This is a genomic window from Microbacterium proteolyticum, assembly GCF_014192415.1.
In the GTDB taxonomy this organism is placed as follows: Bacteria; Actinomycetota; Actinomycetes; order Actinomycetales; family Microbacteriaceae; genus Microbacterium; species Microbacterium proteolyticum.
The window spans coordinates 293,780-351,450 of sequence record NZ_JACHXY010000003.1; the positions used below are offsets into that span (position 1 = coordinate 293,780).

Annotated in this window: 45 protein-coding genes, 1 tRNA gene and 1 other RNA gene (2 of these 47 running past the window's edge); 12 read left to right on the forward strand and 35 right to left on the reverse strand. The window is 70.5% G+C overall.

The features are described 5' to 3' along the window. The 8 genes from FHS07_RS13510 to FHS07_RS16850 all read right to left on the reverse strand — a co-directional run. Nucleotides 1-878, reverse strand: partial view of an alpha/beta hydrolase gene (locus FHS07_RS13510; protein ID WP_183420425.1) — the 5' portion only. The gene continues 646 nt to the left of window position 1, outside the view; only the first 878 of its 1,524 coding nucleotides appear in the window; it begins with the start codon at nt 876-878; its stop codon lies beyond the left edge, outside the window. A gap of 14 nt (nt 879-892) precedes the next feature. Beyond that, the gene (locus FHS07_RS13515; RefSeq protein ID WP_183420426.1) at nt 893-2,071 is read right to left on the reverse strand and encodes a DNA polymerase III subunit delta'; all 1,179 of its coding nucleotides are present in this window, start codon (nt 2,069-2,071) and stop codon (nt 893-895) included. A 148-nt stretch (nt 2,072-2,219) separates the two neighbouring features. Beyond that, a complete protein-coding gene (tmk, locus tag FHS07_RS13520) occupies nt 2,220-2,894 on the reverse strand; it encodes a dTMP kinase (RefSeq protein ID WP_183420427.1) in 675 nt (224 codons plus the stop codon). Continuing rightward, nucleotides 2,891-5,851: a type I DNA topoisomerase gene (gene topA / locus FHS07_RS13525; RefSeq protein WP_183420428.1), complete on the reverse strand. Its 2,961-nt coding sequence runs from the start codon at nt 5,849-5,851 to the stop codon at nt 2,891-2,893. Before topA ends, tmk begins: the two co-directional genes overlap by 4 nt. A 60-nt stretch (nt 5,852-5,911) precedes the next feature. Continuing rightward, nucleotides 5,912-6,241 (reverse strand): Rv3654c family TadE-like protein, encoded by a 330-nt coding sequence (locus FHS07_RS13530; protein ID WP_183420429.1) that lies wholly within the window; start codon nt 6,239-6,241, stop codon nt 5,912-5,914. Further along, a complete protein-coding gene (locus FHS07_RS13535; RefSeq protein ID WP_183420430.1) occupies nt 6,241-6,570 on the reverse strand; it encodes a TadE family type IV pilus minor pilin in 330 nt (109 codons plus the stop codon). Before FHS07_RS13535 ends, FHS07_RS13530 begins: the two co-directional genes overlap by 1 nt. Next, nucleotides 6,567-6,803, reverse strand: a complete 237-nt coding sequence (locus FHS07_RS13540; RefSeq protein WP_246383591.1) for a DUF4244 domain-containing protein — start codon at nt 6,801-6,803, stop codon at nt 6,567-6,569. The genes FHS07_RS13535 and FHS07_RS13540 overlap by 4 nt, the downstream gene beginning before the upstream one ends. A 59-nt stretch (nt 6,804-6,862) precedes the next feature. After that, nucleotides 6,863-7,141 (reverse strand): hypothetical protein, encoded by a 279-nt coding sequence (locus FHS07_RS16850; protein ID WP_183420822.1) that lies wholly within the window; start codon nt 7,139-7,141, stop codon nt 6,863-6,865. 903 nt (nt 7,142-8,044) lie between these two features. Here FHS07_RS16850 and acs point away from each other — a divergent pair. Further along, nucleotides 8,045-10,012, forward strand: a complete 1,968-nt coding sequence (acs, locus tag FHS07_RS13555) for an acetate--CoA ligase (RefSeq protein ID WP_183420431.1) — start codon at nt 8,045-8,047, stop codon at nt 10,010-10,012. A gap of 118 nt (nt 10,013-10,130) precedes the next feature. On the opposite strand, the gene FHS07_RS13560 is transcribed toward acs, so the two are convergent. From FHS07_RS13560 to sp36, 3 genes are all read right to left on the reverse strand, one after another. Beyond that, nucleotides 10,131-10,940, reverse strand: coding sequence for a hypothetical protein (locus tag FHS07_RS13560; protein ID WP_183420432.1), 810 nt, complete (start codon nt 10,938-10,940; stop codon nt 10,131-10,133). 160 nt (nt 10,941-11,100) lie between these two features. Further along, nucleotides 11,101-11,568, reverse strand: a complete 468-nt coding sequence (locus FHS07_RS13565; protein WP_183420433.1) for an Atu1372/SO_1960 family protein — start codon at nt 11,566-11,568, stop codon at nt 11,101-11,103. Further along, the gene (sp36, locus tag FHS07_RS13570) at nt 11,565-11,783 is read right to left on the reverse strand and encodes a Sp36 family protein (RefSeq protein ID WP_183420434.1); all 219 of its coding nucleotides are present in this window, start codon (nt 11,781-11,783) and stop codon (nt 11,565-11,567) included. The genes FHS07_RS13565 and sp36 overlap by 4 nt, the downstream gene beginning before the upstream one ends. A 119-nt stretch (nt 11,784-11,902) precedes the next feature. Here sp36 and FHS07_RS13575 point away from each other — a divergent pair, with 119 nt between their 5' ends. The 5 genes from FHS07_RS13575 to FHS07_RS13595 all read left to right on the forward strand — a co-directional run bounded on the left by FHS07_RS13575 (nt 11,903) and on the right by FHS07_RS13595 (nt 18,582). Further along, a complete protein-coding gene (locus FHS07_RS13575) occupies nt 11,903-14,605 on the forward strand; it encodes a transglycosylase domain-containing protein (protein WP_183420435.1) in 2,703 nt (900 codons plus the stop codon). Continuing rightward, on the forward strand, nt 14,596-15,525 hold the full coding sequence (locus FHS07_RS13580; RefSeq protein ID WP_183420436.1) for a metallophosphoesterase: 930 nt from the start codon (nt 14,596-14,598) through the stop codon (nt 15,523-15,525). The genes FHS07_RS13575 and FHS07_RS13580 overlap by 10 nt, the downstream gene beginning before the upstream one ends. 116 nt (nt 15,526-15,641) lie before the next feature. Continuing rightward, nucleotides 15,642-17,150 carry a hypothetical protein gene (locus FHS07_RS13585; protein WP_183420437.1) on the forward strand — a complete coding sequence of 503 codons (1,509 nt, stop codon included), beginning with the start codon at nt 15,642-15,644 and terminating at the stop codon, nt 17,148-17,150. A gap of 263 nt (nt 17,151-17,413) precedes the next feature. Beyond that, nucleotides 17,414-17,487 (forward strand) — tRNA-Pro (locus FHS07_RS13590). A gap of 315 nt (nt 17,488-17,802) precedes the next feature. Next, on the forward strand, nt 17,803-18,582 hold the full coding sequence (locus FHS07_RS13595; RefSeq protein WP_183420438.1) for an HAD-IIB family hydrolase: 780 nt from the start codon (nt 17,803-17,805) through the stop codon (nt 18,580-18,582). A 219-nt stretch (nt 18,583-18,801) separates the two neighbouring features. Here FHS07_RS13595 and FHS07_RS13600 read toward each other — a convergent pair whose 3' ends face one another. From FHS07_RS13600 to FHS07_RS13630, 7 genes are all read right to left on the reverse strand, one after another. Beyond that, nucleotides 18,802-19,623 (reverse strand): SIP domain-containing protein, encoded by an 822-nt coding sequence (locus FHS07_RS13600; protein ID WP_183420439.1) that lies wholly within the window; start codon nt 19,621-19,623, stop codon nt 18,802-18,804. 10 nt (nt 19,624-19,633) lie between these two features. Next, the gene (locus FHS07_RS13605; protein ID WP_183420440.1) at nt 19,634-20,377 is read right to left on the reverse strand and encodes a FadR/GntR family transcriptional regulator; all 744 of its coding nucleotides are present in this window, start codon (nt 20,375-20,377) and stop codon (nt 19,634-19,636) included. Nucleotides 20,378-20,440: 63 nt separating this feature from the next. After that, nucleotides 20,441-21,469, reverse strand: coding sequence for a UDP-glucose 4-epimerase GalE (gene galE, locus FHS07_RS13610; RefSeq protein WP_183420441.1), 1,029 nt, complete (start codon nt 21,467-21,469; stop codon nt 20,441-20,443). Between the two features lie 192 nt (nt 21,470-21,661). Continuing rightward, on the reverse strand, nt 21,662-22,267 hold the full coding sequence (locus tag FHS07_RS13615; RefSeq protein WP_183420442.1) for a thymidine kinase: 606 nt from the start codon (nt 22,265-22,267) through the stop codon (nt 21,662-21,664). 7 nt (nt 22,268-22,274) lie between these two features. Beyond that, nucleotides 22,275-23,747, reverse strand: a complete 1,473-nt coding sequence (locus FHS07_RS13620) for a malate:quinone oxidoreductase (RefSeq protein WP_183420443.1) — start codon at nt 23,745-23,747, stop codon at nt 22,275-22,277. Between the two features lie 102 nt (nt 23,748-23,849). Next, a complete protein-coding gene (locus tag FHS07_RS13625) occupies nt 23,850-24,920 on the reverse strand; it encodes an aspartate-semialdehyde dehydrogenase (RefSeq protein WP_183420444.1) in 1,071 nt (356 codons plus the stop codon). 269 nt (nt 24,921-25,189) lie between these two features. Beyond that, a complete protein-coding gene (locus tag FHS07_RS13630) occupies nt 25,190-26,476 on the reverse strand; it encodes an aspartate kinase (RefSeq protein WP_183420445.1) in 1,287 nt (428 codons plus the stop codon). A 215-nt stretch (nt 26,477-26,691) separates the two neighbouring features. Between FHS07_RS13630 and FHS07_RS13635 the strand changes: the two genes are divergently transcribed. Beyond that, entirely contained in the window at nt 26,692-28,089 is a 1,398-nt protein-coding gene (locus tag FHS07_RS13635) for a threonine/serine exporter family protein (RefSeq protein ID WP_183420446.1), read from the forward strand. Between the two features lie 336 nt (nt 28,090-28,425). On the opposite strand, the gene recR is transcribed toward FHS07_RS13635, so the two are convergent. The 8 genes from recR to FHS07_RS13675 all read right to left on the reverse strand — a co-directional run bounded on the left by recR (nt 28,426) and on the right by FHS07_RS13675 (nt 39,740). Then, nucleotides 28,426-29,019, reverse strand: coding sequence for a recombination mediator RecR (gene recR / locus FHS07_RS13640; RefSeq protein WP_183420447.1), 594 nt, complete (start codon nt 29,017-29,019; stop codon nt 28,426-28,428). Further along, complete coding sequence (locus FHS07_RS13645) at nt 29,019-31,955, reverse strand: DNA polymerase III subunit gamma and tau (RefSeq protein WP_183420448.1); 2,937 nt, start codon at nt 31,953-31,955, stop codon at nt 29,019-29,021. The genes recR and FHS07_RS13645 overlap by 1 nt, the downstream gene beginning before the upstream one ends. A gap of 307 nt (nt 31,956-32,262) precedes the next feature. Beyond that, nucleotides 32,263-34,800 (reverse strand): glycoside hydrolase family 65 protein, encoded by a 2,538-nt coding sequence (locus FHS07_RS13650; RefSeq protein WP_183420449.1) that lies wholly within the window; start codon nt 34,798-34,800, stop codon nt 32,263-32,265. Between the two features lie 121 nt (nt 34,801-34,921). Continuing rightward, nucleotides 34,922-35,656 (reverse strand): beta-phosphoglucomutase family hydrolase, encoded by a 735-nt coding sequence (locus FHS07_RS13655; protein ID WP_183420450.1) that lies wholly within the window; start codon nt 35,654-35,656, stop codon nt 34,922-34,924. 83 nt (nt 35,657-35,739) lie between these two features. After that, entirely contained in the window at nt 35,740-36,897 is a 1,158-nt protein-coding gene (locus FHS07_RS13660) for an N-acetylglucosamine-6-phosphate deacetylase (RefSeq protein WP_183420451.1), read from the reverse strand. Continuing rightward, entirely contained in the window at nt 36,897-37,682 is a 786-nt protein-coding gene (gene nagB / locus FHS07_RS13665; protein ID WP_183420452.1) for a glucosamine-6-phosphate deaminase, read from the reverse strand. Before nagB ends, FHS07_RS13660 begins: the two co-directional genes overlap by 1 nt. Next, nucleotides 37,682-39,259, reverse strand: coding sequence for a PTS transporter subunit EIIC (locus FHS07_RS13670; RefSeq protein ID WP_221189503.1), 1,578 nt, complete (start codon nt 39,257-39,259; stop codon nt 37,682-37,684). Before FHS07_RS13670 ends, nagB begins: the two co-directional genes overlap by 1 nt. A gap of 31 nt (nt 39,260-39,290) precedes the next feature. Then, nucleotides 39,291-39,740, reverse strand: coding sequence for a PTS sugar transporter subunit IIA (locus FHS07_RS13675; RefSeq protein WP_343054724.1), 450 nt, complete (start codon nt 39,738-39,740; stop codon nt 39,291-39,293). Nucleotides 39,741-39,911: 171 nt separating this feature from the next. On the opposite strand from FHS07_RS13675, the gene FHS07_RS13680 reads away from it, so the two are divergent. Then, entirely contained in the window at nt 39,912-40,661 is a 750-nt protein-coding gene (locus FHS07_RS13680) for a GntR family transcriptional regulator (protein ID WP_183420453.1), read from the forward strand. Between the two features lie 12 nt (nt 40,662-40,673). Here FHS07_RS13680 and FHS07_RS13685 read toward each other — a convergent pair whose 3' ends face one another. After that, nucleotides 40,674-41,906, reverse strand: coding sequence for an acetate/propionate family kinase (locus tag FHS07_RS13685; RefSeq protein WP_183420454.1), 1,233 nt, complete (start codon nt 41,904-41,906; stop codon nt 40,674-40,676). Then, nucleotides 41,903-44,092, reverse strand: a complete 2,190-nt coding sequence (gene pta / locus FHS07_RS13690; RefSeq protein ID WP_183420455.1) for a phosphate acetyltransferase — start codon at nt 44,090-44,092, stop codon at nt 41,903-41,905. The genes FHS07_RS13685 and pta overlap by 4 nt, the downstream gene beginning before the upstream one ends. A 191-nt stretch (nt 44,093-44,283) precedes the next feature. Here pta and FHS07_RS13695 point away from each other — a divergent pair, with 191 nt between their 5' ends. Continuing rightward, nucleotides 44,284-44,958 (forward strand): NUDIX domain-containing protein, encoded by a 675-nt coding sequence (locus FHS07_RS13695; protein WP_183420456.1) that lies wholly within the window; start codon nt 44,284-44,286, stop codon nt 44,956-44,958. Nucleotides 44,959-45,010: 52 nt separating this feature from the next. Here the strand turns inward: FHS07_RS13695 and ffs are convergent. The 7 genes from ffs to FHS07_RS13730 all read right to left on the reverse strand — a co-directional run bounded on the left by ffs (nt 45,011) and on the right by FHS07_RS13730 (nt 54,039). Further along, an RNA gene (ffs, locus tag FHS07_RS13700) (signal recognition particle sRNA small type) lies at nt 45,011-45,107 on the reverse strand. 295 nt (nt 45,108-45,402) lie between these two features. Continuing rightward, nucleotides 45,403-48,429: an alpha-mannosidase gene (locus tag FHS07_RS13705; protein ID WP_183420457.1), complete on the reverse strand. Its 3,027-nt coding sequence runs from the start codon at nt 48,427-48,429 to the stop codon at nt 45,403-45,405. Nucleotides 48,430-48,458: 29 nt separating this feature from the next. Then, nucleotides 48,459-49,343, reverse strand: coding sequence for a carbohydrate ABC transporter permease (locus FHS07_RS13710; RefSeq protein WP_343054739.1), 885 nt, complete (start codon nt 49,341-49,343; stop codon nt 48,459-48,461). Nucleotides 49,344-49,366: 23 nt separating this feature from the next. Continuing rightward, on the reverse strand, nt 49,367-50,299 hold the full coding sequence (locus FHS07_RS13715; protein WP_183420458.1) for an ABC transporter permease subunit: 933 nt from the start codon (nt 50,297-50,299) through the stop codon (nt 49,367-49,369). 3 nt (nt 50,300-50,302) lie between these two features. Next, on the reverse strand, nt 50,303-51,661 hold the full coding sequence (locus FHS07_RS13720) for an extracellular solute-binding protein (RefSeq protein ID WP_183420459.1): 1,359 nt from the start codon (nt 51,659-51,661) through the stop codon (nt 50,303-50,305). Between the two features lie 137 nt (nt 51,662-51,798). Then, nucleotides 51,799-53,004: an ROK family transcriptional regulator gene (locus FHS07_RS13725; protein WP_183420460.1), complete on the reverse strand. Its 1,206-nt coding sequence runs from the start codon at nt 53,002-53,004 to the stop codon at nt 51,799-51,801. Nucleotides 53,005-53,106: 102 nt separating this feature from the next. Then, nucleotides 53,107-54,039, reverse strand: coding sequence for an ROK family protein (locus tag FHS07_RS13730; RefSeq protein WP_183420461.1), 933 nt, complete (start codon nt 54,037-54,039; stop codon nt 53,107-53,109). Between the two features lie 183 nt (nt 54,040-54,222). On the opposite strand from FHS07_RS13730, the gene FHS07_RS13735 reads away from it, so the two are divergent. The 3 genes in view from FHS07_RS13735 to FHS07_RS13745 are tightly spaced (each overlapping or abutting the next) and all read left to right on the forward strand, a layout consistent with a single transcriptional unit that may run on beyond the window. Then, nucleotides 54,223-55,269 carry an AAA family ATPase gene (locus FHS07_RS13735; protein WP_183420462.1) on the forward strand — a complete coding sequence of 349 codons (1,047 nt, stop codon included), beginning with the start codon at nt 54,223-54,225 and terminating at the stop codon, nt 55,267-55,269. After that, complete coding sequence (locus FHS07_RS13740) at nt 55,266-56,522, forward strand: DUF58 domain-containing protein (protein ID WP_343054725.1); 1,257 nt, start codon at nt 55,266-55,268, stop codon at nt 56,520-56,522. The genes FHS07_RS13735 and FHS07_RS13740 overlap by 4 nt, the downstream gene beginning before the upstream one ends. Beyond that, nucleotides 56,509-57,671, forward strand: partial view of a transglutaminaseTgpA domain-containing protein gene (locus FHS07_RS13745; protein WP_183420463.1) — the 5' portion only. The gene runs 1,141 nt beyond the window's last position; 1,163 of the gene's 2,304 nt are visible here — the first part of the coding sequence; its start codon is at nt 56,509-56,511; its stop codon lies off the right edge, out of view. Before FHS07_RS13740 ends, FHS07_RS13745 begins: the two co-directional genes overlap by 14 nt.

Consider the following 57,671-nt stretch of genomic DNA (forward strand, 5'->3'; position numbering starts at 1 on the left):
TCGTCGACGGAGCCGGCGAACGGGCAGTCCGAGAGCGTCAGACAGTCGGCCATGAAGGCACGCAACGCGTTCTCGAAGCCGACGGCCTGAGCGACACCGCTCGCACTGCCGGGGAGGCTCGGATCGATGCCGCCGTCGAGCACCATCCGCCCGACCCGTTCGGGGAAGAGGCCGGCATAGGTCGCCCCGAGCAGCGACCCGTACGAGAAGCCGAGGTAGGAGAGCTTCGCATCGCCCAGCACCGCGCGCAGCAGATCCATGTCGCGCGCCGCGTTCTCGGTCGAGATGTAGGGCAGGATGCCGTCGCTCCCCGCCTCGCACGCCTGGGCGAAGTCTGTCTGCCGTTGTTCGAGGGCCGCGTTGCGTTCGTCGCTCCCCCGTTTTCCCGGGGGGATGTCGTAGAGGAAGGCGTCCATGCCGGACGCGTCGTAACAGGTCACGGCGGACGACTGCCCGACACCCCTCGGGTCGAACCCGATGACGTCGTACGCGGAGGTGAGGGTCTCATCGGCCACGAGCGACAGCGAGTCGCGCACGGTGTCGACCCCGCTGACGCCCGGTCCCCCGGGATTGGTGAGCAACGACCCCAGCGGCTCACCCGACGTCGCTCGGTGGCGGATCACCGCCAGCTGCAGGTCGCCGGCCGACGGATCGGCGTAGTCGCGGGGTGCGGTGACCGTCGTGCAGTCGAAGCCGACGCTGCCGCAGTCGCTCCACGCCAGCGTCTGGCCGTAGTAGGGCAGGAGGGATGCATCGACGCCGTCGGTCTGCGGGGCCGGTGAGCGACCGGTGTCGGGTGCCATCGGCGGGATCTGGGCGTAGAGACACCCGCTCAGCACGAGGGCCAGACCCGCCATCCCCGCGATGGCGGCGGTCATTCGGCGGCGCAGGCTCACGGCGCCGAGCCGTTCGCCACGGTGATCATGAGGCTCTCCAGTGCGAGCAGCGGGGCGGCGTTCTGTTCGAGGTTGCGGCGCGTGACCGAGATGCGATCGAGCACCCCGAGCGTGCGGGAAGGCGTCCACTCGGCTGCCAGGGCGCGCAGGGCGTCGAGCCGCTCACTGTTGACGAGATCTCCCTCGCGGCCGTACTGGATCATCACGACGTCGCGGAACAACGACTGCAGGTCGGTGAGCACCCGGTCGATACCGTCGCGGAGGCTGCGGGTGGCCCTGCGCTTCTGGTCGTCTTCGAGGGCGTTGACCTGCCCGCGCACCGACGGCGGCACGGCGGCGCCCTCGGCGACGCCGAGCATGCGCAGGAGCGACCGACGCTCTTCTTCGTCGCGGGTGGCGGTGAGGGCCTTGGCGTCGTCGGTGGCCAGGCGTACCACTCGACCCGCGACGTCGACGGCGTCGCCGATGCCCCGCACCGCCAGGACGGCGGCGAGCGTCTCGGCCCGGCGCGCACGCGCGTCGTCGTCGGTCGCGAGGCGCTGGGCCATACCGATGTGGCGCTGCGCGTGGCGAGCAGACTCCTCGGCGATCTCGGCAGAGACGCCGGTGCGCTCGACGATGAGCGCCGCGACGTCGGCGACCGACGGTTCGCGCAGTCGAAGAACCCGCACTCGTGAGCGGATGGTGGGCAGCAGGTCGGCGTCGCTCGGCGCGCAGAGCACCCAGACGGTCTTCTCGGGCGGCTCCTCGAGCGCTTTCAGAAGCACGTTGGACGTGCGCTCCGACATGCGATCGGCGTCTTCGACCACGATCACGCGGTGCCGACCGAGCGACGGCGCGAAGGATGCGCGCTCGACGAGGCGACGGGCCTCGTCGATCCGGATCACGACCTGTTCCGTGCGAAGCGCCGTCAGATCAGGATGCGTGCGGGCGAGCACCTGCCGTTGGGCGCGCTCGTCGCCCGGGTCGGCGATGAGCGCGGCGGCGAACGCGTAGGCGAGGGTGGAGCGCCCGGACCCGGGCGGACCGGTGATGAGCCAGGCGTGCGCGAGGGAGGAGGGGATGGACGCCGCCGCACGCAGCGCCGCGACGGCCTCGTCTTGCCCCCACACGGCATCCCACGGGAAGGGCGCCGTGCCGACGGCCTGCGGGGACGAATCGAGGGCGACGGACATGGGCTCCAGCCTAACCGCGGGGTCCGACACCGCCGCTGGCGTTCGGCTGTGCAAACCCTTGGCGACGTGGTCGCGGAGCACGGCAGCTGCCGTGGGGGCGAGGACGGTGGATGCCGCGGCGCGGCGGAATCAGCTTGCTCCCCGGATCTCAGCCCAGACGCTCCGCGACCGCCTCGCGCACGAGGGCGGCGAGGTCGTCGGGGGCCGTTTCCGCGTCGAGCACGAGGAAGCGCCGAGGCTCGGCGGCGGCGAGAGCGAGGAAGCCGGCGCGCACGCGCGCGTGGAAGTCCTCTTTCTCCGCCTCGAGCCGGTCGAAGGGTTTGTCGTCGGCGTCGAGACGGCGACGCGCGGCGGCCGGGTCGAGGTCGAGGAGCACCGTCAGGTCGGGAAGCAGTCCATCGGTCGCCCACAGCGACAGCGCACGCACGTCGTCGGCGTCCAGGACGCGGCCGGCCCCCTGGTAGGCGACGGACGAGTCGAGGTAGCGGTCCTGGATGACGACGTCTCCGCGAGCCACGGCCGGACGCACGTGCGTGGCGATGTGATGCGCGCGGTCGGCGGCGTACAACAGCGCTTCGGCGCGGGCGTCGATATGGCCGCGGTGATGCAGGACGATCTCGCGGATACGCACACCGACGTCGGTTCCGCCCGGCTCGCGCGTACGCACGACCCGTCGACCCTTCTCCTTGAGCCACTGCTCGAGAAGCGACGCCTGCGTGGTCTTTCCCGCGCCGTCTCCGCCTTCGAAGGTGACGAACAGCCCCGGCCCCCCGGCCGCCGCGGCCCGGGGGGCGTGCAGCGGCCGGGTGAGGTCGTCTGTCACGACGTCTTCGCCGGCGCCTTGCGCGGGGTCGTGGTCGCCGTCGACGGCGTTGCGGCCGCCTTCGTCGTGGCCGCCTTGGTCGCCGTGGTCTTGGTCGCCGCCGTCCGAGTCGCCGTGGTCTTGGCCGCCGCCGTCCGAGTCGCCGTGGTCTTCGCCGCCGTCGTCTTGGCCGCCGTCGTCTTGGCCGCCGTCGTCTTGGCCGCCGTCGTCTTGGTCGCTGTGGCCTTAGCCGCTGTCGTCCGAGTCGCCGTGGTCTTCGCCGCCGTCGTCTTCGTCGCCGCCGTCTTGCGCGCGGGGGCCGCCTTCTTGGGAGCCGGACCCTTCGCTCGCTTGTCGGCGATGAGCTCGACCGCTCGCTCGAAAGTGATCTCCAACGCGTTCTCGCCGCGCGGCACCGTCGCGTTGGTCTCACCGTCGGTGACGTACGGGCCGAACCGGCCGTCCTTGAGCTTGATCGGCTTGCCGCTGACGGGGTCGGCGTCGAACTCCTTCAGCGCGCTCGATGCCCGGCGCGCGCCGTATTTGGGTTCCGCGTACTTCGCGAGCGCCTCCTCGAGGGTGATGTCGAAGATCTGCTTCTCGTCGTCCAGCGAACGGGAATCCGTCCCCTTCTTCAGGTACGGACCGAAGCGGCCGTTCTGCGCGGTGATCTCCGCGCCCGTCTCGGGGTCGGTGCCCACGACACGCGGGAGCGAGAGCAGCTGCAGCGCGGTGTCGAGGTCGACGGTGTCGACCGACATCGAACGGAACAGTGACGCGGTGCGCGGCTTGGGGGCGACTTCCTTCTTCGCCCCCCGCTTCTTCGGCTGCTCGACGACCTCGCCGGTGGCCTGGTCGACCTCCTCGGGCTCCTCGGCATCCACTTCCTGCACGTAGGGGCCGAAACGGCCGTCTTTCACGACGACGAGCTTGCCGTTCTCGGAGTTCTCCCCCAGCACCCGGTCACCCGCGACCGGAGCGTCGATGAGTTCCTGCGCCTTGGCGGGCGTGAGTTCATCGGGTGCGAGATCCTCGGGGATGTTGACGATCCGCGGCTTCGCCTCGGCATCGGCCGCCGGGTCGGTGACCTCGAGGTACGGGCCGTACTTGCCGAAGCGCAGGGTGGCGGTGTCAGTGATGCGCGTGGAGTTCAGCTCACGCGCGTCGATCTCACCGAGGTTGTCGACGATGTGCCGCAGGCCCACCTGCTTGTCCGAGCCGAAGTAGAACGACTTCAACCATTCGGTGCGGCGCTGCTCTCCGCGCGCGATGGCGTCGAGGTCGTCTTCGAGGGCGGCGGTGAAGTCGTAGTCGACAAGGTCGGCGAAGTGCTCCTCGAGCAGTCGCACCACGCTGAACGCGAGCCAGCTGGGGACGAGGGCCTGACCGCGCTTGGTGACGTATCCGCGATCGAGGATCACGCCGATGATGCTGGCGAAGGTCGACGGGCGACCGATGCCCTTCTCCTCGAGCGCCTTGACCAGGCTCGCTTCGGTGTAGCGGGGCTTCGGCGAGGTGCTGTGGCCCTTGGGCTCCACGTCGCTGACTGCGAGTTCGTCGCCCACGGCGACAGCGGGGAGCGATTGGTCGGCGTCGTCGTCGTTGCGCTTCTCGTCGGCGCCCTCTTCGTAGGCTTCGAGGAAGCCCTTGAAGGTGTAGACGGTTCCGGATGCCGTGAACTCGGCGACCTGGGCCCCGGCATTCACCGTGAGGGTGACCGTGGTCGTCTCGTATTTGGCATCCGCCATCTGGCTGGCGACGGTGCGCTTCCAGATGAGGTCGTACAGCTTCTGCTCGTCGCGGTCGAGCGACGACGCGAGCGACGCCGGCGTGCGGAAGGTCTCGCCCGAGGGACGGATGGCCTCGTGCGCCTCCTGCGCGTTCTTCGACTTGCTCTTGTACACGCGGGGGTTCGCCGGCACGGCCTTGTCGCCGTACAGGGCGACAGCCTGCGCGCGCGCCGCCGAGACGGCCTGACCCGAGAGGGCGACCGAGTCGGTACGCATATAGGTGATGAAGCCCTTCTCGTAGAGACGCTGAGCGACGCCCATGGCGTGCTTGGCGCTCATGGAGAGCTTGCGACCGGCCTCCTGCTGCAGGGTGGAGGTGGTGAAGGGGGCGCGGGGGCTGCGCGTGCCCGGCTTCGCCTCGACCTTGGCGACGGTGGCGCGCCCGGCCGCGGTGATGGCGTCGGCGAGCGCGCGGGCCCGCGTCTCGTCGAGGACGACGACGGCCTTCTTGAGCTGACCGAGGTCGTCGTAGTCGCCGCCGCGCGCGATGGGGGCGCCGTCGAGGCGGTTCAGTCGCGTGGTGAACGATGAGCCCGAACGGGAGGCCAACGCCTCGACGTCCCAGTACGAGGCCGAGACGAACGCCATGCGCTCGCGCTCGCGTTCGACGACCATGCGCGTCGCGGCCGACTGCACACGACCGGCGCTGAGGGCTGTGCCTTCGCGGCCCGAACCGACCTTGCGCCACAGCACGGGCGAGACGTCCCAGCCGTAGAGGCGGTCGAGCACACGGCGCGTCTCCTGCGCATCGACGAGCGAGACGTCGAGGTCGCGCGTGTGCTCCGCGGCATCGCGAATGGCGTCCTTGGTGATCTCGTGGAAGATCATCCGACGGACGGGGACCTTGGGCTTGAGCACCTCGAGAAGGTGCCACGCGATGGCCTCGCCCTCGCGATCGCCATCGGTGGCCAGCAGGACTTCGTCGGCGCCCTTGAGTGCGCGCTTCAGCTCGGCGACCGTCTTGGTCTTGCGGTCGTTCACGACGTAGAAGGGGTCGAAGTCGTTCTCGACGTCGATGGAGTACTTGCCGTACGCCGCCTTCTTGTCGGCCGGGATCTCCTTCTTCGACGCCAGGTCGCGGATGTGACCGACCGAGCTGAGCACCTCGTAGTCGTCGCCGAGGTATCCCTGGATCGACTTCATCTTCGTCGGGGACTCGACGATGACGAGCTTCTTGCCGTTTGCCACTGGGGTCCTTTCGTCGATGCACACCATACACACGCCTCCCTGTTCGGGTTCCGGGAGGTCTCACGGGGCGGACGCGTCGGGGGGTCCGGCCCGGGAGCGCGCATCGAATGGAATTCCACCGTACGCCCCACCGACGGAGATGGTGGCGATGAGACCCTCCAGATCGCACCCGATCAGACGGACCGCGTGCGCCGCGGCGATCCGGCCGGCCTGCTCGCACGGCGCGCCGGGCACCGCCCCGCTCGCGGCGTCGGCCGCAGCGAGAGCTGCCGCGTCGGCGACGCCGGCCACCCGCTGGGCTTCGACTGCCGCGGCGCCCGCGATGCCGAGCGACACCGTCACGGCCACCAGTGTCGCGACCACACCGACGACCGAGACGCTGCCCGCCATCACCGGCCTCCATCGAGCGCACACGCACGTGCGGTGATGGCGGGCAGCGGCGGTCCCACCGGAACGGGCGCCACGGCTGCCACGCATACCAGCCCGTCGTGACGCTCGACGGACGCCGTCCCGCCGGTCTCGGCGATGCCGGCGAGGGCGTCGGTTTCGCCGCGACCGAGCAGGCGGGCGGCCTCCGTCGCGGCGTGTTGCAGACGCACGGTCGCCGCGGCCGATCCGAGGACCCCGACGCCGAGGGCGAGAACGATGATCACCGCCGGGAGAGCCACCGCGAATTCCGCGGTGACGGCTCCCCGGTCGTCGAGCAGCCGCCGCGTCATTGCACGGTGAGCGCGCGTCGGACCAGATCGGTCAGGATGCCGCGGACCTCGTCGCTGCGCATGATGGCGACGAGCAGACCGGCGAAGGCGACGGCCGCCATGGTCGCGATGGCGTACTCGGCCGTCGCCGCACCGCGGTCGTCGAGGAACAGCGCGCCGGCGCGTGCGGTCGTCAACGTCGGCAGGTCTGATGCCGGGTGCTGCGGACGGAACGGGTTCGGGAACATGGTCATGGAGAACTCCTGGGGTCGAGGTGAGGGAAGTGCGTCGAAGGGACGAGGAAGGGGCGTGGTCACGGAAGGGCCCCGGACCTCAGGATGCCGAGCATCATCGGGGCGACCGCGAGAAGAAGGAACGCGGGAAGCGTGCAGATTCCGAGCGGCAGCAGCAGCCGCGTCGACAACCGTGCCGCCGCGGTGCGCCCCGAGGTTCGTGCGCGCTGTCGGGCGAGCCAGGCGTCGGCGCGAAGCAGCTCCGCGGCCGGGACCCCGGCACGGTGGGCGAAAGCGACCGTCTCCGCCGCGTCGTCGGGCGAGTCGTCGGAAGGGCGGGAGCGCAGCGCGGTGTCCACCAGCGAACGTGCGCGGTCGGCGGACGCTCCGGCTGAGAGGGCGATGGCTCGCGTTGACGCGCGGAGAGCATTCCGCTGCGTTCGAGATCCGACAGATCGGGTGCGTCCCAGCGCGGTACGCGCACCGACAGCGTCGTGCCGCTCGCGGCGACGGGAGCGAGGACGGCGTGGACCCTCACCCCTCGATGGAGGCGGACGTCCACGCACGGCGAGGCGTCGTCGAGGTGACGCCCACCCAGCGCGATCAGACGGACGGCGACGTGGCGCACCTCGGTCTCGCTCGCGCGCCAGGACGACACGCGTTCGACGCCGTCGCCCCGGTCGACGAAGAGGCCCCGGTCCCCGTTGATGAAGAGATCGGTGACGGCGGGATCGTCGAGGAACGGGCGCAGGAACGCCAGCGCAGGATCCCGCCAGGCGGCGGAGGCGGGGTCGATCGGATGGACCGGAGCGAGCGAGGACATGCCGACGACCGTAAGGACGATGCGTGTTCCGCCGTCGGCGAAGACGGGCTATCCGTGGACGGCCGGGAACCTGCGACACCTGGGGAGGGGCCGCGGCCAACCACCTACCCGCCGACGCATCATCGGCGACGGGGCTGCACAAGGAGGGGGCGGCATCCCGTCAGTGGGGGGCGAGGGATGCCGCCGTGCGGCGGAGGAATATTGGGGGGCTCCCCCCGGACGCAAATGCCGGAAGCGATGTTCGGGCTCACTTAGATTACGCGTGCCGAAAACCCCGCACCAACTCGACGCACCTATTCATCGCGATATATCACCTGTTTCGCCGAATTGGGGATGCCAACTATCGGAGGTGGCCCGCATCGGAGGGGGTCGATAGCGTGACCCAGGTGAAGACGCCGTGCGCTGACGCGGGCGTCACGTAACGCGAAGGAGCGCCGCGATGAGCAGCCAGATCGACCACCTCCTCTCCGAATCCCGCCGGTTCCCACCGTCGGCCGAATTCGTCGATCATGCCGTGGGCGATCGCGCCCTGTACGAGCGTGCGGCCGCCGACCGCGAGGGATTCTGGGCCGAACAGGCGCGCGACCTGCATTGGCACACGCCCTTCACGCGGGTGCTGGACTGGTCGAATCCGCCGTTCGCCGAGTGGTTCGCCGACGGCGAGCTGAACGTCGCCTACAACTGTCTCGACCGGCACGTCGAGGCGGGTCACGGTGACCGCATCGCCCTGCGGTGGGAGGGAGAACCCGGCGACTCGCGCAACGTCACGTACGCCGAGCTCACCGACGAGGTCAAGCGCCTCGCGAACGTGCTCACCGATCTCGGCGTCGAGCAGGGCGACCGTGTGGCCCTCTATCTGCCGATGATCCCCGAGGCGATCGCCTCGATGCTGGCGGTCGCCCGCATCGGCGCGGTGCACTCGGTCGTCTTCGGAGGATTCTCGGCGGACAGTCTCCGCGCCCGTATCGACGACGCCGGAGCGAAGGTCGTCATCACCGCCGACGGCGGCTGGCGCAAGGGCAGGGTCTCGCCCCTCAAACCCGCGGTCGACCAATCGCTCGCCGACCGCAACGGCTCCGGCATCCAGGAGACCGTCGAGCACGTCATCGTCGTCAAGCGCGGGGGGAACGAGGTCGAGTGGACGAACGATCGCGATCTCTGGTGGCACGAGATCGTCCCGCAGGCGTCGGCCGAGCACGAGGCGCGAGCCTTCCCCGCCGAGACGCCGCTGTTCATCCTGTACACCTCGGGCACGACGGGCAAGCCGAAGGGCATCCTGCACACGTCGGGCGGCTACCTCACGCAGGCGGCGTTCACCAACCGCGTCGTGCACGACGTCCATCCCGAGACCGACGTCTACTGGTGCACGGCGGACATCGGCTGGATCACCGGCCACACCTACGTGACCTACGGCCCCCTCGCCAACGGGGCGACGCAGCTGCTGTACGAGGGAACCCCCGACACGCCGCACCCCGGCCGCTGGTGGGAGCTCATCGAGAAGCACGGCGTGACCATCTTCTACACGGCGCCGACGGCTATCCGCTCGTTCATGAAGATCGGCCGCGACGTTCCCCAGAAGTTCGACCTGTCATCGCTTCGTCTCCTCGGGTCGGTGGGCGAGCCGATCAACCCCGAGGCGTGGGTCTGGTACCGCGAGATCATCGGTGCCGATCAGACGCCGATCGTCGACACGTGGTGGCAGACCGAGACCGGCGCGATCATGATCTCGGCCCTCCCGGGGGTGACCGAGACGAAGCCCGGTTCCGCACAGGTGCCGGTGCCCGGCATCTCGATCGCCGTCGTCGACGACAGCGGTGAACCCGTCGCCAACGGCAGCGGCGGCCTGCTCGTCGTCACCGAGCCGTGGCCCAGCATGCTCCGCGGCATCTGGGGCGACCCCGACCGCTACCGCGAGACGTACTGGGACAAGTTCGCCGACAAGGGCTACTACTTCGCCGGCGACGGCGCCCGTCTCGACGAGGACGGCGACGTCTGGCTGCTCGGACGCGTGGACGACGTCATGAACGTCTCGGGGCACCGCCTGTCGACGGCCGAGATCGAATCCGCGCTCGTCGGGCACGAGGGCGTGGCCGAAGCGGCCGTGGTGGGTGCCTCCGACGAGACCACCGGCCAGGCGGTGGTCGCATTCGTGATCATCAAGAGCCGCTACCTCAAGCAGAAGCCCGTCGACGGTCTCGGCGATGAGCTCCGGCGGTGGGTCGGCGAGCAGATCGGGCCCATCGCCCGCCCGCGCGACGTCTACATCGTCGGCGAACTGCCCAAGACCCGCTCGGGCAAGATCATGCGCCGCCTTTTGCGCGATGTGGCCGAAGGCCGCGAGGTCGGCGACACCACGACACTGGCCGACACCGCCGTGATGAGCGTGATCAGCGCCCAGGTGAAATGACATCGTGGTTGCGTGGATGCCGGGTGACCGGGCATCCACGCAACGACAGCCGCGTGGCGTCACCGCCCGCAGACACGAAGACGGGGCCGTTCATCCGAACGGCCCCGTCTCGTCGTTATCAGATGGAGCGGCGGCGACGCAGCAGCAGCATGAATGCACCGGCGGCGAGGACACCGGCGGCGATCAGCGCGATCGGCAGCAGCGAGGCGCCGGACATACCGGTCGTCGCGAGCGAACCCTTACCGGACTGACCGTTGCCGGCCGGCACGGGCACCGCGGTCGCGGTGGCCGTGGGCGTGGCGGTGGGCGCAACCGTCGGCGTCGAGGTGGCCGTCGGCGTGGCGGTCGGCGTCGGGCCACCGGTCGGGGTCGCGGTCGGCGTCGGCGTGGACGTCGGCTGAGCGGTCGGCGTAGCCGTGGGCGTGGCCGTCGGCGTAGCCGTGGGCGTAGCCGTGGGCGTCGCGGTCGGCGTAACAGTCGGGGTGGGCGTGGGCGTCGGCGGCAGGTCGCAGCCGATCACGGTGACGCGCGAGTCCCACGCCGTGATGACGCCCGAGGTCCACTCCGGGTCGCCGCCACGCGAGGACGAACCGAAAGCGACACCCGCGGTGGTGTCGAGGTCGCTGCAGTCGTACCCGTCGAATGACGCCGACCAGGTCCACGTCTCACCGGGCGCGAAGCGCTTCTCGCTGAAGGTCTCGACCCACCCGTTGGTCTGGGCGACCGTCGCCGAGCCGTACGCGGTGACGGCCGAAGTGTTCTGCGCCCAGACCGAGACCTCGACCTCGTCGGGCGTGGTGAAGTCCAGCGTGACCCGTACATCACCCGTGATGTCGGCCGCGTAGGCAGCGGGGACGCTGATCCCGGCGCCGACCGCGAGGGCGAGAGCCGTTGCGCCGGCCGCCCAGAATTTCGTCGTCTTCTTCATGTTTCCCCGTTTTCCCCTAAAGAATGTGCCCCCCACATCACGTGGAAGGCGAGCGCAGGTGCGCTTCCCCGTAAATACCCTAATCATTCGATGGGCATATTCTGAAAACCGAAATGACACGCTAGGTTACGCTTTCGCTTCCTGGCAGTGCCGTCGGTGGTCAGACGACGGTGAAGACGACCTCGACCTCGACCGGGCTGTCCAGGGGCAGGACGGGCACACCGACCGCAGAACGCGCGTGCGCGCCGGCTTCGCCGAACACCTCGCCGAACAATTCGCTCGCCCCGTTGATGACGGCCGGCTGGCCGGTGAACTCGGGCACGGATGCCACGAAGCCGGTGAGTTTGAGCACGCCGCCGAGGTTGTCGACACCCCCGACGACCGCGGCCGCCGCCGCGATGGCGTTGAGCGCACACTGACGGGCATACGACCTGGCATCCGCCGGCGAGACGAGGCCCCCGGACTCACCGACCTTGCCTGTCGCGGGGAGGGCGCCCTGCACCATCGGAAGCTGGCCCGACGTGTAGACGAGATCCCCGTGACGCTTCGCCGGGATGTAGGCGGCGACGGGGGGAACGACGCCTGGAAGGTCGACGCCGAGTGCGGACAGGCGCTCGGAGACGCTCACTGCTGACCCTCGAACTGACGGGCTGCGGCCTCAGCGGCACCCAGGCCGGCGTTGGCGGTCCCGCCGCCGGTCGGACGCTTGAGATAGGCCACGAGCCCCCCCTCGGGGCCGGGCACCACCTGCACGAGCTCCCACCCCTGCTTGCCCCAGTTGTTGAGGATGGCGGCGGTGTTGTGGATCAGCAGCGGAGTGGTGAGGTATTCCCACGTGGTCATTGTCGGGCTCCCGGCGATGGCTCGGCGCGCATTGATCGTGCGCGCGCGGACGAATGGCGTACGCGCGCGAGCGCACGCCTTCAAGGCATCGCCCAGCAACGTCGCTTAGCATCAAGCCTATGCCCGAGAACAAACGTACGGCTAGCGGTGCCCTCGGCGGCATCCTGGGCCTCGTCGGACTCAGCGCGGTCGCCGGACTCCTGGTCACCGCCGCCGTGACGCCGGCCATCGCCGTCTCCGGTGCCGCTGCCTCCAGCGCCATCACGATCTTCGACAAGATGCCGAGCTATCTGCAGCCCGACGAGCTGATGCAGCCCACCACGCTGATGGCCGGCGACCGGGTGCTGGCGAAGTTCTACGACCAGAACCGCTCCCCCGTCACCTTCGAGCAGATCGCGCCCGTCATGTACGACGCCGTCCTGTCGTCGGAAGACCCCCGCTACTACCAGCACGGCGGTGTCGACCTGATCGGCACCACGCGCGCATTGCTGAACAACGCCGCCAGCGGCGAGACGCAGGGTGGTTCCTCGATCAGCCAGCAGTACGTGAAGAACGTGCTCGTGCAGCGGTGCGAGCGCGACGCGAAGGCCGTCGAGCCGACCGAGACCGACCCGGTGGGCAAGACGCGTGACGAAGCGCTGCAGGAGTGTGCCTTCGCGGCCGTGCAGGCCGAGGGCGCCGAGGGCTACCAGCGCAAGCTGCAGGAGATGCGCTACGCCATCCAGCTCGAGAAGGAGTACTCGAAGGATCAGATCCTTCTGGGCTACCTCAACATCGCCAACTTCGGCGGCGTGACCTACGGCATCGACGCCGCAGCCAAGCGCTACTTCGACATCTCGGCCTCGCAGTTGAACATCGGGCAATCCGCGGTGCTCGCCGGCATGGTGCAGAACCCCAACCGCTTCCGCATCGACCGTGTCGAGGGCTCGATCGTCGACGCCGACGGAACGGCGTACAACAAGCAGCCCGACGGCTCGATCGACGACGTCGATCAGAGCACCATCCAGGCGCTCTACACGCTGCGCGACAACGGCGAGATCACGCAGGAGCAGCTCGTCGCGGCGGCCGACGGCTACAGCGAGACCAAGGGTCGTCAGCTCTACGTGCTGAGCCGCATGGAGGCCGACGGCAAGATCACGCACGAGCAGTACGTGCAGTTCGCGATCGAGCCGATCACGCCGAAGCTGTCCGAGACCGAGCAGGGCTGCGGCTCCTCGGGCGCCCCGTACTTCTGCCAGTACGTCGTCTCGACGATCCTGAACGACCCGGCCTTCGGTGCCGAGACCGACGATCGCGTGCGCGCGCTCCGCCAGGACGGTCTGACCATCCAGACGACGCTGGACTGGCGGATGCAGGATGCCGCGCAGAACACGATGAACGAGAACACGCCCCAGAGCGTCGAGGGCATGAAGTTCGGTTCGAGCGCCGTGAGCCTCGAGGCGAAGACCGGCCGCGTGCTGGCGATCGCGCAGAACACCAAGTTCACGCAGGACCCGGAACTGGCGCAGTCCGACCCGTCCTACAACTCCATCGTCTTCGCCGGGGATTCCACCAACGGCGGCTCGATCGGATTCAGTGTCGGGTCGACGTTCAAGCTGTTCACCCTCGTCGACTGGCTCGAGAAGGGTCACTCGCTCAACGAGACGCTCAACGGACGCCTGCAACCCGTGCCGAACATGACGAACTCCTGCCAGGGCAACTGGGTCAACCCCGGCGGCGTGCGCATCAACAACTTCGCCAACAGCCAGGGCTACGTCGGTACGCCGATGATGTTCACGCGCGACTCCCTCAACACCGGTTACCTCGCCATGGCCGCCGAACTCGACCTGTGCGACATCGCCAACGTCGTCAAGAAGCTCGGTGTGAAGACCGGCGACGGCAAAGAGATCCTCATGGCAAATGCGAACGAGGTGATCGGTAGCGACAACGTCTCGCCCATCGCGATGGCGGGCGCCTACGCCACCGTCGCCAACGGCGGCAACCAGTGCCAGCCGAAGGTCATCGACAAGGTCACGACCGCCGACGGCGAAGAGCGCCCCATCCCGGAGCGCGTCTGCTCGCCGGCTCTGACACCCGAGATCGCCGCCACGGCCGCGTACGCCCTTCAGGGCGTCATGGCGCGAGGCGGAACAGGGTCGACGGCCAATCCCTTCGACGGCACCGCTGTGATGGGCAAGACCGGAACCCACGAGGGCCACGAGACCTGGATGATCGAGTCGTCGACCAACGCCACCACCGCGGTGTGGGTCGGCAACTGGGACGGTGACGTCGACCTGTTCGGGCAGTACTTCAACGGCACCCAGCTCAGCGACATGCGTTACGTGCTCGCCCGCGACATCCAGAGCGCCGCCAACGAGTTCTACGGCGGCGACCGGTTCCCGGACCCCGTCTCGAACCTGCTGCGCACGCAGCAGCGCGATCTGCCGAACGTCGTGGGTCAGAGCATCGACAGCGCCCGGTCGACCCTGACCGGCGCCGGCTTCCGCGTCACCGTGGGCGACCCCGTCGACTCCGCGTCCGGCGAGGGCACCGTGGCCGCGCAGAGCCCCAACGGCGGCTCGGCCCCGGCCGGTTCCACCATCACGATCAACCCCGGTAACGGGCAGACCGGCACCGTGCCGAACGTCGATGGCCAGACCGTCCCCGCAGCCCAGGCGGCGCTCGCCGGTGCGGGTTACGGCAGCATCTCCATCGGGGCATGCCAGCGCGACGCCAACGCCCCGGCCGAGGGCCAGGTCGTCAGCACCAACCCTTCAGGCGGCACCGCGGCCAACAGGAGCACGGCGATCGCTTTGTCGGTCGTGGCGCGGGAATGCCCGTGACGCGCCCTCTCGTGACCGCCGCCCTCGCGCCCCTCGGGGTCGCGGGGGCGGCGGCTGTCGGGGCCGCCGCCTGGGGTGTGGGCGTCGAGCGCTACCTCTTCACGGTGCGCTACCACGCGCTCCGTGTCCTTCCGAAGGGCGCGGAGCCCCTCCGCGTCCTCCATGTCTCCGACGCGCACATGGCGCCGTGGCAGCACCGCAAGCAGGAGTGGATGGCACGCCTGGCGGAGCTCTCCCCCGATCTCGTCGTCAACACGGGCGACAATCTCGGACATCGAGACGGGCTCACCGGCATCCGCACGGCTCTGTCCCCCCTGCGCGGTGTGCCCGGTCTCGTCGTGCACGGTTCGAACGACTACCAGGAGCCGGCTCCGCGCAACCCGTTCCGCTACTTCATCGGTCCGTCGGGGCATCTGCCGGCGCACAAGCACCTCGACGTCGACGCGCTGGATCGTTTCTTCACCGACGACCTCGGGTGGAGCATCCTCGACGACACGGCTGTGTCGCTGGAGATCAAGGGGCTGCGCGTGACCGCCTTCGGCGTGAACGACGGCCACCGCGGCTGGGATCACCCCGAGCTGATCCCGCCGGTCGTCGAGACCCTGGATACCGCCGACATCACCCTCGGCGTGATGCACGCGCCCTACCGGCGCACGCTCGACACGTTCACCGACCTCGGCGCGGACGTGCTGCTGGCGGGCCACACCCACGGCGGACAGGTGCGCGTACCGTTCAGCCGTAACGCGCTCGTCTCCAACTGCGACATCCCGCTCGACCAGGCCCGCGGCCTCAGCGAGTGGACCCACGACGGACGCACGGTGCCGTTGAACGTGAGCGCGGGTCTCGGCCATTCGATCTACGCGCCCGTGCGGTTCGGCTGTCGCCCCGAGGCGACCCTTCTGACGCTGCTGCCCCGCTGAGGCATCCTCCCCACCCACGCAAGGGGTCGATCCGTGCACGGATCGGCCCCTTGCCTCGTTGTCGCGCGGGCGTCGTCATGGACGATCGAGTCTCCTCGAACGAAGGGACTCCTCACATGCATCACCCTCCTCCGTCACATCGACGAACTCTCGCCGCACTGGCCGTCATCGCGGCGCTCCTCGGCGGTCTCGGCGTGGCTCCGGCCGCCCACGCCGCCGATCGTGGCACCGGCTTCGGCACCTGGGCGCCGCTGTCACGCACGGGCTGGCACGGCTCGATGCGGGTGGGCGATGTGCACACCTACTGCATCCATCCGGGCCTCCCCGTCGCCACCGATCCCACGACCGATCGCGGTGTCTCGTCGGACGTCAACGGCCTGAGCCCGCAGCAGCTGGTGTCGATCAACCACCTGGTCAGCACCTACGGTCAGACCGACGATCCCGTGCAGGCAGCCGGCGTCGGGTGGGCCGTCAAAGCGATCGTCGACCGCGACACCACCCTTCACTCGTGGGGGTACACCGGCGACAGCTTCCCCGAGGCGATCGACTACATCATGCGACGAGCAAGTCCCGAGAACAGCGCGGCGGTGCAGGAACGGGCGGTGCATTACCTCGCGGAGGCCGAGAGCATCGCCGTTCCACGCGTCGGAGGTGCGCTGGCGTTGACGACGCGCGATGACGACCCGACCCGCGGCACCGTGACCGCCGATGTGGACCCCTCCGCGACGGGCAGTCTGCACCTCGAGAACGCCGTCTTCGCCGACACCGGTCGAGGTGATCGTGCGGACGTGCGCCCCGGGCAGAGTTACGACATCATCGCGCCCGCGTCCTCGTCCGACGGCGGCCGTCCGTACACGGTCCGCGCGACGGGGTCCTTCTCCGTGCGCTCCGCCGCGATCCACTACTACTCCACGCCCGGACAACAGGAATCCGCCGGACCCGCCGGCCCCACGACGTTCACGCTGTCGGCACAGGATGCGACGCCCCGACTCGTGCGCTTCTCCCCGCGCATCGAGACGACCGCTCGCATCGAAGACGGTCGTTTCATCGATCGCGTCACCGTGTCGACCGCCGACGGCGTGTGGCCACGCCATGCCGACGGTTCGTTCGTGGTGATCGCCGCAACCGCCGACGTCTATCGAACGGGCGCCTTTCCGGCCGAATCGGCCGAGATCCCGTCGAACATCGACCCCGTGATGCGCCTAGACCTGCGAACGGACCCGAGCACCGGGCCCGGCGCCTATGAGGTCGCGTCGGAGCACCTGCCCGGACCGGGTGTCTACACGGCCGTGTGGCGCGTCGATCGAGCGGATCAGGATGCCGACGCCCTCGCCCACCTCCCGGCCGACTACCTCTGGCAGGAGCGCTTCGCCACTCCCGCGCAGACCGAGCAGCTCGCGCCCACGCCCCCTCCGAGCGATCCGACCCCGTCTGCCACGCCTCCGTCCGCCGTCACGACTCCGCCGGCTCCCGCGCCGTCCGCGTCCGCCGCCCCCGCGGCCCTGGCCTCGACGGGAATGTCCGCGGCGTCACTGGGAGGTGCGGGTGGGGCGGCGGCCGCCGTGATCGGGATCGGAGTGATCGCCTGGACTGTGGCGCGGCGTCGGTCCACTCCGAAAATCTGATCGCGTCCGGCGCCTGGTCGGGCCCGGCGATCTGATCCCGACTGGTGGCCCGGCCGCCGCCGCGACTATTCGCATCGATCCCGCCGCCGGCTCCACCTTCGCGGCCGTCCTCGTCGTCCCGCATCGAGGACGGCCGCAAACCGCCTCCCCCGCAGCGGGTGCCACTCCAGCCGAGGACGACGTGGACTCTCCCACGACGCGCCCGAACCTCGACGCTGGTTCGGAGCAGGGGTCGGAACAGGGTAGACTTTTCAAGTTGCTCACGGGGTGTGGCGCAGCTTGGTAGCGCGCGTCGTTCGGGACGACGAGGCCGCAGGTTCAAATCCTGTCACCCCGACAACAGAAACGACTCATACGGCAGACGATCAGTCTGCTCGAGCCGTCTAACACGAGGAGCCTCCCGCGGGAATGCGGGAGGCTCCTCGTGTCGGTGTGCCCGCGTCGCGTCGGTCATGGCCATCGGCGATATGTCCTGGCCCCTCTTCCCGAACGCGTGAACGTCCTCCCTCTCGCCCTCGAGCGCCCTGGGGTTCACCCGACGGGGAGCACGACCAGTCCCCCGTAGAATCGATGCGGGCCGTCTGCGGCTCCGCGCCGTGCTCGCCTCGACGGGCGTTGATCTCACCGCGACCCCGAGACCTCCAGGAGAACCGTGTCCGACGCCTCGCCCCGCCTCGTCGCCTTCGACCTCGACGACACCCTCGCCCCGTCGAAGTCGGCCATCGACCCCCGCATCGGTGATCTGCTGCTGGCCCTGGCGGAGCGCGTCGAGGTCGCCATCATCTCGGGTGGGCAGCTGCAGCAGTTCCGCACCCAGGTCGTCGAGCGTCTGCCGCAGGCCGCGCCCGCGCTGCTCGCGCACTTCCACCTCATGCCCACCTGCGGCACGCAGTACTACCGCCTGACCGCCGAGGGCGTCGAGACGGTCTACGCCCACTCCCTCACCGACGACGAGAAGCAGCGCGCACTGTCCGCCGTCCGCGAAGAAGCCGAGCGACTGGGCCTCTGGGAGGCCGAGCCGTGGGGCGACATCCTCGAGGACCGCGGCTCGCAGATCACCTTCTCGGCCCTCGGGCAGTCCGCCCCTCTCGAGGCGAAGATGGCGTGGGACCCCACGGGCGAGAAGAAGAACAGCCTGCGCGAGGCGGTGGCCGCCCGCATTCCCGACCTCGAGGTGCGCTCGGGCGGCTCCACCTCGGTCGACATCACCCACCGCGGCATCGACAAGGCCTACGGCATGAACAAGCTCGTCGAAGCCACGGGGATCCCCCTCGACGACATGCTCTTCGTGGGCGACCGCCTCGACCCCGACGGCAACGACTACCCGGTACTCGCGATGGGCGTCGAGTGCCGGGCCGTACACGGCTGGGAAGACACCGCTTCGTTCCTCGAGAAGCTCCTGCCGACGCTTCCCGAACGCGCCGGAGAGTAACAGCGACGACCACGCCCGGGCGCGCCACTGCGGTACGACTGGTCCCGGCCGCTCCGTCCGGCCCAGCGGCCCCGGTCGGGGCACTCGACGGCACCGGATCCCACCCTCGCGGCCACCGGACGGCGCCGGAGTCCACCCGCGCGGACACCGGACCGGGCCGGGGCTTGCGAGGCGTCCCGACCGCGCCGGGCCACGACCGCTACCGACCCCGCGGCTACCTCAGACGATCTGGCCGATCGGCTCGCGCTTCTCGGCCTGGAAGCGGTCTTCCGTGCGGCCGTAGGCCCAGTACCCCGAGAGTGACACCTGGTCGCGCGCCAGCCCCCAGCGACCGAAGACGATGTCGCGCAGCGCTTTCATACTCTCGCGCTCCCCGTGCGCGAACACCTGACCTCGCCCGTCGAACGGATGCCATTCGGCCACCGCGTCGGCCAGGACCGGTGTCGCGCCGGCCTCGGCTGCGCCGCGGTGCACCCACACGATGCGCACTCCGGCCGGGGCGACGAGATCGAGCTGCTCCTCGGCGTTCTGCACCTCAAGGAACGCCACTCCGGCGGCATCCGGTGCCAGGGCTTCGAGAGCCGCCGCGATGGCCGGGATCGCCGACTCGTCACCGATGAACAGGTGCCAGGCCGCGTCGGGGTCGGGTGCGTACCCCCCGCCGGGCGAGGACACGACAAGACGGTCGCCGGGTTGTGCGCGCGCGGCCCAGGGTCCGGCGAGTCCCTCGTCTCCGTGCACGACGAAGTCGATGGTGAGCTGATCGCCGTCCACCGCGCGGACCGTGTACGTACGGGTCACGGGCAGGTCTTCCGGGGGAAGGGTCTCACGGAGCGCAGCGAGATCGTACGGCGGTTCGAGACCGAGCTCCGACTTGACGAAAGTGATCTTCACGTAGCGATCGGTGTACGGGCTCTCGCGGAACGCGGCGAGGTCATCGCCGCGGGCGTGGATGCGCACGAGGTGCGGACTCAGCCGCTCTGTCGAGACGACGTGCAGGATGTGCTGGGGACGCGGCGGACGCGCGGGTCGATCTGTCACGGGGCCCTCCTCAGGCGGTGGTCACGACGATGTCGGAATCGGCGGCGTCGACACGCTGAGCCTCCGCCACCTCGGTGTAGTAGCGGGTGATGTGGGCGCGGACGGCCTCACGTGCCTCGTCGGCCTCGCCGCGCGACACCGCGTCGACGATGTGCCGGTGTTCGCGCCGTAGCCGGTCCACCACCGTCGGCCACGCGTCCAGGCGGGTAGCCCCGGCCCCCGTGTACTCCTCGATGGAACTGCGGAGCCCGGCCATCATCGCCGAGATCACGGCGTTGCCCGACGCCTCGGCGAGGGTCTGGTGGAAGCGCGCGTCGAGGGCGAGGAACTCCCCCGGCGTGAGGCCGTCGGCATCCATCGCTCCCAGCAGGTCGTCGGCACCGGAAAGATCGACGTGCGCCTGCGCGAGGCGCTCGGCGACGTCGCATTCGAGCACGATGCGTGTGCGGACGACGTCGGCCAGGGGGAAGCCGTTGGCCGCCACCTGCAGCCGCAGGAAGGCCGCGAGACCACCGCGGGGGGTGGTGACGATCATTGCCCCCGCCGTAGGTCCCGAACCGGTCGCGGTGCGAACGACACCGAGCACCTCGAGCACGCGGACCGCTTCGCGGACGCTCGAGCGGCCGACGCCGAGCTGTGTCGCGAGTTCGCGTTCCGGTGTCAGTCGGTCGCCCGCTGCCAGTCGCCCGTCACGCAGATCGCTCTCGATGCGCTCGAGCACGACCTGCCACGCGCGCGGTGCGGTGCTGGCCATGGGATCCCCTGTTCGGCCGGCCGTGGCGGTGTGGCCGGACCACACCACCCTACGCGCGGATGATCAGGCGTCGGCGGTCGTGACGTACCCGGCGGGATTGGTGGTCTGCCAGTTCCAGTAGTCGCGGCACGCGTCGTCGATCGACAGGCGGGTACGCCACCCCAGCAGCTCGCCGGCTTTCGTCGGGTCGCAGTACGTGGCCGCGACGTCACCGGGGCGGCGGTCGAGGATCTTCTTCGGCAGGTCGTGGCCCACCGCCTTCTCGAAGGATGCGACGAGTTCGAGCACGCTCACCGGGCGGCCCGTGCCGAGGTTGAACACCTGGTGTCCGGGCTGCGCGCTCTCGAGGGCGGCGACGTGCCCCTCGGCCAGGTCGACGACGTGGATGTAGTCGCGCAGGCCCGTGCCGTCGGGGGTGTCGTAGTCGTCGCCGAAGACGCCGATCTCGTCGAGCGTGCCGATCGCGACGCGCGAGACGTAGGGCATGAGGTTGTTCGGGATGCCGGCGGGATCTTCGCCGATGAGGCCCGACGGGTGAGCACCCACCGGGTTGAAGTAGCGCAGCACCGTGACGTTGAGCTCGGGGTTGACCCGGGCGACGTCCGCGAGCACCACCTCGTTCATGCGCTTGGACTTGCTGTACGCGTTCGAGAGGTCGACGCTCGTGGTCGACTCCTCGGTGAAGGGCAGGTCGGCCGGGTCGGAGTAGACGGTTCCCGTGCTGGAGAACACGAACGAACGGATGCCGTGGGCGAGACCCACCCGCAGCAGCGCGAACGTCGTGTCGAGGTTGTTCGAGTAGTAAGCCAGCGGCTTCTGCGTCGACTCGCCGACGGCTTTGAACGCGGCGAGGTGGATGATCGCGTCGATCGGGCCGTGCTCGTCGAACGCGGCCTCGACGACGGCGTCATCAGCGGCGTCCCCGACGACCAACGGTGCGGGCTTTCCGGTGATCTGCTCCACCCGCTCGGCGGCGACGGCGTGCGTCCCGGACAGGTCGTCGAGCAGGACGACGTGGTGGCCGGCCTCGAGAAGAGCCACGGCCGTGTGAGTTCCGATGTAACCGGCACCGCCGGCCAGGAGTACGCGCATGCCCCCAGGCTATCGGTCAGCGGCGACACCGCCCTCTCGCGACGAGGGCGCCGGTCACGCGTGCCGAACTCCGGAGAAACCCGACCCGCGCCGCACCATCGGCCCGCGGACGCCGACGGTCGGTCCGACTCTCCGGAGTTCGACACACCCACGACCGACGGCCACAGCGCGACCGCACCCCGTGCGTCGATGTCAGCGTCCGTCGAGCCGACCGCCGGATTCGCGCAGGTAGCAGACGGCGCACATGGACTCGTACGTGACCTCACCCTGGATCTGCCCCTGGTCGATGGCGACCTGGTCGCCGTCGAACACGAACCGACCGCCGACCAGGCGGGCGTTGAAGATCGCCTTGCGACCACAGCGGCAGATGGTCTTGAGCTCTTCGAGGCTGTGCGCGATCTCGAGCAGGCGCGCCGATCCGGGAAAAGCCTCGGTGCGGAAGTCGGTGCGGATGCCGTAGGCGAGCACCGGGATGCCGTCGAGCACGGCGACGCGCAGCAGATCATCGACCTGCGCGGGGGTGAAGAACTGCGCCTCGTCGACGAGCAGGCATGCCACGGGTGCGTGGCCCGCCGCCGCTTGGAAGACCTCGCGCAGGTCGTCGTCGGGGCCGACGAGGAAGTCGACCGCTCGCATGACCCCGAGACGGCTCTCGATCTGGCCGGCACCCTTGGTGTCGATCTCGGGCTTGGCCAGCAGCACGCGCTGACCGCGCTCCTCGTAGTTGTACGCCGCCTGAAGCAGGGCCGTGGACTTACCCGAGTTCATCGCCCCGTAGCGGAAGTACAGCTTCGCCACGCGGGCCTCAGGGGTTGATCGCGAGCGCGCGGGCGGTGGCATCCAGCTCTTTGCGAGCCACCTCCGGACGCGTGTTCAGCGTCTCGCCGTAGCTGGGGATGAGGTCGCGAAGACGCGGTTCCCAGTCGGCCATGCGGTCGGGGAAACAGGTCTTGAGAAGGCCCAGCATGATCGAAACGGCCGTCGAAGCTCCGGGTGACGCCCCCAACAGCCCGGCGATCGAGCGGTCTTCGGCGGTGATGACCTCGGTACCGAACTGCAGCACGCCGCCCTTGGCCTTGTCGCGCTTCATGACCTGGGCGCGCTGACCGGCGTCGAGCAGCTCCCAGTCCTCGTCTTTGGCGGTGGGCATGAAGTCGCGCAGACTGTCGACCTTCTTCGCGTGCGTCTTGAGCAACTCGCCCACGAGGTACTTGATGAGGCCCGGGTTGTCCACGGCGACCTTCAGCATGGGGAGGATGTTGTGCGGGCGCACCTGGGTGACGATGTCGAGCATCGAGCCGTTCTTGAGGAACTTCGGGCTGAAGGTGGCGAACGGGCCGAAGAGCAGGGCCGACTCGCCGTCGACGACGCGCGTGTCGAGGTGAGGCACCGACATCGGCGGCGCGCCGACCGAGGCCTGCGAGTAGACCTTCGCCTGATGCTTCGACACGATGTCGGGGTTGGAGGTCTTCAACCACTGCCCGCCGATGGGGAAGACGCCGTAGCCCTTGATCTCGGGGATGCCCGAACGCTGAAGGAGCTTGAGTGCCCACCCGCCCGCGCCGACGAAGACGAACTTCGCGTTGATCGAGCCGGGGGTACCGCCGATGACGTGACGGTAGGTGACCTCCCACGTGCCGTCCTTCTGCTTCTTCAGCTTCTTGACGTCGTGGTTGGTGACGACCTCGACGCCCTTCTCACGGAGGTTGGAGAAGAGCTGCCGCGTGAGCGAGCCGAAGTCGACGTCGGTGCCGGCGGGGACGCGCGTGGCGGCGAAGGGCTCGCCCTTGCGACGCTTCTGCATGAGCAGCGGCGCCCACTGGTTGATGACGCGGGAGTCCTCGCTGTACTCGATGCCGGCGAACAACGGCTGCTGCTTGAGCACCTCGTAGCGCTTGCGGAGGAACGCGACGTCTTTCTCGCCGCGGACGAAGGTCATGTGCGGGGTGGCGTTGATGAACGTCGACGGCTCGTCGAGCACTCCCTCGGCAACCAGGGACGCCCACAGCTGGCGGCTCTGCTGGAACTGCTCGTTGATCGTGACCGCCTTGGCGGGGTCGATCGAGCCGTCCTTGCCCTCCGGCGTGTAGTTGAGCTCGCACAGCGCCGCGTGGCCGGTGCCGGCGTTGTTCCAGGCGTTCGAGCTCTCCTGCGCGACGTCGCTCAAGCGCTCCAGCACCGCGATCTTCAGATCGGGCTGGAGGTCCTTCAGCAGCGTGCCGAGAGTGGCGGACATGATGCCGCCACCGATGAGGAGAACATCGACGTTTTCAGTCACTCGACGATTCTAGGTGCGAGCCGTGAGGTGTCTCGACATCGAGAGATCGGTCGGTTCGATGTCGAGACAACCCCGGCTTCACGGCATCCGGATGCCGTTTGCTCAGACCCGCGCGGCGAGCTTCTGCGCCACGATCTCGGCGATCTGCACGGCGTTCAGCGCCGCACCCTTGCGCAGGTTGTCGTTGCTGATGAAGAGCACGAGACCCTTGCCCTCGGGCGCGGACTGATCGGCGCGGATGCGACCGACGTAGCTGGGGTCGGTGCCGGCGGCCTGGAGGGGCGTGGGCACCTCTTCGAGGCGGACGCCGGGGGCGTCGGCGAGCAGTTCGCGCGCGCGCTCGGGCGAGAGGTCGCGGGTGAACTCGGCATTGATGCTGAGCGAGTGGCCCGTGAAGACGGGCACGCGCACGCAGGTGCCCGCGACGCGCAGCTCGGGCAGCTCGAGGATCTTGCGGCTCTCGTTGCGCAGCTTCTTCTCTTCGTCGGTCTCGTTCAGGCCGTCGTCGACGAGGTTGCCGGCGAAGGGGATGACGTCGAAGGCGATGGGCGCGACGTACTTCTCGGGCGCGGGGAAGTCGAGCGCCGAACCATCGCGGACGAGGCGCTCCACGTCGCCCTGCGCGAGCACGCCCTCGACCTGTCCGAGGAGCTCGCGCGCGCCGGCGAGGCCGGAGCCGGAGACGGCCTGGTAGGTGCTGACGATGAGGCGTTCGAGGCCCGCCTCGGCGTCGAGCACCTTGAGAACGGGCATGGCGGCCATCGTGGTGCAGTTGGGGTTGGCCACGATGCCCTTCACGGCCTGGTCGATCGCGTGCGGGTTGACCTCGCTCACGACGAGGGGCACCTCGGCATCCATGCGCCATGCGCTGGAGTTGTCGATGACCAGGGCGCCGGCCTCGGCGAACCGGGGCGCGTGGGCGCGGGAGCCCGTCGCACCGGCGGAGAACAGCGCGACCTCGACGCCCGCGGGGTCGGCGGTGGCGACGTCTTCAACCACGACGGAGTGACCGTCGAACTCGACGGAGGTGCCGGCGGAGCGGGCCGTGGCGAACAGTCGCAGCTCGCGGATCGGGAACGAGCGCTCGCTCAGGATCTCGAGCATGACGGTGCCGACCTGGCCGGTGGCGCCGACGACGGCGAGAGAGATTCCGGAATCGGAGATGCGGGTCATGCGAAGTACCTCGGGTGCTCGGGAGTGGATGCCGCGACGACGGCGTTCGGGTCAGGGTAGCGCGGGCAGCGGTGGGGCGCCGACCAGAGCGACACAACGCAGGAGAACTGTCGCTCCACTGCCGCAGATCGGCGGAAATCCGCCGTCGCACGCGGCCTCGGCGGGGAAACTCCTGCGTTGTGTCCGCGCGGTGCGAGACCCGGGCGACGAGGGCTGCTCCGGTCGGACCCCCCGGCGGGGGCGACTGTGGGGCGGGTGCGGCGCCGGCTTCAGCGGCCGGTGCCGGCGTGGACGGTTACCTCGTCGTCGCCGTCGAGACCGTAGGCCGTGTGCACGAGGCGGGCGGCCTCGGCGAGGTCGACACCGCGCACGACCACCGAGATGCGGATCTCGGAGGTCGAGATCATCTCGATGTTCACGCCCGCCATGCTCAGCGCCTCGAACAGCGTCGCGGAGACACCGGAGTGCGTGCGCATACCGGCACCCACGACCGACAGCTTGCCGATCTGGTCGTCGTGCACGAGGCTCTCGAACCCGACCTCGGACTGCTCGGCGGCGAGCGCGCGGAGGGCGGTCGCCGCATCGGTCTTGGGGAGCGTGAAGGAGATGTCGGTGCGGCTCGTCGCGGCCGCGGAGACGTTCTGCACGATCATGTCGACGTTGGCGCCGGACTTGGCGACGATCTTGAAGATGTCGGCGGCCTTGCCGGGGACGTCGGGAACGCCGATGACGGTGATCTTCGCCTGACTGAGGTCGGTGGCGACGCCGGCGACGATGGGCTCTTCCATGGTGTCTCCCTCGGGGACGAGCGGTGAAGTCTTCGAGGCGTCGAGCACCCAGGTGCCCTCGCCCGAGCTGAAGGTGGAACGCGCGTGGATGAGCACGCCGTGGCGACGGGCGTACTCGACCGCACGGATGTAGAGGACCTTGGCGCCGTTGGCGGCGAGCTCGAGCATCTCTTCGCTGCCGACGCGGGCGAGCTTGCGGGCGAGGGGGACGACGCGCGGGTCGGCGGTGTAGATGCCGTCGACGTCGCTGTAGATCTCGCACACGTCGGCCTTGAGCGCCGCGGCGAGCGCGACGGCCGTCGTGTCGGAACCGCCGCGGCCGAGCGTCGTGATGTCGCGGGTGTCGCGGTTGAAGCCCTGGAAGCCGGCGACGATGACGATCGCGCCCTCATCCAGCGCCTCGCGCAGACGTACGGGAGTGACGTCGACGATGCGGGCGGCGCCGTGCGTGGCGTCGGTGATCATGCCGGCCTGGCTGCCGGTGAACGAGCGGGCTTCGAACCCCATCGAGTGGATGGCCATCGCCAGCAGGGCCATCGAGATGCGTTCACCGCTGGACAACAGCATGTCGAGTTCGCGGGGCGCGGGGATCGGTGCCACCTGGCCCGCGAGGTCGAGCAGTTCGTCGGTGGTGTCGCCCATGGCGCTGACCGCGACGACGACCTCGTGGCCGGCGCGACGCGTGTCGACGATGCGCTTGGCGACCCGCTTGATGCTCTCGGCGTCGGCGACGGACGAGCCACCGTACTTCTGGACGATCAGAGCCATGAGGAGAACTCCCGGGAGGGGCGTGCGTCGGGATACCACGACGGGGCGCCCGGATGCCGCGCCCGAGGGTTCATCTTACGGAACGCCGTATACGCGCCCGTACATGATCCACCATCCCGGCCACGCGATCGACCTCGTGCGCCCCCGGGCGGACTCCCGAGCGGTCGCGGATAGGATCGACGCGTTCCACCCCCTCCCCCCCCTGGAGCGATCGCATGGCGCTCACCCCCGCTACCTGGCTGTCTTCGCTACGTCGCCTCACGCACTCCGCCGACGCGGCGTCGCTCGACACGACCCTCCTCCCGGTCGTCGACGAGGCGCTGGCCACCCGCATCCTCGACCTCGCCATCCGCATCGGCGAGACGATGCTCGTCGTCGGCGCCCCCGCGAACGAGGTGACGCTGACGATCGTGCGCGTGTGCGGAGCGTACGGACTCGACCCCGTGCACGTGGACGTGACCTACAACTCGATCACCATCGCGCACAGCCGCCCGGGGGCGAGCCACCCGACCACCCTCCTGCGCGTGGTGCGGGGGTCGGTGCCCGACCACGCCAAACTCCAGCGTCTTCAGGCACTGGTGACGGAGGTCGCCGACGGGCTCGCCCTCGACGACGCGATCGTGCGCTGCCGTGCGATTCGACGTCTGCCGTTCCGCTACCGCCCGGCGATCGTGATCGTCTCGCAGGCGTCGCTCGCCGCCGGTGTCGCGATCATGTTCGGCGCCAACTGGCTCGCGCTGGTGCTCTCGTTCATCGCCGCAGCCTTGGCCGCCACGACCCAGCACGTGATGGCCCGTGCGCGGGTGCCGTACTTCTTTGCCCAGATCGCGGGCGGTTTCGTGCTGACCGTCGTCGCCGCCCTCTCTCCCCTGCTGCGCTACACCGGCCTGGATGCCGCCGCCGACATCCGTCCGTCGGTGATCGTGGCATCCGGGATCGTCCTCATGCTCGCGGGGCTCACCGTGGTGGGCGCGGCACAGGATGCCATCGACGGATTCGCACTGACCGCGACCGGGCGCATCCTCGAACTCACGACGCAGACACTCGGTGTGGTGCTGGGCATTCTGGCCGGGCTGGAGACCGTGCGCGTGATCGGGCTGGGCATGTCGCCGCCGTCGAACGCCTTGCCGCTCGGACCCCTCACCGTGCAGTTCATCGGCGCCGCCGTGATCGCCATCGCCGTCGCCGTGTACAACGGCGCCGGGACCCGGATCATCGTCGTCTCCGCCGCCCTCAGCCTCGTCGCGTGGGCGGGATATGTCGGAGCGACGGCGCTCGGGTTCGAGGTGGCCGCCGCCAGCGGCGTCGGCGCATTCATCGGCAGCTTCGCGGGCATCGTCGTCGCCTACCGCCTGCACGTGCCGTCGGTGGCGATCACGACCGCCGCCATCCTGCCGCTCGTGCCCGGTGCGGCGGTGTTCCGCGGGCTGCTCGGCATCGTGGAATCCGGCGACGACCCCGCTGTGCTCATGACCGGCGTCACGACCCTCGCGGGGGCTGCGACCATCGGCATCGCCCTCGCCGTGGGGGCCTCGCTCGGCATCTACCTCGGCCAGCCCGTGCGCGCGACGCTGTCGAGCGTCACCCGGGCGCGGGCGCGGGCGCGCGGGTAGGGCGCCCGCGGCGCAGCGGGCGGTGCGGACGGGCGCGACACGGCACGCGGTGCGGACGGGCACGACGCGGCACGCGGTGCGGACGGGCACGACACGGCACGCGGTGCGGACGGGCACGACACGGCACGCGGTGCGGGCGGGCGCGACACGGGCGGGACGGCGCGGACGACGCAACCGCGGAGAACATCCACGACAGGCCTCATCTCGACCCTCGCGATCGGCACGCCGGCGGATCGCCCCACCGTTGTGCCGGCGCCACACCTGCCGGGGCGGGCGCTGAGCGTCGACGGGAGGCCGTCGGGGCGGTCGAGGGGGCCAGCCGAGACCGGGGTTCCGTCAGAGCGTGCGACGACCCTCGAACGCGCGACCGAGGGTGACCTCGTCGGCGTACTCGAGATCACCGCCGACGGGCAGACCGGATGCCAGACGCGTGACGCGGATCTCGAGGGTGTGCAGGAGTCGGCTGAGGTAGGTGGCCGTGGCCTCGCCCTCGAGGTTCGGGTTGGTGGCGAGGATGACCTCTTGCACCGTTCCGTCTGCGAGCCGTTGCATGAGTTGCGTGACGCGCAGGTCGTCGGGGCCGATGCCGGCGATGGGGCTGATCGCGCCGCCGAGCACGTGGTACAGCCCACGGAACTCACGGGTGCGCTCGATGGCTGCGACGTCTTTCGCGTCTTCGACGACGCAGATGAGGACCGGGTTGCGTCGCGGGTCACGGCAGATGGAGCAGCGATCCTGCTCGGACACGTTGCCGCAGATCTCGCAGAACTTCACCTTGTCGCGGATCTCGCCGAGCAGTGTGGACAGGCGCGAGACATCGAACGACGGTGACTGCAGGATGTGGAACGCGATGCGCTGCGCGGACTTCGGGCCGATGCCCGGGAGTCGGCCGAACTCATCGATCAGGTCTTGCACGATGCCGTCGTACATCAGCTGAACCTCGTCGGTGGCTCGTAGGGCTCGTCGCGCACGTAGGTGGCGCCGAGCATCTGGCGGACGACCGCCTCGCCGTACCGCTGGACGCCGCCGCGGAGCGGGGCCATGCGCGGAACGACCACGGGGGGCAGGGGGGCCTCGACGTCGTCGGCCGGCGGGATGACGTCATCGTCGTCGACCTCGTCGGGTGCGGGGACCGAGGGCGTCACCTCACGCGGCGGGAGCACCACGCCGGGGTGAACGGCGAACGCCTCGGGCGGCGCGGCGGCCTCATCGGGCTCGTCGTCGACGGCCAGGGCCGTCGACGCGAGACCGGCGGAAGCGATGTCGCCGCCGAGGGGGGACGCGGCGGAAGACACGCTCGTCGCGGCGGCTGACGCGGAGGATGCCCCGGCGACGTCAGCGGAAGGAATCGGTGCGACAGCCCACTCGGTGACCGACGCCGTGTAGGGCGCCGTCGATCGCGGGGCGGAGGGAGCACTCGCGGATCCCCCGCCGCGAGGGGCGTCGGATCCGCCCGCGGGACCGCGCGGAGGCGCTCCGGGGCCGGAACCCCCCGGACCGTCACCATCGAGGCGCGCGAGATACTTCACGCGGACGCCGAGCACGGTCTGGATCGCCTGGCGCAGGTCTTCGCTCGCACCCCCGTCGGGCGTGCGCGTCTTGAAGGCGTTCAGGTCGCCGGCGGCGCGGAACGACAGGGTCAGCACGTCGTCGTCGAAGGCACGCACGGTGGCGGTCGTCACGACGAGCCATGAGGCGCGGCTCGCGACCTCGAGTTGGGCGAGGATCTCCGGCCAGGCGTCGCGCAGATGCCCGAGTTCGATCGGCCCGACGGGGGTGACCGGCGGGGTCGGGGCGGAAGCCTCGAGCGGTGAGACGTCGTCGGTGGCGGCCTCCGGCTCCGCAGGCCCGGGAACCGGTGCGGTATCGGCGGCGGTCGGCGCCGAGACGTCGGCGGCGGCACGGACCGACGCGGTGTCGTCGGCGGCGGCGGTCGGCGCGGCGGCTGCACGCGCGGACGCCGCAGCCGGCTCGCGACCCTCAGACGAAGGCATGGTCGAGTCGGGATCGGACGTCTCGTGCGCCGAGACGGCGGGATCGGGCGTGCTCCCCGTGGTCGGCGCCGTCTCGGGAGTGGGTGCGGTGTCGAACGGGTGCGCGTCGGCATCGGCTCGTGCGGCGGGCGTGCGCCCGCGTCCCCCGGGCTCGGCGACCGGTTCGGGGTCGTCGAACGGCGGCGGCGCGTCGTCATCGGTGAGCGGCGGTGCGTCATCGTCGAGCGCACCCCGCGCGGGCGTCGCCTCGGAACGCGCGGGTGCCTCCGACGGACGCGGTGATGCGTCCGACGGCTGCGGGGAGGCCGACGAGGCGGCGGAGGACGTGGGGGGCGTGGGGGGCGTGGGCCCGCCGGGCGCGGCGATCGTCGGCACGGCGACAGCCGGCGCGGCGACGCGGGGCGGGGTCGAAGCGGCGGTCGACGCACCCGTCGACACGGTGCCGGGCGACGCGACGGACGGCGGCGCGACGGAGGTCGACGGGCCGGACGGCGACGCGACCCGGGGAGGCGCCACGCTCGAGGCACCCGACTCGGGTGCGGCGACCCCGGCAGAAGCGATCGCCGGAGACGCGACCCGCGGCGACGGCGATGCGGAATCCGTTCTTCCGGGTGCGGCGATGTCGGCTGCGGGCGATGCGGGGCGTCCGGTGGCCGGAGCGAGCTGCGGGGCGGCCGACGTCGAGCCGCGCGCCGCCTCGAGGTCGTGGGCCGCCGCGGGCGAGGTGCCCTGCGACACTCCTGCGTGGGTGAGCACGCGCGCGACGAGCAGTTCGAGCTGCAGGCGTGGCGACGTCGCACCCGTCATCTCGTCGAGCGCGGCCACCACGAGGTCGGCCGTGCGCGAGAGGCGGTACACGCCGAAGGCGGTCGCCTGACGAGCCATGCGCTCGAGCTCGTCGTCGGGCACTCCACGCAGGACGGCGGACGCACCGGCGCCGGTCGCCGCCACGATGATGAGGTCGCGGAGCCGCTCGAGCAGGTCGTCGACGAACCGGCGGGGATCCTGTCCGGTCTGCACGACCCGATCGACCGCGGCGAAGGCTCCCCCGCCGTCGTTCGAGGCGAACGCGTCGACGACCTCGTCGAGGAGCTCGGAGTGGGTGTAACCCAGCAGGGCGACGGCCCGCTCGTAACGGACGAGGACGTGGCCCGCCGGTTCGGTCCCCGAGCCCGACGAGGGGTCGGATCCGGCGATGAGCTGATCGAGAAGCGAGAGCGTGTCGCGGGGAGAGCCGCCGCCGGCGCGCACGACGAGCGGCAGCACACCGGCCTCGACGCCGACCCCCTCGGTCTCGCACAGTTCCTGGACGTACTCGAGCATGGCCGCGGGCGGGACGAGGCGGAACGGGTAGTGGTGTGTGCGCGAACGGATGGTGCCGAGCACCTTCTCGGGCTCGGTGGTGGCGAAGATGAACTTCACGTGCGCGGGAGGCTCTTCGACGAGTTTCAGCAGCGCGTTGAAACCCTGCTGCGTGACCATGTGGGCCTCGTCGAGGATGAAGATCTTGAACCGGTCGCGAGCGGGAGCGAAGATCGCGCGCTCGCGCAGGTCGCGGGCGTCGTCGACACCGTTGTGGCTGGCCGCGTCGATCTCGACCACGTCGAGCGATCCGCCGCCGCCGCGACCCAGCTCGACGCAGCTGTCGCACGTGCCGCAGGGGGTGTCGGTGGGGCCGGCTGCGCAGTTGAGGCAGCGGGCGAGAATGCGGGCCGACGTGGTCTTTCCGCAGCCGCGCGGACCCGAGAACAGATACGCGTGACCCACGCGATCACTGCGCAGTGCGGTCATCAACGGCTCGGTCACCTGCGACTGCCCGATCATCTCACCGAACGCCTCGGGGCGGTATCGGCGGTACAGGGCTGTCGTCACCCGAACAGCCTACGGCGTCCCTCCGACATCGCCTCCGCGGCATCCTCCTCCCGCGTGCGGCCGGCCGCCGCGCTCCCGATCCCGGGGCCCTCATCACGCCGCGACCGGTCCCGAGAACAGGGGATGCCGCCGGTGCAGGCCGGTCCATCGGCATCCGCCCCTGTACCCGCCGGATCACCTGTTCTCGGCGGACCCGCGAGGACGCACCCGGGAGGACGCACCCGAGGGACGCACCCGCGAGGCGCGCGCGCCCCGAAAACACCGAACGCGGCGCCCCCTCACGAGAGGAGGCGCCGCGCCCGAGGAGTCAGAAACCTCCGTCGAGGCCGACCGCGATGGGGGTGTCGTCGTCGTTCACGACCGGGATCGTCGCCGTGACGATGGGCACCGATGCCGACAGCAGCGTGCCGTCCTCGCGCACCGAGCCCTCGAGCTGACGGATCGAGGGGCGACCCGGACGCACCGGACCCTGCCCGTGCAGCGCCACGCGCACCGTCTCACCGGGAGCGACGGTGTAGTCGACGTCGCGCACCGCGAACGCGACGGGCGCGCCCTCCTCCCCCGCGCGCAGCGTCAGCGCGTTCGCGGTGAGGGTGACGTTGAGGCGCGTCCCGTGCCAGTGCAGCACGTACGACAGCTCGGGCCAGTCGGCCGGGAGGCGCGGGTCGAACGTGAGCCGCCCGAAGTGGTCGCGCATGCCGCCGAAGCCGCTGATCAGCGCCGTCCACACACCGCCGGCCGACGCCACGTGCACGCCGTCGGAGGCGTTGTGGTGCAGGTCGCCGAGGTCGACGAACGCGGCCTGACGGAAGTACTCCAGCGCCAGGTCCTGGTAGCCGACCTCGGCCGCGAGGATCGACTGCACGACCGCCGACAGCGTCGAGTCACCGGTGGTCAGCGGGTCGTAGTACTCGAAATCGGCGAGCTTCTCGGCATCCGTGAAGTGATTGCCCTGCAGGAACAACGCGAGCACCACGTCGGCCTGCTTGAGCACCTGGTAGCGGTAGATCACCAACGGGTGGAAGTGCAGCAGCAGCGGACGCTGGTCGGGCGGCGTGTTCTCGAGGTCCCAGATCTCGCGCTCGAGGAAGACGGCGTCCTGCGGATGGATGCCGAGGGCCTCGCTGAAGGGGATGTGCATCGCCTCGGCCGCGCGGTCCCAGCGCTCGGGCTCGGAGGGATCGAGGTTCATGCGCTCGGCCATGTGCGCGTACGCGTCGGGGTCGTTGTCGGCGAGGTCGCGGACCGTGCGGGCGGCGAAGCGCAGGTTGAAGCGCGCCATCACGTTGGTGAAGAGGTTGTCGTTGACGACGGTGGTGTACTCGTCGGGACCCGTCACGCCGTGGATGTGGAACGAATCGTGCTCGCCGTCGTCGGCCGCGTCGCTCGAGCGCCAGAAGCCCAGCGTCGACCACAGCCGCGCGGTGTCGACGGCGATGTCCACGCCCTCGCGGGCGAGGAACTCCTCGTCGCCCGTCGCTCGCACGTACTTCGCCAGGGCGAAGGCGACGTCGGCGTTGATGTGGTACTGCGCGGTGCCGGCGGCGTAGTACGCCGAGGCCTCCTCGCCGTTGATCGTGCGCCACGGGAAGAGCGCTCCGGCCTCGTTGAGCTGGTGCGCGCGCTTGCGTGCGGCCGGCAGCATCAGGTAGCGCATGCGCAGGGCGTTGCGCGCCCAGAGGGGCGACGTGTACGCCAAGAACGGCAGCACGTACACCTCGGTGTCCCAGAAGTAGTGCCCGCTGTATCCCGAGCCGGTGACGCCCTTCGCGGGAACGCCCTGGCCGTCGGCGCGGGCCGCCGCCTGCGCGAGCTGGAACAGGCACCAACGCGTGGCCTGCTGCAGGTCGCCGTGTCCGCCGATGCGCACGTCGGAGCGCTCCCAGAAGTCGGCGTACCAGTCGATCTGCTGGGTGAAGAGGCCGTCGATGCCGGTCTCCACCGCTCGGTCGAGGGTGCGGCGGCACCGGTCGAGCAGTTCCCCCGTGGGGACGCCCCGCGACGTGTGGTAGCTGACCAGCTTGGTGATCGTGGTGGGGACACCTGCGCGCGCCTGCACGCGATAGACGTTCTTGGCGATGTCGGGCTCGATGAGACGGCGCGCGGTGTACTCGTTCTGCGTGTCGACGAGGTGGTCGGCGATGACGGCGAGCGTCATGTTCGACTCGCTGACCTCGTAGCTCAGGGCCGACCGATCGCCGTCCTGCCAGTACTCGCGCGGTTGCAGCACGCGGTCGCTGAGCTTCTCGGTCTTGCGCGGGTCGAATCCGGCCTTCCCGGATGCCATCGGCGAACCGCCGTAGATGCCCTCGCCGTCCTGCCGGTTCAGCAATTGGCTGCTGACGATGACGGGAGCATCGGCGTCGAGCACGGTCACGGTGAGGCGCAGCACCGCGAGGTGCTTCTCTTCGAACGAGACGAAGCGTTCGTCTTCGATGCGCACGCGTTTGCCGGAGGGGGTGACCCACAGGAGGTTGCGACGCAGGATCCCCTGGCGCATGTCGAGGACCCGCTCGTACTCGCGGACGTCGGCGACGTCGAGCGAGAGCGGCTCGTCGTCGACGTAGACGCGCAGGACCTTGGCGTCGGGCGCGTTGATGATGGTCTGGCCGACCTCGGCGAAGCCGTAGGCCTGCTCGGCGTGGCGGATGGGGAACGTCTCGTGGAACCCGTTGATGTACGTGCCCTGTTCGAGGGCGAAGCGGCCCTCGATCGAGTTCCCGCGCAGGCCCAGGTAGCCGTTTCCGACGGCGAAGAGGGTCTCGGTGACCCCCACGTCGTCGAGCGAGAACTCGGTCTCGACGAGGCGCCATTCGTCGACGGGGAAACGATCGCGATCGATCATCGGGGGTGCCTTCCGGTGGCGGATTCTGAGTCGGCGCGAGACGACGGCATGCCGCTCGCGCGGGTGGAGCTCGGGTTCGCCGCTCGGGGACGGCGAGGGGGTGTCGCGTGCAGGCGACGGCTCAGTCTACGAACGCGGCGAGGTCGTCGACGACCACCGTCGCGCCGGCGGCGGCGAGGTCGTCCGCGCCGACACCGCGATCCACGCCGACCACGACGGCGTAGCCGGCCGCCGCGGCGGAGCGCACGCCGCTCAGAGCGTCTTCGACGGCGGCCGAGCGGGCCGGATCGACGCCCAGCATGCGGGCGGCCTCGGCGAAGACGTCGGGGGCGGGCTTGGATGCCAGGTGGTCGCGCTCGGCGACCACGCCGTCCATGACGACGGGGAACCGGTCGCGGATGCCGGCGGCCTCCAGCACCTCGACGGCGTTCTTGGAGCTGGAGACGACGGCGATCGGTGTGCCGGCCGCCTGCAGCAGGTCGAGGAGGGCGATCGAGCCCGGGTAGGGCTGGATGCCCTCGCTGCGCAGGATGCGCGAGAACACCACGTTCTTGCGATTGCCGACACCGCAGACGGTGTCTTCGGACGGGTCGTCGGAGGGATCTCCCCAGGGCACCTCGACGTCGCGGCTGCGCAGGAGCGAGGCGACGCCGTCGTAGCGCTTCTTGCCGTCGACGTACTCGAAGTAGTCGCGATCGGTGTACGCCGGCTCGATCCGCCACGCGGCGAAGAGCTCGTCGAACATCTCTTTCCACGCCCGCATGTGCACTTCCGCGGTGGGGGTGAGCACCCCGTCGAGGTCGAACAGGACGCCCTCGAACGTCGTGAGGTCGGGCAGGTCGCGGCTGTCGGTCACGGCGGGCTCCAGATCGGGGTGCGGTGGCGCGGGCGCCCGGAGCGCCGCACCCCCAGCGTACTGGCGGGTGCGGCGCGCGTGCTTCAGCGCGTCGTCATCGACAGCGCGCGTCCGCCTACCCAGACCCGCGCCGGATGCCATCCCGCATCCCACTGCACGAGGTCGGCGACCGCGCCCTCGGCGACGTGACCGATGTCGGTGCGACCGAGGGAGCGCGCGGCGTTCTCGGTGCAGGCGGCCAGCACGACGGCGGGGTCGATTCCGGCTCCGATCATGCGGCGCACGCCCTCGTCGAGCACGATGCCGGCCCCGGCGATCGTCCCGTCGTGTCGGCGCCCGAGGCCGTGTTCGTCGTTCGCCACCGGCTCACCGCCGAAGTCGAGCCAGTGACCGGCGTCGAGACCCGCCGTGACGATCGCGTCGGTGACGCCGACGGTACGCCGACCGGCCGCGGAGAGCACGAGCGAGACGACACGGTGGTCGAGGTGCTGCCCGTCGATGATCGTGCCCACGAAGAAGCGGTCGTCGGTCAGCACCGCTCCGGGGACGCCCGGTTCGCGGGGCTTCAGCGGCCGCTGCGCGTTGAACACGTGCGTGGTCATGGTGGCTCCCGCGTCGCCCGCCGCGTGTACCTGCGCGGCGGTGGCGTCGCTGTGGCCCACGGCGACGATGTACCCCTCGCCGGTCAGGCGGCGGATGGCGTCGAGGGCGCCGGGCAGCTCCGGGGCGAGGGTCAGCGTGCGCAGCGCGTCGCGCGCGGTCGGGCGCTCGAGCAGGGTGTCGAGGTGTGATCGCTCGGGCATCAGCATGCACTCGGCGCGGTGAGCGCCCTTGCGCGCGGGCGAGAGGAACGGCCCCTCGAGATGCGCCCCCAGGATCCTCGCGACGGGCTCGTCGGCGAAGGCGTCGCGCGCCCGTCCCACGCGCTCGAGGGCGGCGACGGTATCGGGCAGGGGCGCGGTGATGACGGTGGGCTCGATGCCGGTCACCCCTCGCGCGGCCAGGCCGGTCAGGAGCGTCTGCCATCCGGACTCGTCGGCTCCCGCGACGTCGACGCCGAACGAGCCGTTGACCTGCAGATCGAGCAGGCCCGCCGTCACGACCCCGTCCACGACGTCGTGATCGACGCTCTCGTCACCCGTCGCGGGGCGGATGCGGCCGATGCGTCCGGCGACCACCTCGATGACGACGGGACCCACGAACGCTCCACCGATCAGGGCACGGGCGGTCCGCAAGCGCATCACAGCCCCTGTCCCACCGGCTTGCCGGCATAGGTGGAGCGGTAGTAGTCGGCGAAGGCGAGCTGGCCGGCGGCATCCTCGTCGACCACGACGGTCGCGTGCGGATGCAGCTGCAGCACCGATGCCGGCCACCGTGACGACAATGGACCCTCGACCGCCTCGCGCACGGCCTGCGCTTTGCCGCGGCCGAAACCGAGCATGACGGCATGACGGCTGTCGAGGATCGTCGCCAGCCCCTGCGTGAGGCAGTGGGTGGGGACCTGCTCGATGTCGCCGGCGAAGAAGCGCGCGTTGTCCTGTCGGGTGCGCGTGGTGAGGGTCTTCACGCGGGTGCGGCTGGCCAGGCTCGACATCGGCATGTTGAAGGCGAGGTGCCCGTCGGATCCGATGCCGAGGATCTGCAGGTCGATGCCCCCGGCATCCCGGATTGCCCGCTCGTAAGCGGGCCCCGCGTCGAGGGGGGCGGCATCGAGGTCGCCCGGTCCCACGATGGCCCCGGGTGCGAAGTCGACGTGTCGCTCGAGTTCGGCGCGGATGAACTCGCGGTATCTCTCGGGGTGCCCGGGGGGCAGACCCACGTACTCGTCGAGCAGGAACGCCCGCGCCGCGGAGAAGCTGAGTCCCTCCTCGCGGTGGCGACGCGCGAGCTCGCGGTAGACCGGCAGCGGCGTCGAGCCGGTGGCGAGGCCCAGCACCGCCGCGGGTGTGCGCCGCAGGAGAGCGGTGTAGGCATCGGCGACGACGCGCGCCGCCTCTTCGGGGGTCTCGACGACGACGACCTCCATCAGAGCGCCTCGAGGATGTCGTTCTTCAACATCTCCGCGCGGGGGCCGAACACGGCCTGGACGTTGTCGCCCACCTCCAGCACGCCGGCGGCGCCGAGCTGCTTGAGACGCGCGTGGTCGACGAGGGCGCGGTCGGCGACCTCCATGCGCAGTCGCGTGATGCACGCGTCGACGTGCACGAGGTTGTCGCGGCCGCCGAACGCGGCGATCAACTGCTCCGTCGTCGACTGCTCAGCGGCCGTCGCGGTCGATGCGGTCCGCGTCTCGGGGGCGGATGCCGTGACCGGCTGCGACGTGCCCGCCACGGGGGCGGTGGTGTCGGCATCCACCGCGGGGGCATCTCCCGTCGGGGCGGAGAGGTCCTCACGGCCCGGAGTACGCAGGTTCCACTTCTTGATGACGAGGCGGAACAGCAGGTAGTACACGGCGAAGTAGACCACGCCCATGACCACCAGGAGCCAGACGTTGTTGGCCGCGGGGGCGGTGCCGTAGAGGAGCAGGTCGAACAGTCCCGCCGAGAACGAGAACCCGAGGTGGATGTCGAGAAGGTAGGCCACCGCGAGCGAGATGCCGGTGAGAAGCGCGTGGACGACGTACAGGGGGAACGCGGCGAACATGAAGGCGAACTCGAGCGGCTCCGTGACACCGGTGAGGAAGGCCGTCAGACCCGCGGCGCCCAGGATGCCGATGGCCGCCTTGCGCTGCGCGGGGTTGGCGAGGTGGATCATCGCGAGCGCCGCGGCCGGCAGGCCGAACATCAGCACGGGATAGAAGCCCGCGGTGAGCGCTCCGGCGGTGGGGTCCCCCGCGGCGAAGCGGGTCAGCTCCCCCGTGACGACGCTGCCGTCGCCCTCGGTGTACGACCCCTGCAGGAACCAGACGTAGGAGTTGAGGATGTGGTGCAGACCCACCGGGATCAGCATGCGGTTCGTGAAGCCGTAGACGAAGGCCCCGATCGCTCCGGTGCCGCCGATGAACGCTCCCAGGCCCGAGAGCCCGGTGTTGAAGATCGGGTAGAAGTAGCTCAATCCGAAGGCGACGACGAGGCTCGCCAGCGAGACGACGATGGGAACGAACCGGCGTCCGCCGAAGAAGCCCAGGTACGAGGGCAGTTCGATGGTGTGGTACCGATCGAAGAGCCACGCGGTGAGCAGCCCGATGACGATGCCGCCGAAGACGCTGTAGTTGATCTGCACCTGGTCGCCGGCGGCCGTCGTCTGCCCCGCGAGCACGACCGGCGACATCACCGTGAAGACGTTCGCGAGCACGAGGTAACCGACCACGGCCGACAGTGCGGTGGAGCCGTCGGCCTTCTTGGCGAAGCCGATGGCCACACCCACCGCGAACAGCAGTCCGAGGTTGTCGAAGAGCGCGCCTCCCGCGGCGCTCATCGCCTGGAAGAACGGGCCGATGACCGGCAGGTCGATCCGACCGAGCAGGTCGGGCTGGCCGAGGCGGAGCAGGATGCCGGCCGCGGGCAGCACGGCGATGGGCAGCATCAGGCTCTTGCCGAGGCGCTGCATCTGGGCGAATCCGGGGATGCCGCGGCGGCGGGCGACGGGGGCGGTGGCGGTCATGAGGGTTCTCTCTCGACGGTGAAGGAGCGGATCAGACGGACAGGAGCCGGGCGCCGGGCAGGATGTCGGCACCCTCGGCGCTCACGACCGTGACCTCGTCGGCCGAGCGCTCGAGCACCACGACGGGGACCACACTGGAGAGCCCCGCGGCGCGGATGGCGGGGACGTCGTAGGCGATGACGGGGGTGCCCGCGCTCACGCGGTCGCCCTTGGCCGCGAAGGCGGTGAACCCCTGCCCCTGGAGCTGGACGGTGTCGAGGCCGAGGTGGACCAGGACGGCGAGTCCGTCGTCGGCAACGACGACGAAGGCGTGCGGGAAGACCTGCAGGAGGGTGCCGTCGATGGGGGCGACCGCATCGACCACCTCGGCCGGCGGGTCGATCGCGACCCCGGGCCCCATCGCGCCCTGCGCGAAGAGCTGGTCGGGGACGGCCGAGAGCGGTAGGACGGTTCCCACGAGCGGGGACAGGATGTCGGGCACGGGCACTCCTCGATGAGACGGCGGGTCAGCGGTACGCACCACCGAACGCGCATAGGCTGGGGAGGGAAAGAATCGCCCGCCCGCACGGTCCGCCCACTGGGTCAAACTGGTACGTACCAGTGAAAATAGTCGCCGGAGCCGACCGTGTCAACACCGAAAGTCGACGCCGTCATGACCCGTCTCCGCGAGGCCGACGCCCCGACCGCCGCCGTCACGCCCAAACCCGTCCCCAAGCACGCGCAGCTGCGCGCCATCCTCCTCTCCGACATCGGCACCACCTGGCCCGCGCACGCGGTCATCCCCTCGGAGCGGGAGCTCTCCGCCCGACACGGCGTCAGTCGCGCGACCGTCCGCGAGGCGCTCCGACAGCTCATCGAGGAGCAGAAGCTCTACACCCTGCAGGGGAAGGGCACCTTCGTCGCCGGCGAACGCGTGCAGTCGCATCTGCACCTCGCCTCCTTCACCGAGGACATGCGCCGCCGCGGCATGGTGGCGACGACGCTCGTGCGTCATGCCGAGAAGGCGGCACCACCCCTCGAGGTGCGCGCGGCCCTCGGACTCGACGAGGGCGAACACGCCTGGTCCATCGAGCGCCTCCGCCTGGCGAACGGCATCCCGATGGCCCTGGAACTCGGGTGGTATTCGCCGCGCGTCGCGGCCGACCTCGGCGACCGCGACCTGAACACCTCTCTGTACAGCGTGCTGTCCGAGCACTACGGCGTGCGCATCGACTCCGCCGAACAGACCGTCTGGGCGGAGACCGTCGCCGGCGACACCGCGACCACGCTCGACGTGGCGCCCGGGTCGGCGGTGCTGGTGTTCCGGCGCACGTCGCGCGCGAGCGGCATCCCCGTCGAGCACGTCACGTCGTGGTATCGCGGCGACCGCTACCAGGTGCACATGGCGCTGGCCGGCTCCTGACGATCGCGAGAGTCAGGCCGTGACCGACAACGTCTGCCGGGCGATCTCGAGTTCTTCGTCGGTCGGCACCACCAGCACCTCGACGCGCGAGGAATCGCTGGAGATGCGACGGATGCCGCGCTCCCGGCGGGCGTTGCGTTCGGGATCGATCTCGACGCCCGCGAAGCCGAGCGTGGCCAACGCCTCCTGGCGCACCTGGACCGCGTTCTCGCCCACACCGGCCGTGAACGAGATGACGTCGACGCCGTCGAGCTGAGCGAGGTACGCACCCGCGTAGGCGCGAAGACGGTGGATGTAGACGTCGAACGCGAGCTGTGCAGCCGGGTCGCCGGCTTCGCGTCGCTCTCCGATGTCGCGCATGTCGGACACCCCGGCGAGTCCCAGGAGGCCCGAGCGCTTGTTGAGGAGGGTGTCGAGATCGGCGATCGACATGTCGGCGCGGCGCGCGAGATGGAACTGGACGGCCGGGTCGAGGTCACCGGAGCGCGTGCCCATGACGAGGCCCTCGAGCGGGGTGAGTCCCATCGAGGTGTCGACCGAGCGACCGCCCTCGATCGCCGCGACCGAGGCGCCGTTGCCGAGATGGAAGACGATCTGCTTCAGCTCGCCGAGCGGGCGCCCGACGAAGGCCGCGGCGGCCTCGCTGACGAACTTGTGGCTCGTGCCGTGGAAGCCGTATCGGCGAATACGGTGCGCCTCGGCGAGCTCGCGGTCGATGGCGTAGGTGTAGGCCTCGGGGGCCAACGACTGGTGGAAGGCGGTGTCGAACACGGCGACGTGCGGAACGTCGGGGAACGCCTTCTTCGCCGCGACGATGCCCGCGAGGTTCGCCGGATTGTGCAGCGGAGCCAGCACCGACAGCTCGTCGATGTTGATCTCGACGAGCGGGGTGACGACGGTGGGCTCGAAGAAGCGCGCGCCGCCGTGCACGACGCGGTGGCCGACGGCGACGGGCGCCCGCTCCTCGAGCGACGGACCGTGCGCGGCGAAGGCCTCGAGCATGACGGCGAACCCGGCCGTGTGGTCGGGGATCTCGCGCTCGATCGTGTAGGTGGCGTCGGTCACGGTCGGCGCGGGGCCGTCGGCGTCCGCGAGGGCCGCCGCCTTCACCGTGTGCGTCGCGACGCCCGATCCCTCACCGATGCGCTCGACCAACCCGGACGCGAGCACGTGCTCGTGCTCCATGTCGAGCAGCTGGTACTTGAACGACGACGAGCCGCTGTTGACGACGAGGACGACGCTCACGAGGCGCTCCCTTCTGCGGGAGCTTCGGTCGCCGAGCTTCCCTGGGCCTGGATCGCCGTGATCGCGATGGTGTTGACGATGTCGTCGACGAGCGCGCCGCGCGACAGATCGTTGATGGGCTTGTTCAGGCCCTGCAGGACGGGCCCGATGGCCACCGCACCCGCGGAGCGCTGGACGGCCTTGTAGGTGTTGTTGCCGGTGTTCAGGTCGGGGAAGACGAACACCGTCGCGCGTCCCGCGACCGCGGAGCCGGGCATCTTGGCGCGTGCGACGGCCGCATCGGCGGCGGCGTCGTACTGGATCGGTCCCTCGACCAGCAGCTCGGGCGCACGCTCGCGCACGAGCGCGGTGGCGCTGCGCACTTTCTCGACGTCGGCGCCCGTGCCGGATTCGCCCGTGGAGTAGGACAGCATCGCCACGCGGGGGGCGATGCCGAACTGCTCGGCCGTCGCCGCCGACGACACCGCGATGTCGGCGAGCTGCTCGCTAGTGGGGTCGGGGATGACGGCGCAGTCGCCGTAGACGAGCACGCGGTCGGCGAGCGCCATGAGGAAGACGCTCGAGACGACCGAGACGCCCGGGGCGGTCTTGATGATCTCGAACGCGGGGCGGATGGTGTGGGCCGTGGTGTGCGCCGCGCCCGAGACCATGCCGTCGGCGAGGCCCAGGTGCACCATGAGGGTGCCGAAGTACGACACGTCGGTCACCGTGTCGGCGGCCTGGGCGTGGGTGACGCCCTTGTGGGCGCGCAGCCGCGCGTACTCGACGGCGAACTTCTCGACGTGCACGGCGTCGAAGGGGCTGAGCACCTCGGCATCGCGGATGTCGATACCGAGTTCGATCGCGCGCCCGCGCACTTCGATCGGCTCGCCGAGGATGGTCAGATCGGCGATGCCGCGCGCGAGCACGGTGGCGGCGGCGCGGAGCACCCGGTCATCGCTTCCTTCCGGCAGCACGATGCGGCGCTTGTCGGCGCGGGCGCGGTCGACGAGGCCGTACTCGAACATCAGCGGGGTGACCACGCTCGGGCGGGCGATGCCCAGCTCGCGAGTGAGCTGCTCGGTGTCGACGTGACGCTCGAACAGCGCGAGGGCGGTGTCGTACCGGTGCTGGGAGTCGGCGGCGAGGCGCCCCCGGGTGTTCATGATGCGCACGGCCGTGTCGTAGGTGCCGAGGTCTGTGGCGATGATCGGCAAAGGCGACCCGAGACCGTCGATGAGGCGCACGATCGCGTCGGGGAGCTCGAACCCGCCGTTGAGCACGATGCCCGCTAGGGAGGGGAAGGTGCCGGAGGCGTTGGCGAGGAGGGCCGCCAGCAGCACTTCGGTGCGATCGGCGGGGATGACCACGACCGCGGACTCCTTCAGACGCGGCAGCACGTTGACCATCGACATGCCCGCGACCACGACACCCAGGACCTCGCGGGTCAGCAGCGCCGGATCACCCTTGATGAGCTCGCCCTCGACCGAGCGCAGCACACCGCGCATCGAGGGGGCGATGAGGAAGCGGTCTTCGGGCAGGGCCCACACCGGCACGGTTCGCTCGTCGGCGGCCGATCCGACGGCGGCGGCGTCGAACGAGGCCGCATCGACGACGTGGCGAACGGATGCCACGACCTCGTCGAGGCGATCGGCGTCGGCGCGGTTGGCGATGACGGCGAACAGCGCCGCCCGCTCGTGCTGCAACTCGGAGATGGCCAGGGAGGCGATCTGACCGACCTCTTGCGGGGTCCGGGCCACGGACAGGCCCAGCGTCTCGCTGTGTCCCTGCTGCGCCCGGCCGCCGAGCACGAGCAGCACCGGTGCACCGAGATTGGCGGCGATGCGGGCGTTGAACGCGAGCTCGGCGGGGCTGCCCACGTCGGTGTAGTCGCTGCCGATGACGACGACCGCATCGCACTGCGCCTCGACGGCCTTGTACCGCTCGACGATGCGGGCGAGCGCCGCATCGGCGTCATCGCGCACGTCGTCGTAGGTGACGCCGACGCAGTCGTCGTAGGCGAGGTCGACGCTGTCGTGATCGAGCAGCATCTCGAGCACGTAGTCGCGTTCGGCCGTGGAGCGCGCGATGGGCCGGAACACCCCCGCGCGCGGTGTGACGCGGCTGAGCGCGTCGAGCACGCCCAGCGCCACGGAGGACTTGCCCGAATGACCTTCGGCCGACGTGATGTAGATGCTCTGCGTCACGTGTCCCAGCCTATTGCGGGGCCCTGACATCGCCCGGGGGTTGTTTCGTCGTCGAGTGATCAGGCGCGTACGTCGAGAGCCGGCCCTCGCCTCGGCGATCCGCGCACCCTCAGCCCCGACACCCCGGATCCGAGCGACGTCGTGCCCATCGCTGACGTCGCGTCCCGTCCACGACATCTAGGCTCGCGAGCGTGACCCCCTCGGCTCCTCTCCCCGGAACGACCGTCCCCGACCATCGCGGGCGCACCGACCTGCACCTGACCGGCCGCGACCTCGACCGCAATCCCCGTGTGAAGGTCGACGGTGTCGAGCTGCTCGCCGCGGGATGGCACGTCCTGCGCGCCACGACCTTCCGGTACCGCGGCGAGGACGGCGAATGGGTCACCCAGACGCGCGAAACATACGACCGGGGCAACGGCGCGACGATCCTCCTCTACGACCCGGCGCGGCGCACCGTGCTGCTCACCCGGCAGTTCCGCTACCCCGTCTACGTCAACGACCACCCCGACGGCATGCTGATCGAGACCGCCGCGGGGCTCCTCGACGACGACGACCCCGTCACCGCGATCCGCCGCGAGGCCGAGGAGGAGACCGGCGTGCGCGTCGACGACGTGCAGCACGTCTTCGACGTCTACATGAGCCCGGGGTCGGTGACCGAGCGCCTGCACTTCTTCGCCGCGGCCTACGACGGCTCGACGCGCGTGGGCGACCGCGGCGGTCTCATCGAGGAGGGCGAGGAGATCGAGATCCTCGAGTACGCCATCGACGAGGCGGTGGCGATGATCCGCGAGGGATCGATTCAGGATGCCAAGACGATCATGCTGCTGCAGTGGGCGGTGCTGGACGGGCCGTTCGCCCGCCGCTGACGCCCGCGCTGAGCGTGACGTCGGCGCGCGACGAGACGGTCGCGCGGGCAAAGAAAAAGACCCTCCGCGCACCCGGTAGAGCCTGGTTACCCTTGCTACGTTTCCGTCCTGGGGGAGTTGGCCTGGATGCCGCCACGCGGAGAGCCGAGTAAAGCCTACCCGACCTGCGACCCTCCTCCCACCCGCGGCCGTCGAGCGGGGAGCGCCCGGTGCGAGGCGGCCGGCGCGAGCGCCGCCGCACAGCCGAGCACCGGGGCGCCGACGCCCGACACACCACGAGGAGGCGAGGGCGTCAGCGGCCGGACGCAGGGCCGCCCGCCGCGATGGCGGCATCCGTGCTGCTCATGGGGGTCGCCGCCTTCCGACCCCGGACACGACGGTGCGACCGGGGGCGTCTCTCTCCCCGGCCGCACCGGTCTCGTTCGCGCCCGCGGGCGCCGGTGATCAGCGCTTCAGGCGCAGCGTCACCAGCTGGAACGGACGCAGGTCGAGCTCGACCGCGCCGCCCGAGACGCTCGACACCGCGGCGGCGTCGACCTCGCGCTCGAGCAGGTCGGTCTCGATCACGCCCGACACCTCGAAGCCGGCCTCGAGGCGCGCGCGGGTCCGCTCGCCCAGCGCCTCGTACAGCCGCACCACCACGTCGCCCGAGCCGTCCTGCGCGAGCTTGACGGCCTCGACGACGACACCGGGCACGTCGATCGCGACCAACGGCGCGACCGTGGTCTCGGCGGCATCGGTCACCACGCGCGTCGGCAGGTTGGTGCGGTAGCCCTCGGCGACGGCGTCGGCCACCTCGGCTCCCACGACGATGCCGACCTCGAGGTGGTGCGCGCCCTGGTCTTGGCCCGGGTCGGGGAACATCGCCGAGCGGATGATCGACAGTCGCACCAGGGAGTACGTGCCACCGGCCTCGCGTTCGTGGCGGGTGATGTCGTGCCCGTAGGTGGAATCGTTCGTCACTGCGACGCCGAAGCCCGGCTCGGCCACGCGCACCCAGCGGTGCGCGGCGGTCTCGAAGCGCGCCGAGTCCCACGAGGTGTTCGTGTGCGTCGGGCGCACGATGTGCCCGAACTGGATCTCGGATGCCGCCCGGTCGGTGTGCACGTCGACGGGAACGCCGAGCTTGAGCAGTTTCTGCTGCTCATGCCAGTCGACGTCGAGCGACAGGCGCACCGTGCGCGAGCCCTCGGCGAGCGCGATGCGCTGCGCGATGGCGGAGTCGCCGACGGTGCGCTCGACGACGATCGCGTCGCCGTCGACCCGCACGCTGTCGGCGGAGTCGAGGGGCGTCGCGTGGCGACGGTAGGTCTCGTCGATGTCCCACGCGTCCCACTGGGTGGGGGTGTCGCGGAAGACCTCGAAGAGTCCGGCGGTCCGGCCCGCGGGAACGACCTCCCTCGCGGATGCCAGGTCGACGAGCGACACGATCAGTCCACGGCCGTCGATCTCGGCGCGGACGATGCCGTTGTCGAGCACGAAACCCTCGCCCTCGACGCGGGGTGCCACGTCGGCCTCGGGGGTCGCCGGGGCGATCGCGAGGGCCGGAGCCCCGGCGCGGCGATGCGGGGCCGCGTTGGCGACGATCGAACGGACGCCCGTGCCGACGAGGGCGCGGAGGCTGTCGGCGATGACCTGCTCGAGCTCCGCCTGGATCGCTGCGTAGTTGCGCTCGGCATCCCGGTGCACCCAGGCGATCGAGGTGCCGGGCAGGATGTCGTGGAACTGCTGCAGCAGCACCAGGCGCCACAGGCGCTGGAAGGTGTCGGCCGGGTAGGCAGCCCCCGTGCGCACGGTCGCGGTCGCCGCCCACAGCTCCGCCTCGCGCAGCAGGTGCTCGCTGCGACGGTTGCCCTGCTTGGTGCGCAGCTGGCTCGTGTAGGTGCCGCGGTGGAACTCGAGGTACAGCTCCCCCGCCCAGACGGCGGGATCGGCGTACTCGGCCTCGGCGGTCTCGAAGAACTCCCGCGGGGTGGAGTGCTTCACGATCGGGGCACCCTCGAGCGAATGGGTGCGGGCGATCGTCGCGGTCATCTCTCGGGTGGGCCCGCCGCCGCCGTCGCCGAAACCGTAGGGCAGGAGCGAGGTGCGGGCGCGGCCCTTGTCGGCGAAGTTGCGCTCGGCGTGCGCGAGGTCGGCCGCGGTCACCTCGGAGTTGTACTTGTCGACGGGCGGGAAGTGCGTGAAGATGCGCGATCCGTCGATGCCCTCCCAGCGGAAGGTGTGGTGCGGGATCCGGTTGGTCTCGTTCCACGAGATCTTCTGCGTGAGGAACCAGCGGGCGCCCGCCGCCTTCATGATCTGGGGCAGGGCTCCGCTGTAGCCGAAGGAGTCGGGCAGCCACACCTCCTCGGTGTCGATGCCGAACTCCTCGAGGAAGAAGCTCTTGCCCTCCACGAACTGGCGGGCCATGGCCTCGCCGCCGACCATGTTGGTGTCGGATTCGACCCACATGCCGCCCACGGGCACGAAGCGCCCCTCGGCGACGCGGGCCTTCAGGCGCTCCCAGAGTGCCGGGTAGTGCTCCTTCATCCACGCGAACTGCTGCGCAGAGGAGCTCGCGAAGACGAACTCGGGGTCTTCGTCCATGAGCGAGAGCACGTTGCTGAACGTGCGCGAGACCTTTCGGGCGGTCTCGCGCACGGGCCAGAGCCACGCGGAGTCGATGTGCGCATGTCCGACGGCGTGGAGCACGTGGGCACTGGATGCCGCGGGCGCCGCCATCAGCGGAGCCAGCACGTCGCGGCCGGCCTGGGCGGTTCCGGCGACGTCGTGGGGATCGACCGCGTCGATCGCGGCATCCATCGCCTCGAGCAGGGTCGCGCGACGCGCGGAGGTGGCATCGAGCTCGGCGATCAGGCCGTGGAGCAGACGGAAGTCCTGCAGGAGCTCCCACACGGCGAGGTCGCGGAGCCCGATCGAGATGTCGCGGAGCGTGTACAGCGGAGCATCGCCCGCGGTCGCCGGGTCGCCCACGGGAGTCGGCTCGAACGTGAAGAGACTGCCCACATCGGGGTTCGAGGCGGCCTCGACCAGCACGTCGACGCGTCCGTCGGCGTCGATCGCCGCGGGGGTGGCGCTGTTGAACGGCGAGACGCCCTTGATGGGCGCACCCTCGCGGTTCCACACGAGCGCCTCGCACTGGAAGCCGCTCTGACCGGCCGTGAAGCCGAGGTCGATCACGAGCTCGGCCACGGTGCCCGCGGGAAGAGCTCCCGAGGGGTCGCGCCAGTCGGCCGGAATCTCGCCCGCCACGGCGAACCAGGTGGTCCCCCACGCCCGCCCCCACGGGGCTCCGATCGCGAAGGGGCGGTACGCGGCATCCCGAGCCTCGTCGAAGGTCACGGGCTCGCCCGGAGCCTCCCACGCCGAAACGGTCAGGGGCTGACGGGCGCGGTAGACGGCGGAGACCAGACGCTCGCGGATGAAGCGCTCGATGCGCATCTCGATGAGTGCGGTGCGGTCGTGCATGAAGTTGATTCCTTGTCTGGGGGGACGGGTCAGCCCTTGACGGCGCCGGCGAGTGCCGACGGGCCACCGAGGCCGCGCTGCACGAGCACGTACAGGCCGAGGACGGGCAGGGAGTAGACGATCGAGTACGCCGCGAGCTGCCCGTAGGCCACGGCTCCGAACGACCCGAAGAAGTTGAAGATGCTGACGGCAGCGGGCTGGTAGTCGGGGCTGAGCAGCAGCACGAACGGCACGAAGAAGTTCCCCCACGCCTGGATGAACGTGAAGATGAACACCACGGCGATCCCGGGACGCATGAGCGGGAGGACGATCTGCACGAGAGTGCGCATCGAACCCGCGCCGTCCATCCAGGCCGCGTGCTCGAGCTCGACGGGGACGCCGTCCATGAAGTTCTTCATCATCCAGATCGCGATCGGCAGCGCGCTCGCGGTGAGGAAGAGGATGGTGCCGCCGATGGAGTCGATGAGGTTGAGCTGCACGAACAGGCTGTAGACCGGCACCATGATCGCCGTGATCGGCAGGCACGTACCGAACAGCACCGCGTACAGGAAGGGCTTGCCGACGCGCATCTTGTAGCGCGACAGAGGGTAGGCCGCCAGAGACGCCAGCACCACCGTCGCGATGGCCGTGCCGCCCGCGAGCAGCACGCTGTTCCACAGCGGGAGGAACAGCAGGTCGGGCTTCATCACGGCCGCGAAGTTGTCGAGGGTGACGACCTCGGGCATCTTGATCGCGAGCGTCGGCTGCGCGTCGAGCGAGGCGGTGACGAGCCAGATGAGCGGGACGACGAACAGGATGCCGACGACGATGAGCAGCGTGTTGCTCACGACGCGTAGCGCGCGGGTGCGCGGCGACGACAGAGACGCCTTTGTCTTCTTCAGGGCCCGGGAACCGGACCGGCTGCGACCCGACACTTCGGGGAGGGTGGTGGTGGCACTCACGACGAGACCTCCTCGCGCAGCGCGCGGACGTAGAAGAACGAGAACACCGCACCGATGAGCAGCATGATCGTGGCGATGGCCGTGCCGTAGCCCAGTTCGCCGAACTTCAGACCCTGCTGGTAGGCGAGGATCGGCAGCGTCGTGCTCGCATTGCCGGGTCCACCGCCGGTCATGACGAAGATCAGCGTGAAGACCGAGAGGGTCTGCAGGGTCACGATCATCGAGTTGGTGCCGATGGTGGAGCGGATCATGGGGATCGTGATGAAGATGAGGCGCTTGATGCCGCTCGCGCCGTCGACCTCGGCGGCCTCGGTGATCTCGGGCGGCACGTCGGCGAGGGCGGCGGAGTAGACCATCATCGAGAACGCCGTCCCGCGCCAGATGTTGGCGAAGATGACCATGAGCACGGGCAGGGTGAACAACCAGCTGACCGGCTCGGCACCGAAGAGGGCGAGGATGGCGTTGAGCGTGCCGTTGTCACGGAAGAAGGCGTAGGCGGCGAAGGCCGCGACGATCTCGGGGAGCACCCACGCCGTGACGACGACGGTGCCGACGACGGCGGTGACGACGCGGTTGCCCGAGCGCATCATGAGGGCGAGCGCCAGGCCGAGCACGTTCTGCCCGATCACGGCCGAGAAGAACACGAAGACGATCGTGTTGATCACCGAGACGGGGAAATCGGGGGCCTTGAACAGCTGGGTGTAGTTGTCGAACCCGATGAACTCGCTCGCGACGGCGGTCGAACCCGAGAGGGTGGCGTTGGTGAGCGAGCCCCACAGCGACACGAGGATCGGGCCGAGCAGGAACACCGCGAGCAGCACGGCTGCGGGAAGGAGAGGGAGCGCCCGGGCCGACGACCGGAGGCCGCGCGTCTTCACGCGCGACCCCCGGCCGGTGCCGGTCGCCCCGGTCTGCGCCAGGGCGGTCACGACTCAGCCCTTCTGGGTGTTCTCTTCGCCGACGATGCCGACGACGGCCTGGTCGTAGGCGGCGGCAGCGTCCGAGACGCTGGACTGACCGGTCATGACGGCCTCCATGGCGACCTGGATCTGGTTGGAGATCTTGTCGTAGTCCTCGGTCGCGGGACGGAAGTGCGTGGTGTCGACGAAGCTCGAGAAGGTCTCGAAGCTGGGGTTCGCATCGAGGTACTCGCTGGACTCGGCGACGTCGGCGCGCACGGCGATCTGGCTGTTGTCGATGCCGTAGGCGGTGGCGTTGTCCTTATTCACCGCGGTCGAGAGGAAGTCCCACGCGGCGTCGGCGTTCTTGGTGTTCTTGCCGATGGCGAGGGTCCAGCCACCCGACATGCTCGTCGAGCCGGGAGCCTGGCCGTCCTGGGTGGGCATGGCGGCGATGCCGAGGGCGTCGCTCCACTCGGGCCACGCGGCCGACCCGCCCTCGACCCACGCGGCCGACTGCCACGAGCCGTCGAGCGCCATCGCGAGCTTGCCCGACGGCAGCCAGTCGGCGGTCACGCTGGTGAAGATGTTGGGGTCGAGCGCCTGCTGCAGCGACGGGCCGAGGCCGCCCTGGTAGACGTCGGAGACGAACTGCAGGGAGTCTGCGAAGCCCTGGCTGCCGACGACCCATTTCTTGGTGTCGGTGTCGTAGAGGGTGTCCTCGGTGCCGTAGAGGAGCATTTCGAGGCCCTGCATGGACGCGGCCTCACCCGCGGTCTTGCCCGAGTAGACGTTGAGGGGGATGACGTCGGGGTTCGAGGCCTTGACCTTCTCGGCGGCGGAGAGCACGTCGTCCCAGGTCTTCGGCTGCCACGGCACCGGGATGCCGGCGGCGGTGAAGACGGCCTTGTTGTACCAGAGGCCGCGGGTGTCGGTTCCGAGCGAGACGCCGTAGGTCTTGCCGTCGGGACCGAGGCCGGCCTGCTGGGCGCCCTCGGCGAACTGCGACCAGTCCTCCCACGAGGCGAGGTAGTCGTCGAGGGGCAGCAGGTAGCCGGCGGCCGCGTCGGACTGGATCTTGAACGTGTCTTCGTACTGGACGTCGGGGGCGGTGCTGGCCGACTTGTTCATCAGCGCGAGCTTCGTGTAGTAGTCGGCGCCCTCGGCCTGGATCGGGACGAGCTCGACGGTCATGCCCTCATGCGCGGCCTCGTACTGCTGCTTGGCGTTCTCCATCAGCGTCTGCATGGCGTCGAAGGTCGCCGTGGTCTGGTACGCCACCCGGATGGTCGTGCTGTCGCCCGCGTCGGCGCTGCCGCCGGAACAGCCGGCCAGGGCCACGGTCAGGGCGGTGGCGGTCAGAAGACCGGTCGCCATCGTCAGTTTCTTCATGGAAGCTCCCTTGCTCGGGTGGAGACACCGCGTCGCCAGGAACTTTTATAAATCAAATGGACTAACTCGGCAAGTCCGGGTGTCGTCCTCTCGGTAACGATCCAGCCACGGACACCCGTGATCCGCGGAAAACCGCCTCAGAGAGCGATCATCATGCGGGCGGGTCGCGCCGCGAACGCACCGTCGAGCAAGAGGCAGGCGGCTCCCACCGCGGCCACATCGAGGCCGACGAGAGAGCGGCGGACGACGATCGCCCGCGTCGAGGTCGACACCGGATCGCTGGACACACGCGCGGCCACCGTGTCGCCGAGCACTCCCGCGAGCCGCTCCCAGACCGGGCCGCCGAGCACGACCTCGTCGACGTCGAGGAGGTTGTTGGTCACCACGAGGGCGCGTGCGATCCGCTCCCCCGCCCGCTCCAGCACCTCGACCGCCCGCGCGTCGCCCCGGTGCGCACCGGCGACCAGGCGATCGAGGTGGGGCCGCGTGTCGCCCGCGTCGCCCGCGTCGTAGCCGGCTTCGGCGAGGAGCACGCGCGGCTCGATCGACACGCCCAGGCACCCGCGCGACCCGCACGCGCAGCGCGGTCCGTCGGGGTCGACGACGACGTGGGCGATGCCGCCGGCGTTGCCGGTGCGCCCGCGCACCGGCGCGCCCGCGATGGCCACGCCGAGCCCCACACCGGCGCCGTAGTACAGGAACATCGCGTCGGTCAGCCGGTCGGAGCGGTCGAACCACATCTCGCCGATCATCGCCGCGGTGACGTCCTTCTCGACGAGGACCGGCAAGCCGGTGACGGCACCGAGGTCCTCGCGCACGTTGACGTTGTGCCATTGCGGGAGCAGCGGCGGGTCGAGCAGTCGCCCGCCCCGGGCGTCGAAGGGGCCGGGAGCGGCCACACCCACACCGAGCACGAGATCGCGGGAGATGCCCGCGCGTTCCACGATCGAGTCGACGGCGGCGCCCACGGCCTCCACCAGTTCCGCGGGGGTGGCGTGAGGTGCGCGCGGGATCTCGTCGTGCACGATGACCTCGCCGGCCATGTCGACGACGACGATCGTGTCGACGACGGGATCGAGGTGCACCCCCACGGCGAAGCGGGAGCGAGGGTCGAGCTTCAGCAGCGTCCGGGGCTTGCCGGGACCGGAGATGACCTTGCCCGCCTCGACGATGAGCCCCTCATCGGCGAGGCGCCGGGTGACGTTGCTCAACGTCTGGGCGCTCAGACCGGTTCGGGCAGAGAGTTCCACCCGGCTGAGCCCCTCGGGCGAACGGCGGATCAGGTCGAGCACCAGCGTCTGGTTGTACTCCCCCACCGCGGGCAGGTTGGATCCCGTACGCATGGCCCCCGCCTTCGTTCGCCGGTCCGCGGCGCGGTCCTCGCCATTCAGGGTACGCCCGCCCCGCGCGGGCTCCGGGCCGTGCGGCGGGGAGGCGGCGGCGCGTCAGGACTGCAGAGCGAGAGCCGCGGCCCCCAGCAGCGGGCCGTCGCCGTCGAGACCGGAACCGACGACGCGGCAGCGCCGTGCATACGCGTGCAGCGACGCCGCCTGGGCGGCCTCGCGCACCTGATCGATGTAGTCGGGTGCCACGTGCGAGAACCCCCCGGCGATGGCGACGGCCTCGAGGTCGCACAGGGTCGCCGCTGCGGCGATCGCCTGACCGACGGCGGTGGCCGAACGCGATACCGCGGCGACGGCGACGGGGTCGCCGGCCGCGTGCGAGGCGGCGAGGTCGAGGCCCGTCTCGCCCTCCCAGCCGTGCGTCCGGGCCCACGCGACAGTGCCCGGACCGGCGGCGACGGCCTCGAGAGTGGATGCCACGACCTCTTCGCCCTCGATGGTGCGCACGAAGATCTGACCCAGGTGCCCGGCGTTGCCGCTCGCACCCGAGACGGGCCGACCACCCATGACGAACCCGCCGCCCACGCCCGTCGACACCACGATCGCCATCGCGTCGTCGCAGCCGACCAGGGCACCGCGCCAGTGCTCGGCGAGCGCGATGCACGTGCCGTCGAGGGCGAGGTGGATCGGGCCGTCGACGAGGCCCCCCAGAACCTCGTCTATCGCCAGCCCCGCCGCTAGGGGCAGGTTTAACGGAGACACCGAGCGCGAGGGCAGATCGACCGGGCCGGCGCTGCCGACGCCGATCGCGCCGACACGGGCGCCGGGGGCCGCCGCCAGGGCCGCGACCGCTGCCTCGCGAACGTTTCGTGCGATCTCGTCGCGATCGGCCTGCCGCCCGGTCGTCCGCCGCGAGACGCTCTCGCGAACGACCTCTCCGTCGAGGGAGACCAGGGCCGCGTCGACCTTGGTGCCGCCGATGTCGACGGCGAGCACATGGGTGTGGGCGGGCAGGGACGGGGTGGCATCAGACATGCGCGGGCTCCTCGGGTGGACCAACGCTCCCCGATCCTAGGGGCCGGTGCGTCCGCCGAGTGACGCCTGAGGGTCCGGCGGAATCGAGCCCCGGTGCCCGTAGCGCGGGTTACGATCGGGTCACGGTTGCGAGGACGCGCCTCTACCCGCGACACACCTCTGCCCCGCGAGACAAGGGATGCCATGGACGAGACGGTCACGCCCGAGACGGCATCGCGGTTGCGCCGCGGCGACTCCGGCCCCGCCCGAGGGGTGCTCGACGCTCCACTGGACGCGGATGAGTTCGCCCGTCTGACCGGGAAGATCCTGGCATCCGTGTCGCAGGTCATCGACGGCAAGCCGCACGCCGTTCGCAGCGCCCTCATCGCGCTTCTGGCCGAGGGGCATCTGCTCATCGAAGACGTGCCGGGAGTCGGCAAGACGATGCTCGCCCGCGCGCTGGCGGCCACGATCGACGCCGATGTGCGTCGCATCCAGTTCACTCCCGATCTCCTGCCGGGCGACATCACCGGTGTATCGGTGTTCAATCCGGTGCAGCGGCACTTCGAATTCACGCCCGGCGCGGTGTTCGCGCACATCGTCATCGCCGACGAGATCAACCGCTCCTCCCCCAAGACGCAGTCCTCGCTGCTGGAGGCGATGGAGGAGCGTCAGGTGACGGTCGACGGTCGCACGCACGTGCTCCCCTCGCCCTTCCTCGTCGTCGCGACCCAGAACCCGTTCGAGATGGAGGGCACCTACGCCCTTCCCGAGGCGCAGCGCGACCGCTTCCTCATGCGCATCTCGATGGGGTACCCGGATGCCGCGGCCGAGGCGCTCATGCTCCGCCAGCGCGACGCGGTCAACCCGCTCGACGGCCTGACCCCGGTCGCCTCGGCGCGGGAGGTCACCGCGATGATCGCCTGGGCGCGCGGCGTGCACCTCGCGCCCGCGCTCGAGGAGTACGTCGTCGCTCTCGCGCAGGCCACGCGCAGCCACCCCGACATCCGTCTCGGCGCGAGCCCGCGCGCGACCCTGCAGCTGGTGCGCGCGGCGAAGGTGCGCGCCGCGCTCGATGCCCGCTCGTACGTGATCCCCGACGACATCACCGAACTGCTGTCGCCGGTGTTCGCGCACCGCCTGATCCCGAACCGGTCCGCCGCGGGCGGGCGGGCCGGGGCCGCCGTCGTGGTCGAGGCGCTGGAGCGCATCGCCGCGAGCGTGCGGGTGCCCCTCGCATCGCGTCCGTGAGGTCGGTGGTGCGACGTCGGTGGCCCTTCACCCTGCGCGGGACGGGGGCGCTGCTGCTCACGGCCGCGGCGTTCCTGATCGCCGAACGAGCCGGCATCCCCGAACTGCTGTACTTCGCGACCCTGCTGTCGGCGCTCCTGGTGGCCGCGGCGATCGCGCTCCTGCTGACGCGCGGTGCCGGTACGGTCACCCGCGTCGTCTCCCCCGACGTCCCGGAGGTGGGCGGCACCGCGTCGGTGACCGTACGGGCGGGGATGCGCAGCGCCCTGCCGAGCGGCCCCGGCCGGTGGACCGACACCCTCCCCCCGGGCCTCGCGGGTCGCGCCGAGGGCACCTCCCCGGCCACCGGGTCGGCGCTGTCGGGCACCGGAGCCGCCGTGCAGGTGCGCTATGACATGGTCGGCGTGACGCGTGGCACCCATGCTCTGGGACCCCTCGAGGTGACGACCACCGATCCATTCGGGCTGTTTCGCCGACGTCTCGCGCTGGGGCGCACGACGCCCGTGACCGTCGCGCCGGCCATCGTCGACCTCGCCCCGCTCCCTCGCGCCTCCGGCGAGGCCGGCGGCGGCCGCCAGACGACGACGCTGCAGCTGGGACAGGGGTCCGACAACCTCGTCGCGCGCCCCTACGCCCCGGGCGACTCGATGCGTCGCATCCACTGGCGCGCGACCGCCCACCGCGACACCCTCATGGTGCGTCAGGAGGAGCAGGAATCGAGCCCGGCGGCCACCGTAGTGCTCGACCGCGCGCTCTCGCGGTGGACCCCGCTCGCTGCGACCGCCCCGGGGGCCGATGAGGCCTTCGAGACGGCGGTGACGGCCTGCGTCTCGGTCGTCGCGCGCCTCGTGCACGAGGGATACACCGTCGACGTCGTCGACAGCGACGGCAGTCTGCTGATCGATCCGGTCGAGGGCGGCGACGACGGAGAAGCGCGGGCCGCGGCAGCCGGTTTCGCCACCCTGCGCGCTCGCACCGACGATCCCGCGCGCCGCGTGGTACCGGCATCCGCCGCCGCCCTCTCGGGTCCCGTCGTGGTGATCACGGGCGCGCTCGAACCCGACGACCGCATCGCGCTGGGAGCCGTGGCCCACCACTCGGCGCTCCCCGTTCTGCTCGTGGTGGGAGAGCGGGCGGAGCTCGCGGGCCTGCGAGCCGGAGGGTGGCGCGCCGCCGTCCTGTGGCCCGGTGGAGATGTCGCTGCGGCGTGGGACGACGCGATGCAAGAGGGGCACGCCCGTGTCGACCACTGATGTCACGGTACTGCGCACCCCGCGGCGCCGACGCGACGCGACGCTCCTGACCGTCGGGCTGTTCGCCGCGATCGCCAGCGCCATGCTGCCGGTGTTCTCGGTCATCGCCCCGGGGCCGTGGGTCGCGGGGGCGGTCTTCGTCACGGCCGCCGTCCTCGGGGCAGGGCTGCTCGTGCGCGTGGGCCGGCTGCCCGCCGCTGTCGCGAGCATCGCCGAGATCGCCGTGGGCATCGTCCTGTTGACGGCGATCTTCGGCCGATCGACCGCCCTCCTCGGGGTGATTCCGACCCCGGCGACGTTCGGATCGGTGCCCGACCTGCTGGCTGCCGCCTCCGAGGAGATCCGCACGGGGGTCGCCCCGGTGGAGGCGCAGACGGGTCTGTCGTTCCTGCTGGTCGCCGCCATCGCCGGCCTTGCGGTGGTGCTCGACCACGTCGTCCTGACCGCGCGAATGCCCCTCCTCGCCGGCGTCGGTCTCGTCGCGGTGTCCTTGATCCCCACGATCGCCATCCCCTCCGACATCGACATCGCGGGCTTCCTGCTGCTCGCGGCGGCGCTGCTGTTCCTCCTGCGCATCGACACGCGCGCGCGGACGGCGACCGCGCCGCCGACACGCTCAGACGCCCCGCGCGTGCGGGGTGTCTCGGCGACCGCTCTGGGCGTCGCCGCCGTCGCCGTGATCGTCGCGGTGGTCGCCACCCCGCTCCTGCCCCAACCGGATCTGCGCTTCGCGACCGGGGGCACCGGCGGCATCGGCACGACCATCAATCCCAACCTCGAGCTGGGCAACGACCTGCGCCAACCGCGCGAGGTCGAGGTGCTCTCGGTGCGCACCACGGCACCCACGGCCCCGTACCTCCGGGCGGTGACACTTTCGCGCTTCGACGGCGCCGTGTGGCAGCCCGACAGCTCCGACACCGTGCCCGTCCCGGCCGAGGGTGCCGTGTTCGACCCGGTCACCGTGGCCGAGGGCGTGACCGTCGCCGACTACGACACCACGGTGACCGTCGACCAGCTCGACAGCCCGTGGCTGCCGGTGCCCTACCCCGCGTCCACCGTGACCGGACTCACCGGCGACTGGCTCGGGATGCCGCAGAACCGCACGGTCGTCACCCGCGCGGGGTCCACCCGCGAGCAGGTCTACGAGGT

Bases quoted from the DNA above. Each gene is read 5' to 3' on its own strand.
- FHS07_RS13515 (WP_183420426.1), bottom strand. From the start codon at position 2,071: ATGTCCGTCGCCCTCGATTCGTCCCCGCAGGCCGTCGGCACGGCGCCC.
- FHS07_RS13530 (WP_183420429.1), bottom strand. From the start codon at position 6,241: ATGGCGGGCAGCGTCTCGGTCGTCGGTGTGGTCGCGACACTGGTGGCC.
- FHS07_RS13535 (WP_183420430.1), bottom strand. From the start codon at position 6,570: ATGACGCGGCGGCTGCTCGACGACCGGGGAGCCGTCACCGCGGAATTC.
- FHS07_RS13540 (WP_246383591.1), bottom strand. From the start codon at position 6,803: ATGACCATGTTCCCGAACCCGTTCCGTCCGCAGCACCCGGCATCAGAC.
- acs (WP_183420431.1), top strand. From the start codon at position 8,045: ATGAGCAGCCAGATCGACCACCTCCTCTCCGAATCCCGCCGGTTCCCA.
- FHS07_RS13560 (WP_183420432.1), bottom strand. From the start codon at position 10,940: ATGAAGAAGACGACGAAATTCTGGGCGGCCGGCGCAACGGCTCTCGCC.
- sp36 (WP_183420434.1), bottom strand. From the start codon at position 11,783: ATGACCACGTGGGAATACCTCACCACTCCGCTGCTGATCCACAACACC.
- FHS07_RS13575 (WP_183420435.1), top strand. From the start codon at position 11,903: ATGCCCGAGAACAAACGTACGGCTAGCGGTGCCCTCGGCGGCATCCTG.
- FHS07_RS13580 (WP_183420436.1), top strand. From the start codon at position 14,596: ATGCCCGTGACGCGCCCTCTCGTGACCGCCGCCCTCGCGCCCCTCGGG.
- FHS07_RS13585 (WP_183420437.1), top strand. From the start codon at position 15,642: ATGCATCACCCTCCTCCGTCACATCGACGAACTCTCGCCGCACTGGCC.
- FHS07_RS13605 (WP_183420440.1), bottom strand. From the start codon at position 20,377: ATGGCCAGCACCGCACCGCGCGCGTGGCAGGTCGTGCTCGAGCGCATC.
- galE (WP_183420441.1), bottom strand. From the start codon at position 21,469: ATGCGCGTACTCCTGGCCGGCGGTGCCGGTTACATCGGAACTCACACG.
- FHS07_RS13625 (WP_183420444.1), bottom strand. From the start codon at position 24,920: ATGACCCGCATCTCCGATTCCGGAATCTCTCTCGCCGTCGTCGGCGCC.
- FHS07_RS13630 (WP_183420445.1), bottom strand. From the start codon at position 26,476: ATGGCTCTGATCGTCCAGAAGTACGGTGGCTCGTCCGTCGCCGACGCC.
- FHS07_RS13635 (WP_183420446.1), top strand. From the start codon at position 26,692: ATGGCGCTCACCCCCGCTACCTGGCTGTCTTCGCTACGTCGCCTCACG.
- recR (WP_183420447.1), bottom strand. From the start codon at position 29,019: ATGTACGACGGCATCGTGCAAGACCTGATCGATGAGTTCGGCCGACTC.
- FHS07_RS13650 (WP_183420449.1), bottom strand. From the start codon at position 34,800: ATGATCGATCGCGATCGTTTCCCCGTCGACGAATGGCGCCTCGTCGAG.
- FHS07_RS13660 (WP_183420451.1), bottom strand. From the start codon at position 36,897: ATGCGCTTGCGGACCGCCCGTGCCCTGATCGGTGGAGCGTTCGTGGGT.
- nagB (WP_183420452.1), bottom strand. From the start codon at position 37,682: ATGGAGGTCGTCGTCGTCGAGACCCCCGAAGAGGCGGCGCGCGTCGTC.
- FHS07_RS13670 (WP_221189503.1), bottom strand. From the start codon at position 39,259: ATGACCGCCACCGCCCCCGTCGCCCGCCGCCGCGGCATCCCCGGATTC.
- FHS07_RS13680 (WP_183420453.1), top strand. From the start codon at position 39,912: ATGACCCGTCTCCGCGAGGCCGACGCCCCGACCGCCGCCGTCACGCCC.
- FHS07_RS13705 (WP_183420457.1), bottom strand. From the start codon at position 48,429: ATGCACGACCGCACCGCACTCATCGAGATGCGCATCGAGCGCTTCATC.
- FHS07_RS13720 (WP_183420459.1), bottom strand. From the start codon at position 51,661: ATGAAGAAACTGACGATGGCGACCGGTCTTCTGACCGCCACCGCCCTG.
- FHS07_RS13725 (WP_183420460.1), bottom strand. From the start codon at position 53,004: ATGCGTACGGGATCCAACCTGCCCGCGGTGGGGGAGTACAACCAGACG.
- FHS07_RS13730 (WP_183420461.1), bottom strand. From the start codon at position 54,039: ATGTCTGATGCCACCCCGTCCCTGCCCGCCCACACCCATGTGCTCGCC.
- FHS07_RS13735 (WP_183420462.1), top strand. From the start codon at position 54,223: ATGGACGAGACGGTCACGCCCGAGACGGCATCGCGGTTGCGCCGCGGC.